Here is a 57091-nt window from a genome sequence, read left to right on the forward strand (position 1 = left end):
AGCCAGAAAGTGGTGTTCCTGTCGAATGCGCACCAGCAGAGCGCCGAGCTGACGCTCAACCCGCCCGATCTCGGGCCGCTGCAGGTCGTGCTGCGCGTCGCGGACAACCATGCGCACGCGCTGTTCGTGTCGCAGCACGCGCAGGTGCGCGACGCGGTCGAAGCCGCGCTGCCGAAGCTGCGCGAAGCGATGGAAGCGGGCGGGCTCGGGCTCGGCAGCGCGACCGTCAGCGACGGCGGCCTCGCTTCGCAGCAACAGCAGCAAAACCCGCAGCAGGCCTTCGCCGGCGGCCAGTCGTCGCGACGCGGGAACGGCGGACCGTCAGCCGTCGATGCACCCGTCGACGCCGCGCAATCCGCACCGGTCGCCGCGCGCGTGAGCCGCGCCGGCCTCGTCGATACGTTTGCCTAGGGCGTGCCCCGCCAATCACGAGCGCGCGCCGGCCGCCGGAGGGGGCCGAGCGCAGCTTCGGCTGGCTCAACCGCCCCAGACGCTTGGCTCGCGACAATAAGCGAGTGCCGGAAACCTCGACCGATCTGCCCCCTCCTTGCCTTTGCCATGCGCCTGTTCGTTCAGGGTCGACCCATTTGCAATGGGCTCAATTTCGCAGGGGCAATCGCATGAAATGTCACAAACGTAGAATGGCAGCGCGGTAAGCATCGCTGGCCCCGGCCTGGGCCGCCGATTCTTGATGCCGGCCTTCGTGGCTTTATCTACCTTGCGCAGGTTCAAACAGATGCGCCGCAAGACTGCAAAGTTCTGAGCAGCATGATCCATGCGAACCCGGCACCGGCCTTCACCGACGGCCACGTCGTTATTAATGGCAATTTCGAATTCGTCTGATTGCTTCTCCTTTCTAGTTCACGCAAATTTACGCGTAGCAAACTTGATTCGTCTGTCGAGAAGGGAAACCCGGATGAAGAACACGTATAGGGCACCAACCCACCTTTTCGCCATCATCGGCGCGCTCATCGAAGGCGGCGGCCGAGCATTCGATCGCTCCGAGAGACATGCGATTCGCTACTTCCCCGCAAAGGGCAATCGCGCCGGGAGCATGGTGGCTACTCGGGATTTCGAATAGATTATTGGACTCTTAAAGATCCACACTCGATAAACGATTCGCAAACGATCTTCGACATTTCGACAATTAATGGCGAACGAGAAAATCCCATACTACGCAGCAAGCAAGTTGATTTGGCAATGGAGACTTCGCGACGGTGTGGACGGCTGCAGGATTGTTCCCGATCTCGCGCTATCGATGGACCTGGCTCCGCCTCCGCTGCCAAAACAACCGGAACCGAAGACTGCCCTACCCAAGCCTGCATCCAGCCCGCCGCAGTTCGATCCGCTGGACAAGATGGTCGATGACATTGCACGAATGGCCGACGCGTTCTCGCGCTTCAAGACATGGCTGAACACGCCCGAACCGTCGAAAGCCCCTGAACCTGCTCCAGTCGAAAAAAGAAGGAAGTCGTACCGCCGTTTGATATTCAGGAAATTCCCGATGCCATGCGCAAACTGCTGATGCCGATATCGGCAAGATTGATGGAGCGATGGTTCTCTGGCGCGCTAAATTATTCGCAAAATAATCGCGACGAGGTGACAAACATCAATCAGGATGGCAAGCCATACCCATCTGACATGTACGACACGAAAACAGTGAAACTCGATTGGGTACTGAAATACAAGCGAGCGAAGGAACAGTATGAAGCCCTACAACAGATTGAATATTTACACACCTCGAAGTCACTAGAATCGATTGGCAAAGCACTGTTCTCGCTGAGGGCATCATATCGAGAAATTGATGCCCTCGACCTTTGCAAAGGAGATTTGAACGAGTTGCACAAGCGCTTCCAGTTCCAGCGCGCCGGAGTGGAAAGCTCGCTCAGCCAAAAAATTGAAACCTTCATTTCTCAACGAGTGCGCGGGAGCGGAATACCTGATGACCTGACTGGTGCGCTTGGCTCCTTTAATTTTTACGCGGCAATCGGTTATGCAAAATTTAACCACAATGCCAGTCACGTTACGATCATCTCCATCATCGTTTACATCAAAGACAATTACACATTCACTACGGACGCAAATCTGCCATCTCAGTACCTCGGACACTGGAATCGTCGCGGTGTGGTTATTGTGCCGGCCGCGGGGGGCGCCGGGATTGCCGGTATTCCATGGATAGATTACCCCGTTGCCGTTGGCGACATTCGGGTTCGAGAGAACGTCTACTATCCCGTTCGAAATAGCTCGTTTCGCCAATGGCAGCGGCACCACCAGCGTGGTGGTGACTTTGTCATATTTTCCGATTACCGCTATATAACGTTGCGGCAACCCATTCAACTTCGATTCGCATGAGCACAATCGTCAACGAAGCCGGCATTGCCCTAATGGCAATCCTTCTGGTTGCGACCTTACCCATCGTCACACTCGCTTCTCTCGTTCGATTGCTGCACTCGATCCTGTCCAATCCAGGCGACTGGGGCGGCGCCATTGAGCAGGAGGTCAGGATTTTAATTCGACGTACCTTCACGGCAGTTGCCGTCATCGTCGCCCTTGGATTTGTGTGGGGCTACTGGAAGGATGCGCAGCGGCGTGCGAGTTGCGAGCCAGACACGCGAGACAGCGAACACTCTCCGGACGGAAGTTATCTAGCTCGATACTGCTATTTTCGGAATACGATCGTCCTTAGACTGTACGACAAGGAGGGAAAGCGTCTCCTTGCCGAACGAACGTATCGGGACACGTCTGGCCTCCCGGTGAGCCTTTATTGGAAGGAGCGCGCACTGATGTACGCCGAAGAGCAAGAACTCGGCCGAATCAGTTTGCCACCAACCTTTCTTGATCGAGCGATGGCGCAGTTGCCGTAGCAAGTCACGGTCGGCGTTGGCACAGAGCCTCGGCGAGAAATCGGCCCGGCATCGCCGGGCCGACCGCTGCCCACCGCTTATCGGCCGTGCACCGCCGCGGCCGCCTCGCCGCGCGGCACACCGCCCCTGCGCGCGGCGACGATGAAGTCCGCCGCGCGTTCGCCGATCATCACCGACGGCGCATTCGTGTTCCCGCCGACCAGCGTCGGCATCACCGACGCATCCACCACCCGCAGCCCGTCGACGCCGCGCACGCGCAGTTGCGGATCGACGACCGCCCGCACATCCGAGCCCATCCGGCAGGTGCCGACCGGGTGATAGATCGTGTCCGCATGCGCGACGATCGTCGCGCGCAGCTCCGCTTCGCTCTGGTCCGGCCGCGTGTACAGCTCGCGCCCGCCCTGCGACGCGAGCGGCGCCTGCGACAGGATGCGGCGCATCGCCTGCGTGCCGCGCACCAGCAGGTCGAGATCGCGTGAATCGCTGAAGAAGCGCGGGTCGATCAGCGGCGCGTCGCGCGCATCGCCGCTCGCGAGCGCGACCGTGCCGCGGCTGAACGGCCGCAGCGCGCACACGTGCAGCGAATAGCCGAAGCCCCAGTGCATCTTGCGGTTGTGATCGTCGACGAGCGCCGTGCAGAAATGCAGTTGCAGGTCGGGACGCGCGAGCGACGGATCGCTCTTGATGAAGCCGCCGGCCTCCGCGACGTTGCTCGTCATCATCCCCGTGCGGCGCGAGAAATAGCGCACGAGCGCCGGCGTCATCTTCGCGATGCCGCGCAGGCACACGCCGACCAGTTCCGACGAATTCACGCGCGTATTGATGATGAAGTCGATGTGGTCGATCAGGTTCGCGCCGACGTCCGGCGCATCGTGCACGACCGCGATCCCGTGCCGGCGCAATTGCTCGGCCGGGCCGATCCCCGAACACATCAGCAATTGCGGCGAATTGAACGCGCCGGCCGACAGCACCACTTCCGCGCGCGCGCCGAGCGTCTCGACGCGCCCGTTGCGCGACACGACGACGCCGACCGCGCGTTTGCCGTCGAAGCCGACGCGCAGCACCGTCGCATCGGGGACCACGTGCAGGTTCGACCGGTTGCGGCCGTAGATGTATGCACGCGCCACGCTGCAGCGCGCGCCGTCGCGATGCGTGACCTGATAGAAGCCGACGCCTTCCTGCGTCGCGCCGTTGAAGTCGTCGTTCAGCGGATAGCCGGCCGCGTGCGCGGCCTGGATGAATCGTTCGGAGAACGGATTGCGAAAGCGAAGATCCGACACCGACAGCGGGCCGTCCGCGCCGTGCCATGCGTCCGCGCCGCGTTCGTTGCCTTCCGCGCGGCGGAAATACGGCAGCACGTCCTGCCAGCCCCAGCCCGTCGCGCCGAGCTGCGCCCACTCGTCGTAGTCGCCCGGATGGCCGCGCGTGTAGATCATTGCGTTGATCGCGCTCGAGCCGCCCATCCCCCGTCCGCGCGGCTGGTAACCGCGCCGCCCGCCAAGGCCGGGCTGCGGCACCGTCTCGTAGCCGTAGTTGGTGCCGAGCTTGAACGGCACCAGCGCCGCGATGCCGACCGGCATGTTGACGAGCAGGTTGCGCTCCGTATGCGAGCCGGCCTCGATCAGCGCGATCGTCGCATCGGGGCAGGCATCGGCGAGACGGCCGGCTAGGCTCGAGCCGCCCGAGCCGCCGCCGACGATGATGTAGTCGTATTGCATGTCACGTCTCCGTCGTGTCATGGAAGGCGCCCGGCACCGCCGCGCGACCGCGTCTCCTCTTGTGTTCGGGCATTGTAGGAATGGCCGTCCCGTGCGCGGCGCGCCGATTCAAGAGCGATTCCTCTAAACGCCCGCGTGAACTAAATTTAAGATGTATCGAGTCGCGTCGCGCGATGCACCGGCCACGAGAAGCCGATTCGTCGCGAAACGGGAGGAACGACGATGCAGCGCCAGCGCCTGCACGCCGCGTGCCGGCCCGATGAATCCGGCGGTCGCGCGCGCGGTTCGCATTTCATTTCAAACGACGGCCCGCGCGACGATGCACGGCGTCATGCGCGCAGTCGGTCGAAATCGAACGGCACGTGTCGTCGCCGACCGTTTGGACGGTGTGTCGCCGCCGCCGCACGATGCGCGGCGCCGCGCCGTCGCGGATCTGTCGCGCTGCGCTGCCGCGGTGCACCGGCAGACGGTCGCAAGACGGCATCGCGTGCGCGCGCGTCACCGTATCGGCTCGTATGCGCATACCGTGCGGCACGACGTTCCGACGCGGACACCGTCGCGCGGATACGACGCTTGCCACGTGCTGAAACCGGTTTTCGCGTACCCGTCGCATCCGGCCCCGCGCCATGCGACACGCATCACCCGATCCGCGTCGCCGTGCTCGCCGAGCGTGCGCGTGCGGCGTGACGGCCGGCCGATCGGCCAGGCCCAACTGGAGGAGACGACATGAAGAACGACCTGCCCGAACTGGCCCCGCAAGCACTGCCGTCGGTCGATGCGCTGACGTCGCTGCTGCACGACCAGCGCGCGGCGTACCTGCGCGCACCGTACCCGGCATGGGACACGCGCGCGCAGCACCTGCGCGCGCTGCGCACGATGCTGATCGATCACGCGGATGCACTCGCCGACGCGATCAGCGCCGACTTCGGCCATCGCGCGAAGCAGGAAGTGCTGCTGTCGGAAATCTGGATGGCGAAGGAAGAGATCGACGACGCGCTGAAGCACGGCAAGCGCTGGATGAAGCCGGTCCGCAAGCCGATGAACAAGTGGCTGCGCCCGGCGCGCGCGAAGGTGATGCCGCAACCGCTCGGCGTGGTCGGCATCGTCGTGCCGTGGAACTACCCGGTGCTGCTCGCCGCGGGCCCGCTGATCTGCGCGCTCGCCGCCGGCAACCGCGCGATCATCAAGATGTCCGAACTGACGCCGCGCACGTCGGCGCTGTTCGAGCAGCTCATCGGCAAGACCTTCACGCGCGACCACGTCGCGGTCGTGAACGGCGACGCGGAAGTCGGCGCCGCGTTCAGCGCGCTGCCGTTCGACCATCTGCTGTTCACCGGCTCGACGCAAGTCGGCCGCCACGTGATGCGCGCGGCCGCCGACAACCTGACGCCCGTCACGCTGGAGCTTGGCGGCAAATCGCCGGCGATCGTCGGCCCGAATGCGCGCTTCGACGCGGCCGTCGACGCGATCGTCGCCGGCAAGACGCTGAACGCCGGCCAGACCTGCATCGCGCCCGACTACGTGCTGCTGCCGCGCGGCATGGAAGGCGCGTTCATCGAACGCGCGCGGACCCGCTTCGCGAAGCTGTATCCGGACCTGTCGACCAACGGCGACTACACGACGATCGTGTCGCCGCGTCACTACGCGCGCCTGCAGCAACTGGCGAGCGAGGCGCAGGCCGCCGGCGCGCAGCTGCATCCGCTATCCGACGCGCAGTCCGATCCCGCGTCGCGCCGCTTCGTGCCGTGCGCGGTCACACAGGTGCCGGCCGCGTCGCAACTGATGCAGGAGGAAATCTTCGGGCCGCTGCTGCCGCTCGTGCCGTACGAGCGGCTCGACGAAGCGATCGCGTACGTCAACGCGCGCCCGCGTCCGCTCGCGCTGTACCTGTTCGACGAGGACGGCGGCACGATCGACCGCGTGATGCGCGAAACGGTCTCGGGCGGCGTCACGGTCAACGAAACGCTGATGCACATCGCGTGCGGCAGCTTGCCGTTCGGTGGCGTCGGCGCGAGCGGCATGGGCGCGTATCACGGCTACGATGGCTTCGTGACGTTCTCGAAGATGAAGCCGGTGCTCACGCAGGCGCGGCTGAACGCGCGCAACCTGCTCGCGCCGCCGTACGGCAAGCGCTTCGCCGCGCTGATCAAGCTGATGCTGAAGTTCTGAGCGGAACGGGCCGTGCGCGTCGCGCCGCGGCCCCGGCCAACCTGCCGCGCGGCATGGATGCCGCGCATGCAGCCGTCACACGTCACACGGGCCAGAGCGGCCCTTCCTGCATCGCGCCGATCTGCTCGCGCAATTCGAGCACGCGCGCTTCCCAGTAACGATGCGTGTTGAACCACGGGAAGGCGGCCGGAAACGCCGGATCGTCCCAGCGCCGCGCGAGCCACGCCGCGTAGTGGATCAGCCGCAGCGTGCGCAGCGCTTCGACCAGATGCAGCTCGCGCGGCTCGAATTCGCAGAAATCCTCGTAGCCGGCGAGCAGGTCGGCCAGCGCGCGCGACGCGCCTTCGCGATCGCCCGGCAGCAGCAGCCACAGATCCTGCACGGCCGGCGCCATCCGGCTGTCGTCGAAGTCGACGAAATGCGGGCCGGCATCGGTCCACAGCACGTTGCTCGGATGACAGTCGCCGTGCGTGCGCAGCAGGCGAATCTCTCCGGCGCGCGCGAACGCGGCCTCGACGCCTTCGAGCGCCAGCGCGACCGCGGTCTCGTACGCCGGTCTTACGTCATCCGGAATGAAATCGTGCGCGAGCAGGTAGTCGCGCGGCTCGTAGCCGAACGTGCCGATGTCGAGCACCGGGCGCGCGACATACGGCTCGGTCGCGCCGACCGCATGGATGCGGCCGATGAAGCGGCCGAGCCATTCGAGCGTGTCGCTGCGGTCGAGATCGGGTGCGCGGCCGCCGCGCCGCTCGAAGATCGAGAAACGGAAGCCGTCGAACGCGTGCAGCGTGCGGCCGTCGAAGGCTCGCGCGGGCACCGCCGGAATCTCGCGCGCGGCGAGTTCGGCGACGAACGCATGCTCTTCGAGGATCGCGTCGTCGGACCAGCGCGCCGGGCGATAGAACTTCGCGACGACCGGCGGGCCGTCTTCGATGCCGACCTGGTAGACGCGGTTTTCGTAGCTGTTGAGGGCGAGCAGGCGCCCGTCGGTGCGCAGGCCGGCCGGCATCAGCACGCTGTCGAGCGCATCGAGCACGCATTCGGGCGTGAGGCCGGCGAACGGCGGGCTGGCGGGAGAAGCGGGAGCGGAAGTGGCGTCTGTCATGCCCCGCATTGTGCCGCCAGCCGGACCGAAAGACGAGCGTCCGGTGCGATGTGCCAGGGCCTGTTCACGCAAATGACGAGCTTGCGCTGGCCCCACGAACGAATTTTCCAAACAGGGGAACGCGCCTTTGCGCCCGCATGGCGGCGTCGTTCGTCGTTGCAATAGCTACGGCTATTGCGCCTCCTCTCTTCTTGCCTGCGCCCGAAGGAAGTCTCCTTGGGGGACGGGCGGAAAGGCGCGTTCGCAAGCCCGCTATTCGCGTGAACAGCCCTAGTGAAGCGCCGCGCCGGCCGGCAGAACGGATTCGCCGGTGTCGATCAGGTCCTCGAGAAAGAACGGCTCGGTGTTGAGTTCTTTCGACTCACCCGGCACGCCCGCGTACCAGGTCACCATGGCCATGTCGCCCAGGATGCGCTGGACGATGCCGCGCGCGCCCTTCGGCACCGCGATATGGGTAGTGCAGACAATCGACCCGATATGCATGATGGTTCCCCACTCTTGAATCTTGAAACCCGGCCCGCTGGCGAGCCGGCAAATGCGCGATCCGCGCCGCTCTCGGCGGAGCGTTGCGCGTGATCCCATTGTTCACGGTTTATCGAAGCGCGAAAAGAAGAAGAAGCAGGCGAAGTGCCGCGAATTCGTCGAATGTCTCCAATCAACCACTGCGCCGGACACGCACTTGCCCGCCCGGTTACCCCCATCATACCCTGTCGAATGTGACTGCCCACCGAAACCGCCCGGCGCCGCCGCGCGCATGTGATCGACGCAATAGACGTACCGCTTCGCATCGCCCGTGCGGGATCATCGGGGCACGCCCGTCGACCACGCCGACATCGCATCGCGCGCGTCGCATGGCGATCGCTTTCTTCCGTTCGTCGAATGCTTGCGTGCGCAGCGGCCGGCGCCCCGGCGTCGGCCTGCATCGACACGACACCATCGCCCGCGATGCGCAGCCGCCGACAGCTGTTGCGCTCGACCGCTGCCTTGCTGTACCTTTGGCTTTCATTCGCGTTCAACCGCATTCCGACACGATGCATCCGCTCACGTCCGCCCTCGCAAAATCCCGGCCGCAGTTCGACTCGCGGCCGCAGGCGTGCGTGCATCCGTCGGTCCTTCCTCCCCCTGTCGCACCGCCGCTCGTCTGCGCCGCGCCGCCCCCTTCGGCGGCACGCGCCGGCTGACTCGCCGGCATCCGTTTTCGTCCTCCATTCGCTCCGTTGGCTGCGGGTACGTGCGTCATGACGCGCGGCGTGTAGCCGTGCGCGCGAATGGAACGTTTCGATCCGTTCGACAGGTGGATTCACATGGTTTCGTTCAAACGCGCGCTCGCCGCGCATGGCGCGACGTCGCTCTTCGTGCTGCTGTGGAGCAGCGGCGCAATCTTCGCCGAACTCGGTCTGCGTCACGCGTCCGCGTTCGCCTTTCTCACTGCCCGTTTCGCGCTCGCATCGCTCGTGCTGCTCGCGCTGGCCTTCATGCGCAAACGCTGGCTGCCGCCGCGCGGCGAGCGGCGCATGGCCGCGCTGACCGGCTTGCTGATGATGGGCGGCTATTCGATCTTCTACCTGCTCGCGCTCGAGCGCGGCATCGCGCCCGGCGTGCTCGCGACGATCCTCGGCGTGCAGCCGATCCTCACGCTCGCGATCGTCGAGCGTCGCTGGCAGCCCGTGCGCATCGCGGGACTCGCGCTGTCGCTCGCCGGCCTCGCGCTCGTCGTGGGCCGCGGCGTGAGCGGCGGGACGGGCGGCCTGTCGGCTGCCGGCATCGCGTGCGCGCTCACGGCGCTCGTCGCGCTGACCGTCGGGTCGCTGCTGCAAAAGCGCGTACGCGCGGCGCCTGCCGACGTGCTGCCGCTGCAGAATGCGATCGGCCTCGCGCTGTGCGTCGCGATCGTGCCGTTCCGGCCGGTATCGTTCGATATGAGCTGGGCGTTCGTCGTGCCGCTGCTGTGGCTCGGCATCGTGATTTCGGTGATCGCGCAGCTGCTGTTCTACCGGTTGATGCAGCGCGGCGATCTCGTCAACGTGACGAGCCTGTTCTATCTCGTGCCCGTCGTCACCACGCTGATGGATGCCGCGTGGCTCGGCAACCGGCCCGAGCCGCTCGCGCTCGCCGGCATGGGCGCGATCATCGCGGGGCTCGCGCTCGTGTTTCGCGCGCCGGCCGGCCGCCCGCAACCCGACGGCGCGTAAGCGGGCGGGCCGCCACGCGCGGGTGCGGCGGCCCGCATCGGACACATACGACGATTCCGCGAAAACCGAAAGGAACGGGAAAGATACGCGCAAGGCGTTCGTCTTGTTTGCATGAAAAACGCGCGATTCCCGGGGCTTTCCGCTGATTTTTAATGGTTCGGATAGCGAAAAACGCCGCCGGTTGCCTATACTCGAATTGACCGGCCTGCGCACGACGGGCCGGACCAACTAGAAACGCCCGGCATGGGACCGGGGTGAGCGAACGTGCGCCGACTTCGGCCGACATCCGGCAAGGATGGAGCCCGGGCAAGCGCTGACGCGCCCACTTCGGCCGACACTGGAGACACGCATGACGACCTATTTCACGATCGGCGACTTCATCCTGTTGATTCCGATGGCGCTGGCCGGAGCGCTATTTCTCGGCGCGGTGCCGTGCGCCACTCAGTTCCGTCACAACCTGCTGCGCGTACTCGGCGTCATTCTCGGCGTCGGCGTCGCGGTGCTGCTCGTTGAAGGCCTGCCTGCGCTGATCTAGCGCCATCACACTCACGCGTGACGTGCCTCGCTGCACCGCAGCGAGGCAACGGACGGCCTGCGCGTGGGCGATACGGCACGCGATGTTTCGCATCCCGTATCGCCTTCCGGTCAGATCGCCTGATCGGTGGACGGCTTTTCCCACAGATTGATGCCGCCTTCCGTCGCGTAACGATCGATCTCCGCGAGTTCCTCAGCGGAGAATTCGAGATTGCTCAACGCACCGACGTTCTCGCGCACCTGCTCCGCCCGGCTTGCGCCGATCAGCGCGGACGTCACGCGGCCGTTGCGCAGCACCCACGCCAGCGCCATTTGCGCAAGGCTCTGCCCGCGCCGTTCGGCGATCGCGTTGAGCTTGCGCACATGCTCGAGGTTGTCCGCGCTCAGGTGGTCCTGCTTCAGCGAGCCGCCGCCCGGCTTGTTCACGCGTGCGTCGGCCGGCACGCCGTTCAGGTACTTCGACGTGAGCAGGCCCTGCGCGAGCGGCGTGAACGCGATGCTGCCCGCGCCGACGTCGTCGAGCGTGTCGAGCAGATCCTCTTCGATCCAGCGATTCAGCATGTTGTACGACGGCTGGTGAATCAGCAGCGGCACCTTGTATTGCGCGAGCAGCGCGGCCATCTCGCGCGTCTTCGCGGCCGAGTACGACGAAATGCCGATGTAGAGCGCCTTGCCCTGCTGCACCGCCGACGCGAGCGCGCCCGCCGTTTCCTCGAGCGGCGTATGTGCGTCGAAACGGTGCGAGTAGAAGATGTCGACATAGTCGAGCCCCATCCGCTGCAAGCTCTGGTCGAGGCTCGCGAGCACGTATTTGCGCGATCCGCCGCCGCTGCCGTACGGCCCCGGCCACATGTCCCAGCCGGCCTTCGTCGAGATCAGCAGCTCGTCGCGATACGGCCGGAAATCCTCCTTCAGCAGTCGGCCAAAGTTGGTTTCGGCGCTGCCGTACGGCGGCCCGTAGTTGTTCGCGAGGTCGAAGTGGTTGATGCCGAGGTCGAACGCGGTGCGCAGGATCTCGCGCTGCGTCGAGATCGGCGTCGAATCGCCGAAGTTGTGCCACAGGCCGAGCGACAGGGCGGGCAGTTGTAGCCCGGATCGGCCGCAGGTGCGGTATTGCATGCCGGCATAACGTTCGGAAGCTGCTTCGTAGGCCATGAGTCTGTTCCGTCAGGACATCGGGGGAAGGGACGCGCGCCCGCCGCGCCCATGGCGCGACGGCGGCGAAGAAGTCATACGACGACTATGGTAGCGAAAGCGGCCGGATCATGCACGGCGGCACGGCGATGGACGCGACCGCGGCGCTCGCCTACACTGCGGCGTCTCGAATCACCGTTTCAGCGAGGTTGGTATGTCCCGGGTCATCTCGGTTGCACTGCTCGTCGGCGGCGTCGTGCTGCTGTATTTCGGCGGCCAGTCGTTCCATTCGATCAACGACAACGTGTCGCGCTTCTTCACCGGCTCGCCGGCGACGAAGACGATCCTGCTGATCGTCGGCGGCGCCGTCGCGTCGTTCGTCGGCCTGATCGGCCTCGCGATGCCGGGCGGCAAGCGCTGATCGAGACGCATCGCGACGCACATCCAGCCCGCGCCACGCGCGCGGGCCGCACCAAACGAAACGGGCGGCCAGGCCGCCCGTTGCTTCATTCGCCCGCGATGCGCCGCATTACGTGATCGCGGCCGCTTCGCCGGCTGCCCGGCGCCTAGAACTGCACTTCCGGCTTCGACGCCGAGCGCGTGCCGGGCAACGGCCGGTTGCTCGCGCCGTGATACGTGTACACGAGCGAGAACTTCACCTGGTCGGAACGGTTCTGCCCGGCCGAATGCAGCGTGTTGCTGTGGAAGAACACGACGTCGCCCGTCTGCAGCGACGGGCACGTGGCCGCGTCGATCATCCTGCGGTTTTCCGGCAGATCGCTGCGGAAGAACTTCGCGTCGTCGAACGCTTCCGGCCCGAATTCGGCCGTATGCGAACCCGGCACGAGCCACAACGCGCCGTTCTCGTTGGTTTCGGGCCCAAGCGCGAGCCACACCGACACCATGTCCGGACGCTCGAACGCCCAGTAGCGGAAATCGCGATGCCAGCCGGTCAGGCTGCCGTACGCCGGGTGCTTCGTCATCATGCAGTTGTGATGCGCGCGCGACAGCACCGGCTCTTCACCGAAATACTCACGCATCCATGCGCCGATTTCGGGCGCGATCGCGCGCTCGGCGAACGCCGGATCGCGCGAGTACGCATCGAGCAGCCGTCGCACCGTATGCCCGCCCGGCGCATGCTTCGACTCGGGCGCGCCCGGATAGCGCAGGTCGGCCTCGAACTCGATCGGCTCGGCAGCCTCCCGCAACTGGCGCTCCGCGATCTGCCTGAGCGCCGCGCACTGCGCTTCGCCGACGAGGCCGCGCGCGACGACGAAGCCGCGCTCGCGCAATTCCGCGACTTGCGCGCGGATCGATTCCGACTGCAATGGAGACGACATGGGATGCCAGACGTTTATTGTGTGAATGTGACGATTGTAAATCGGCGCCGGATATCGCGAACAGCGCCATTGTCGTGCGCAGGGGCATGCCAATCGCGGATTTGATCCAGCGCAAGGGAACTGTGCGGCGCGGCGCCTGCCTCAGCGACAGGCGGTAGGCGGCACACGCCTTGCGGCACAAGGGTTTATCGCGACTTTTGCCCGTCACGAATCCCCTGTAGCCTGACGCGGCCTGTCAATTCTGGCGGGCGCGGCGCGCAACGGGTTTCGATAAGATCCGTTGCGTCATCCGAGGCCGTTCATACCAGTGCGCTCTGCAGGGCGCCACCATACAAGCGAAGCATCGTTCACATGCCATTCCGTCTGACTTCCCGTTTCAACCGCGCTGCGAAGCGCGTCGTGCCGTCCGCTCCCGCCCGCTCGCTGCGCCATCACCGCGCACGGACGCAGGCGCTGGCCGAACGTACGCACGCGCACAGCCGGCTGGACGGCATCCGTGCGTGGTTCCACGCGTTTTTCTCGATGATGAGCGCGCAGGCATTCGCTCGCCGCGCCGGCCTGCGCTCGCTGCTGCAAAAACCGTCGTCGCTGCGCGCGCTCGCGCTGCGCCGCAAGCTCGGCCCGCAGCGCCGCATCAACCGCCCGCGCCGCCTCGCGGCCAGCAACGGCTGGTTCGGGTTCGGCGCGCGTTGAGCGTGTGCCCGGCGGGCGTTGTCCGCCCGATCGCCACCGTTGCCTCGGCGCTCGACCCATAAAAAAACCCCGGCCAGGCCGGGGTTTTTCATTTCAGGCGGACGACGCTTACGCGACGCGTGCCGTCGGCTCCACGCCGGCCGCTTCGGCCAGCACGAGCGCCTTGTCGGTCGCTTCCCACGAGAATTCCGGCTCTTCGCGGCCGAAGTGGCCGTAAGCTGCCGTCTTCTCGTAGATCGGGCGCAGCAGGTCGAGCATCTTGATGATGCCCTTCGGACGCAGGTCGAAATGCTCGCGCACGAGCTTCGTGATCACCGCATCCGACACGCGGCCCGTGCCGAACGTGTTGACCATCACCGAGGTCGGCTCGGCCACGCCGATCGCGTACGACACCTGGATCAGCGCGCGCGACGCGAGGCCGGCCGCGACGATGTTCTTCGCGACGTAACGGCCGGCATACGCAGCCGAACGGTCGACCTTCGACGGATCCTTGCCCGAGAACGCGCCACCGCCGTGCGGTGCGGCACCGCCGTACGTGTCGACGATGATCTTGCGGCCGGTCAGGCCGCAATCGCCCTGCGGGCCGCCGATCACGAACCGGCCGGTCGGGTTCACGAGGAACTTGATGTCGCCCTTGATCAGGTCGGCCGGCAGCGTCGGCTTGATGATTTCCTCGATCACCGCTTCGCGCAGCGCGGGCAGCTCGATGTCCGGAGCATGCTGCGTCGACAGCACGACGGTGTCGATCGAATCGGGCTTGCCGTCGACGTAGCGGACGGTGACCTGCGACTTCGCGTCCGGACGCAGCCATTGCAGGCGACCGTCGCGGCGCAGGCTGGCCTGGCGCTCGACGAGGCGGTGCGACAGGTAGATCGGCAGCGGCATCAGTTCCGGCGTTTCGTCGCACGCATAGCCGAACATCAGGCCCTGGTCGCCCGCGCCTTGATCGAGGTTGTCGTCGTGTGCACGATCGACGCCCTGCGCGATGTCCGGCGACTGCTTGTCGTACGCGACGAGCACCGCGCAACCCTTGTAGTCGATGCCGTAGTCGGTGTTGTCGTAGCCGATGCGCTTGATCGTATCGCGCGCGATCTGGATGTAATCGATGTTGGCGGTCGTGGTGATTTCACCGGCCAGCACGACGAGACCCGTGTTGCACAGCGTTTCGGCCGCAACGCGGGAGTATTTGTCCTGCTCGAGGATGGCGTCGAGAATCGCGTCCGAGATTTGGTCCGCGACCTTGTCCGGATGGCCTTCGGAGACGGATTCGGACGTGAAGAGATAATCGTTTGCCACTTTTTCAGGCTCCTGTGTGGTTACGGTTGGTTTCACGTAGCCAGCTTCGTTGGGCCTGAAGCGGCGACGCTTTAGCGGATTACCAGGACCGGGCGGCGTGTGTCGCGCCAGCCGGCTTCGCCCCGCAAGTTGTCAGTTAACTCGGCGAAGCCCGTATTATAGCGGCTTTCATGAATTGTCACAGAGCGCCGCCCGTGCTGCATCTTCCGCTGTCTTACCACCCTGTTCGCAACGTGCCGGCCAGCCGGCCCTACGGAGATTCCGCATGCTAGGCCGCCTCGGCACGCACCTCGCCATCGGCTTGCTGAAGCTGCTCGCCCTGCTGCCATACGGTCTGACCGCACGGTTCGGCGATGGCCTCGGCTGGCTGCTGTATCAGATCCCCAGCCGGCGAAAGCGCATCGTACATACGAATCTGAAACTCTGCTTCCCCGACTGGAGCGACGCGCGGCGCGAGGAAGTGGCCGGCCAGCATTTCCGTCATGCGATCCGCAGCTACGTCGAGCGCAGCGTCCAGTGGTTCGGCTCGGAGAAGAAGCTCGCGAAATTGATCCAGGTCGACAGCGCGGTCGATCTCGACGATCCCGACCTGCCGCCGACGCTGTTCCTCGGCCTGCACTTCGTCGGCATCGAGGCCGGCTCGATCTGGCTGAACCGTTCGCTGCACCGCCGCTGCGGATCGCTTTACCAGCCGTTCTCGAACGCGGTGCTCGAGGAAGAAGCAAAGAAGGCGCGCGGACGCTTCGACGCCGAGATGGTCGGCCGCGCGGACAGCGCGCGCGTCGTGCTGCGCTGGCTGCGCGACCGCAAGCCGGTGATGCTCGGCGCCGACATGGACTACGGGCTGCGCAACTCGACGTTCGTCCCGTTCTTCGGCGTGCCGGCGTGCACGCTGACGGCCGTCGGCCGGCTCGCGAAGACGGGCCGCGCGCAGGTCGTGCCGTTCATCGGCGAGGTGCTGCCGAACTACAAGGGCTACCGTCTGAAGGTATTCAAGCCGTGGGATCACTACCCGACCGGCGACGACGATCTCGACGCGCGGCGGATGAACGCATTCCTCGAAGAACAGATTCCGCTGATGCCCGAGCAGTACTACTGGGTGCACAAGCGCTTCAAGACGCGCCCGCCCGGCGAGCCGAGCCTGTACTGACCCTGCCGCGAGACGTTCGCGGGTGCGCCGTCATGCGCGTGCCCGCGCCCTCCCCACCTTCTGCGCGCCCGCCACGCCCCCCGTCAATCCGACCGCTCATCATTCGCACGACCAGTCGGCCGATCGGCAGATAGCGCCCCCCTTCCATCTCCATGACAGACGCGCAGCCCACCCGCGCAGGACGCCCCTGTCGGCTGCATGTATCATTTACGGTTGAGATCAGCACGACGAACGAGGCCGCCCGGCATGGCCGCCGGCCATCCGTGTCGTGCCGACCGCCTCGTTCGCCATGGAATTCCGGACCCAGTGAAACTCTCGTTCACCAAGATGCACGGCGCGGGCAACGACTTCGTCGTGCTCGACGGCTATTCGCGCGCGCTGCCGCCGCTCTCCGACGCGCAGGTGCGCGCGCTCGCCAACCGCCACTTCGGCATCGGCGCCGACCAGTTGCTGCTGGTCGAGAAGCCGACCGTCGACGGCGCGGATTTCAAGTACCGGATCTTCAATTGCGACGGCGGCGAGGTCGAACACTGCGGCAACGGCGCGCGCTGTTTCGTGAAGTTCGTCAGCGACCGCGGCCTGACCGACAAGCGCAGCGTGCGCGTGCAGGTCATGAAGGGCCTGATCACGCTGACGCTGCAGGACAACGGCGAAGTCGTCGTCGACATGGGCGCGCCCATGTTCGCGCCGGCGCAGGTGCCGTTCGACGCGTCGGGGCTCGACGGCCGCACGCAGGGCCACGACACGCTGTGGCCGCTCGACGTCGGCGGCGCCACGCGCTGGATCTCGACGGTATCGATGGGCAACCCGCACGCGGTGCAAATCGTCGACGATGTCGAAGCGTATCCGGTGCTGGAAGAAGGCCCGCTGATCGAGCGCCATGCGCGCTTCCCGCAGCGCGTGAACGCCGGCTTCATGCAGATCGTGTCGCGCCGCGAGGTGAAGCTCCGCGTATACGAACGCGGCGCGGGCGAGACGCTCGCGTGCGGCACCGGCGCGTGCGCGGCGGTCGCGGCCGGCATCCGGCGCGGCCTGCTCGATTCGCCCGTGACCGTGCACACCCACGGCGGCACGCTGACGATCGGCTGGGACGGCACGCGCGACGAAGCCGCCGCGCTGATGATGGCCGGCCCCGCCACGACTGTGTTCGAAGGCGAGATCGACCTGACCGCCTGACCCTGCAACGTCCTTGATAACTGAACGCGCCAGCCACATGAACGATCGCGAAGTCGCCGACTACCTGCTCGCCAATCCCGAATTCTTCGCGCAGCACGCCGAGCTGCTCGCGACGATCCGTCTCGCGAACCCGCACGGCAAGGCCGCGATCTCGCTGCAGGAGCGGCAGATGGAGATGCTGCGCGACAAGAACAAGCATCTCGAGCGCCGGCTCGCCGAACTCGTGCGCTACGGCCACGAGAACGACAGCCTGTCCGCGAAGTTCAGCCGCTGGACCGCGCGCGTGATCGCGGAGCGCGATCCGTACGCGCTGCCGCGCACGATCGCCGACGGCATCGCCGACGTGTTCGACGTGCCGCAGACGGCGCTGCGCGTGTGGGACGTCGCCGACACCTACGCGCAAGCCGATTTCGCGCGCCAGGTCGGCGAGGAAGTGCGCCTGTTCGCGAATGGCCTGTCGACGCCGTACTGCGGCGCGAATACGGGCTTCGAGGCCGCGCAGTGGCTCGCACCCGCGCTCGCCGCCCCCGCCGCGAGCGCGGCGGAAGGCGCCGAAGCCGCGCCGGCCGGCGACGGTGCGGCCGCGTCGGTCGCGCTGCTCGCGCTGCGCGCGCCGCTCGCCGGCAACGACGCGCCCGCGTTCGGCCTGCTCGTGCTCGGCTCGCCCGATCCGCGCCGCTTCCACGACGGGATGGCCACCGATTTCCTCGCCCAGATCGCGACGCTCGCGAGCGCCGCGCTCACGCGCCTGCTGCCGCACTGATCCGCCGCACGCGATGACCGACGATCCGATCGCCGCCTACCTGTCGAACCTGAAGCACGTCAGGCAGCTGTCGGAACACACGCTGCGCGCGTACACGCACGAACTCGACGAACTGAAGAAGCTCGCGGCCGGCCGGCCGCTCGAAGCATTGACCGCCGCCGACATGCGCGGCGCGGTCGTGCGCGGGCACGCGGCCGGGCTGTCCGCGCGCTCGATCTCGCACCGGCTTTCCGCGTGGCGTGCGTTCTATCGCTGGTTCGCGCAGCGCATCGAGATGCCCGCGAACCCCGTCGCCGGGGTACGCGCGCCCAAACGCGAGAAATCGCTGCCCAAAGCGCTGTCGGTCGACGATGCGGTCACGCTCATGGATACGCCGCTGCCCGACACGACCGAAGGCATCCGCGACCACGCGATCCTCGAGCTGTTCTATTCGTCGGGGCTGCGCCTCGCCGAGCTGGTCGGGCTCGACGTCCGGTACACGCAGGCCGACGGCTATCGCTCGGCCGGCTGGCTCGATCTCGCCGAAGCCGAGGTCACCGTGCGCGGCAAGGGCAACAAGGAGCGCAAGGTGCCGGTCGGCCGCAAGGCGATCGACGCGCTGAACGCGTGGCTCGCGGTGCGCGGCGAATTCGTGAAGCACGATCCGCATCCGCTGTTCGTGTCGGTGCGCGGCAACCGGATGTCGCCGGGCGTCGTGCGCGAGCGCGTGAAGCGCGCGGCGCTGGCCGCCGGCATCCCCGCCAACGTCCACCCGCACGTGCTGCGCCACTCGTTCGCGACGCATGTGCTGCAGTCGAGCGGCGACCTGCGCGCGGTGCAGGAACTGCTCGGCCACGCGAGCGTCGCCGCGACGCAGATCTATACGTCGCTCGACTTCCAGCATCTCGCGAAGATTTACGACAGCGCGCATCCGCGCGCGAAGAAGCGCGACTGACGCGCGTCCCGTGTTACCCGCCGCGCGCGGTGGCCGGCACCGGCCGGCGTCGCGCGCGGCCCATTTCGATCTCATCATGCAAACCGTCACCCTCAAGCCGTCCAAGGAAAAATCGCTGCTGCGCCGCCATCCGTGGATCTACGCCAATGCGATCGACCGCGTCGACGGCAAGCCCGCGCCCGGCGCGACCGTACTGGTGCGCGCGCATGACGGCCGCTTCCTTGCGCGCGGCGCGTACAGCCCGCAGTCGCAGATCCGCGTACGGGTATGGAGCTTCGACGAGCACGAGCCGATCGATCACGCGTTCTTCAAGCGCCGCGTGCAGCGCGCGGTCGCGCACCGCACGACGATGGTGTCGGGCACGGGCGCGGTGCGGCTCGTGTTCGGCGAAGCCGACGGGCTGCCGGGGCTGATCGTCGACTACTACGTCGCGGACACCGCCGAAGCCGGCGCGGCGCCGCGCGGCCAGCTCGTCTGCCAGTTCATGGCCGCGGGCGTCGAAGCATGGAAGGACGCGATCGTCGCGGCGCTCACCGGCGCGACCGGCTGCCCGAACGTGTACGAGCGCTCGGACGTGTCGATCCGCGACAAGGAAGGGCTCGAACAGATGACCGGCGTGCTGGCCGGCGACGCGCCGCCCGCGACGCTGATCGCGAACGAAAACGGCGTGCGCTATCACGTCGACGTGCCGAACGGCCACAAGACGGGCTTCTACGTCGACCAGCGCGACAACCGCGCGCTCGTCGCGCAGTACGCGGCCGACCGCGACGTGCTCAACTGCTTCTGCTACACGGGCGGCTTCTCGCTCGCGGCGCTCAAGGGCGGGGCGAAACGCGTCGTGTCCATCGATTCGTCGGGCGACGCGCTCGCGCTCGCGCAGCAGAACGTCGTCGCCAACGGCTTCGACGCCGAACGCGCGACCTGGCTCGACGCGGACGCGTTCAAGACGCTGCGCCGCCTCGTCGACGAAGGCGAGCGTTTCGACCTGATCGTGCTCGATCCGCCGAAGTTCGCGCCGACCCGCGACAGCGTCGATCGCGCGGCGCGCGCGTACAAGGACATCAACCTGAGCGGCTTCAGGCTGCTGCGCCCGGGCGGCCTGCTGTTCACGTACTCGTGCTCGGGCGCGATCGACATGGACCTGTTCCAGAAGATCGTCGCGGGCGCGGCCGCCGACGCGAAGGTCGACGCACGGATCCTGAAGCGGCTCGGCGCGGGCGTCGATCACCCGCTGCTCGCCGCGTTCCCGGAAGGCGAATATCTGAAGGGCCTGCTGTTGCAAATCGTCTGATCGCCCCGATCTTGGCGGACACTCCGGTCCGCCGGCCCCGCCTGTCGGGCCCGCGCTTTCGTCTGTCGTCCGGACGACGGGCGGGGACTTGACAGGTATGTTTCAATGGATGGTTGTGCGCCCCGGCTCGCAGCGCGAGGGCGCGACGCACATCCTGGTTTTGACCCCGATTCACGAACCACAGGCGACCGACATGGCCACTCCCGTCACCATCCTCACCGGCTTCCTCGGCAGCGGCAAGACGACGCTGCTCAAGCGCATCCTGAACGAACAGCACGGCATGAAGATCGCCGTGATCGAGAACGAGTTCGGCGAAGAGAACATCGACAACGAAATCCTCGTGCAGGATTCGAACGAGCAGATCATCCAGATGAGCAACGGCTGCATCTGCTGCACGATCCGCGGCGACCTCGCCCGCGCGCTCGGCGATCTGGCCGCGAAGAAGCGCGAAGGCAAGCTCGATTTCGACCGCATCGTGATCGAGACGACCGGCCTCGCGAACCCGGGCCCCGTCGCCCAGACGTTCTTCATCGACAGCGAAATCGCCGACGATTTCCTGCTCGACGCGGTCATCACGCTGGTCGACGCGAAGCACGCGAACGCGCAGCTCGACGAGCACGAGGTGGTGCAGCGCCAGGTCGGTTTCGCCGACCGCCTGTTCATCACGAAGTCCGACCTCGTCGACGACCAGACCGTCGCGGGCCTCAAGCACCGACTGATGCACATGAACCCGAAGGCCGCGATCAAGGTCGTGAATTTCGGCGAAGCGGACATCAAGGAAATCTTCGACCTGCGCGGCTTCAACCTGAACGCGAAGCTCGAGATCGATCCCGATTTCCTCGCCGAGGACGATCACGCGCACGATCACCACGATCATGACCATGATCACGATCACGCGAATTGCGATCACGATCACGGCCAATGCGCGCACGATCACGGCCACCATCACCACCACCACCACGCGCACCACGACGACAAGATCAAGTCGTTCGTGTACCGCAACGACCGCCCGTTCGACCCGAACAAGCTGGAAGACTTCCTCGGCGGCATCCTCCAGATTTACGGCGAGCGGATGCTGCGCTACAAGGGCGTGCTGTACATGAAGGGTGTGGACCGCAAGGTCGTGTTTCAGGGCGTGCACCAGATGATGGGCAGCGACCTCGCGGCGAAGTGGCTGCCGGTCGAGAAGAAGACCAACAAGATGGTGTTCATCGGCGTCGACCTGCCGCAGGACCTGATCACCGACGGCCTCGACGCCTGCCTCGCCTGACCCGCGCGGGCGCCCGCCGCGCCCCGCTGCGCGGCCGCCAGCCCAGGTGGCCGCGGCCGCCCCGGGGCGCCTTTTTCGGGCAGGGTTTCGCCGTCATCGCTTTTTCGCGATTTGCGCGTTATATTTTCTAGATATTGGCGCAGCCGACGGGGATCGACCCGATACGGCGCCCGCTTGCGATTCAGTTACAATACGTGCCCGCTGGAGTACGGCAACAAACAGGCCCGGTTCTTGCTGAACCAGTTTTCCGGGCATCGCAACCGCGCCGGATCGCCAATCCGCCTCCCGGCCGCGGCCGATGCGATGTGCCGCGCAGCACACCGGTTCGCAGCGCGCACAACTCCGCGCCAGGCCTATCCTGGTATTTGAGAACCGGTTTCCAGAGGCTTTCGGCCCCGCGGCGGCAAATCGCAAATGAATGCAAACGCGGTTGCGGGTAATCCCAAAGTGCAGGCAATATCTCTCGATTTGCCGCACATTGAAGAAGCAAGCAGATGACGAAGAAACTCTTGACCGAAGCCGAAATCCTGAAGATGAGCGACAAGGATTACATGAATGAGGATCAGCTCGCCTTCTTCAAAAATCGGCTCGAACAGTTGCAGGCGGACATCCTCAAGAATGCAGGCCAGACGACCGAGAACCTGCGCGAGACGGTGATCGTCCCCGATCCCGCCGACCGCGCGACGATCGAGGAAGAGCACGCGCTCGAGCTGCGTACGCGGGATCGCGAACGCAAGCTCCTCAAGAAGGTTCAGCAGTCGCTCGCCCGCATCGATTCCGGCGATTACGGCTGGTGCGAGGAAACCGGCGAGCCGATCGGCATTCCGCGCCTGCTCGCACGTCCGACCGCCACGCTGTCGCTCGAGGCGCAGGAGCGCCGCGAGCTGCGCCAGAAGCTGTTCGGCGACTGATCGGGCGGCGTTCCGCTCAAACACGCTGCTTCCCGAAAGCGCGCGGCCTGCCGCGCGCTTTTTGTTTTTCCGGCGCCGGTTCCGGGCCGCCGGCCGATTTGCCTTCCCCTCTTGATATCCCGGCGCCCGCCCTAAAATGAAACGGACGCGCGCCGGGCCGCTCCCCGGCGCACTGCGGATTCACGCGGCGGCGCATCGCGCCGCCCGACTCTTCCCCGTTTTTCTCAAGGAACGCAGATGGAGCAATTTCACGGCACGACCATCGTTTCAGTCCGGCGCGGCGACCAGGTCGCGCTCGGCGGCGACGGCCAGGTAACCCTCGGCAACATCGTCATGAAGGGTGGCGCGCGGAAAGTGCGGCGGATCTACAACAACCAGGTACTGGTCGGATTCGCGGGCGGCACCGCCGATGCGTTCTCGCTGCTCGACCGCTTCGAGGCGAAGCTCGAGAAGCACCAGGGCAACCTGACCCGCGCGGCCGTCGAGCTCGCGAAGGACTGGCGCACCGACCGGATGCTGCGCCGCCTCGAGGCGATGCTGATCACGGCCGATGCGACCACCACGCTCGTGATCACCGGCAACGGCGACGTGCTCGACCCGGAAGGCGGGATCTGCGCGATCGGCTCGGGCGGGGCGTATGCGCAGGCCGCAGCCCGCGCGCTCGTCGAGAACACCGATCTGTCCCCGCGCGAGATCGTCGAGAAGTCGCTCGGGATCGCCGGCGACATGTGCATCTACACGAACCACAACCGCATCATCGAAACGATCGAGTAAGGACCGCCCCATGAGCACCATGACCCCTGCCGAGATCGTCTCGGAACTCGACAAGCACATCATCGGCCAGGCGAAGGCGAAGAAGGCCGTCGCCGTCGCGCTGCGCAACCGCTGGCGCCGCCAGCAGGTCGCCGAGCCGCTGCGCCAGGAAATCACACCGAAGAACATCCTGATGATCGGGCCGACGGGCGTCGGCAAGACCGAAATCGCGCGCCGCCTCGCGAAGCTCGCCGACGCGCCGTTCATCAAGATCGAAGCGACCAAGTTCACCGAAGTCGGCTATGTCGGCCGCGACGTCGACAGCATCGTGCGTGACCTGATCGAGATCTCGGTCAAGCAAACGCGCGAATCCGAAATGCGCAAGGTCCGCAGCAAGGCGACCGACCAGGCCGAAGACCGCATCCTCGACATCCTGCTGCCGCAACCGCGCGCGGTGGGCTTCGGCGGCAATGCCGAGCACGCGAACGACGACAACAACGCGACCCGTCAGACCTTCCGCAAGCGCCTGCGCGAAGGCCAGCTCGACGACAAGGAAGTCGAGCTCGACCTCGAGCAGCCGTCGGTCGGCATGGACATCATGGCGCCGCCCGGGATGGAAGAGATGACCGAGCAGATCCGCTCGATGTTCTCGAACCTCGGCAGCGGCAAGAAGCAGCGCCGCAAGGTGAAGATCAAGGAAGCGCTGAAGCTGCTGACCGACGAGGAAGCGGCGAAGATGCTCAACGAAGAGGAAGTGAAGACGAAGGCCGTGCAGAACGTCGAGCAGAACGGCATCGTGTTCCTCGACGAGATCGACAAGATCACGTCGCGCAACAACGAAGGCAGCGGCGGCGAAGTGTCGCGCCAGGGCGTGCAGCGCGACCTGCTGCCGCTCGTCGAAGGCACGACGGTCAACACGAAGTACGGGATGGTGAAGACCGATCACATCCTGTTCATCGCGAGCGGCGCGTTCCACCTCGCGAAGCCGAGCGACCTGATTCCCGAGCTGCAAGGCCGCTTCCCGATCCGCGTCGAGCTCGATTCGCTGTCGGTCGAAGATTTCGAGGCGATCCTCGATGCGACCGACGCGAGCCTCGTCAAGCAGTACCAGGCGCTGCTCGCGACCGAGGACGTGCAGCTCGAATTCGCCGACGACGGCATCCGGCGCCTCGCCGAGATCGCGTTCGCGGTCAACGAGAAAACCGAGAACATCGGCGCGCGCCGGCTGTACACGGTGATCGAGAAGCTGCTCGAGGAAGTGTCGTTCTCGGCCGGCAACCACGCCGGCGAGCGCGTGACGATCGACGCGAAGTATGTCGACCGCGCGCTCGGCGAAGTGGCGCAGGACGAAGACCTGTCGCGCTACGTGCTGTAACGCGCGCGGCGCCGGATGAAAAACGGGCGGCCCCTTTCGCCGGGGGCCGCCCGTTTTCGTTGCTGCGCCGCTTACTGCCGAACCGGCTTCTTCGCGAGCTTGCGCTGCAGCGTGCGGCGGTGCATGTTCAACGCACGCGCGGTCGCCGAAATGTTGTTGTTGTTCTCGGCCAGCACGCGCTGGATGTGCTCCCATTCAAGCCGATCCACCGACAGCACGACCGGATTCTCGAGCGCCTCGTCGGCCTGCACTTCGGTCGCGTTGGTCTGCAGCGCGGCCAGGATCGACTCGACGTTCGCCGGCTTCGCGAGGTAGTTGTCCGCGCCCTCCTTCACGGCCTGCACGGCGGTCGCGATGCTCGCGTAGCCGGTCAGCACCAGAATCCGCGCATCGGGCTGCAGGTCGCACAACGGCGCGATGAGGCTCAGCCCCGAATCCTCGCCGAGATGCAGGTCGACGGTGATGAACTGGAACTTGCCGCCCGCGGCGAGCCGCAGCGCCGCTTCCTTGTCGTGCGCCTGCTGGACCGCGTAACCGCGGCGCTCGAGGCCGCGCGCGAGCGTGCCCGCGAACACCTCGTTGTCGTCGATCACCAGGAAATTGTTCTCGCTCATGTGGTTTCTCCGTCTACGTGTTGGTTGAGGCCGCCGGCAGCGCGACCCGCACGACCGGCAGGCGCAGCACGGCCCGCGTGCCGCGCCCTGCCGGAGCGCCGGCCGGGCGGCTGTCCGGCGTGCCGGCCGGCCGTTCGGCGGCATGTGCGCCCGTGCGCGAACCCGCGCGTTGTCCCGATGCGGCCGCTGCGTGGCCATTCGCCGCACCGCCGGCCCGGCCGTTGCCGCCCGCCGTGCGCGGCGCGACGTCGGACAGTTCGATCTCGCCACCCAGCCGCGCGGCCGCGCTGAACGCCAGATACAGGCCGACGCCGTGCCCGCCCTGCGTGCTGTCGACCGGCATCGCGCCGAGCGATTCGCGCAGCGCGGCCGGAATGCCGGGCCCGTCGTCGCATACCTCGAATTCGATTTCGTCGGCCGTGCCGCCATGCGCGACCTTCGCGGCGAGCGTCACGCGCTGCGGGCTCGCGCGCGCGGCGTTGTCGAGCAGGATCGTCAGGATCTGGCCGGCCGCGACCGTATCGTCGAGCGCGACGCCGGCCGGGCGCGCGCCGAGCAGCTCGAACTGTACGTGCGGATGCCGCAGGCGCCAGTGCTCGACGAACGTGTCGAGCCAGTCGTCCACCGGCTGGCGGCTCGCCGGCGCGCTCGCGCGGCTGCGCAGGCGCGCGAGCGCCGACGTGCACAGCGACATCTGTTCCTCGAGCACCTTCAGGTCGGCCTCGTAGCGTGCGAGCCCCGGATCGGCGCGCGCCGCGTCGCGCAACTCCTCGGCGAGCATCGCGATCGTCGACAGCGGCGTGCCCATTTCATGCGCGACGGTGGCGGCCTGCACGCCGAGCGCGACGGCCCGCTCGTCGCGCAGCAGATGCTGCTGCGCTTCGCCGAGCGCCGCGTCGCGCTGGCGCAGCGCGTTCGACATGCGCGCGACGAACCACGCGATCAGCCCGACGCTGACCATGAAGTTCGCCCACATGCCGGTACGGTAGTAATCGAACAGGTTCGCCGGGTTGTCCATGTTGAGCGGCACCGAGTCGAAGCCGAGCGCCGCGTAGCAGGCGACCGCAAACGCCGCGAGCCAGATCATCAGGTGCCACGGCAGCACCGCCGCCGCGATCGCGAGCGACGGCAGGTACAGCGACACGAACGGGTTGGTCGTCCCGCCCGACAGGAACAGCAGCGCGGACAGCGCGCCGAGGTCGACCCACAGCTGGCCGAGCAGCTCGAAATTGGTCTCGGGCCGCGCACGCAGCACGCGCACCCAGGTCAGCGCGTTGAAAACGATCTCGAGCGCGATGACCATCAGCATCGCCGGCAACGGCAGGTGCACGCCGAAATAGGTCTGCACGACGCCGATCGTCACGAGCTGGCCGATGATCGCGAGATTGCGGAGCCAGAACAGGTGACTGAGGTTGACGCGGCCGGTGGTGGTGATTCGTTGCATCCGGGCAGTTTACCCGTTTAGCGCCCGGCGCCTCCAGCGGGGCCGGATCCGTGCGCACGAACGACCCACGCGCGTGCATGGCGCAACACCGTCAACCGGCCGCGCCGCCCATGCGCTGCGCGATCTCGTCGGCCAGGCACTCGGGGCATCGGCACCGCGCGCCGGCCGCGGGCGGCGTACCGCCGGGCGGCACCGGCATCGACGCGCACCAGCAGTCGAACGGCTGCGTGCCGGCACCGCAGTCGAAGCCGCGCCCGCAGTGCGGGCAACGCGCGCGGCGCGGAGCCGAACGGGCGTCGGCGGCGGAATCGGTCATGGCGCAATCGCGGAAACGGGCGGGACATCGCCCCACGCGACAAGCATAGCGCGGCGCAGGGATTTTGCACGCCGGCCACACGGCCGAGGTGCGGCGCAAACACGCGCGCGCCCGCCCGTCGGCGGCACCCGAAGGGTGCCGCCCGAATCGCGCCGCGCCATAGCCGGCGGGCCGCCGCGTGCGATGCCGCGTCGCGCCGACCGTGTTCCGCCCGGCCCAAAAACCCGATGCTGCGCTGCGCCACTCCTGTACAATTCGGCCTGTTTCAACCGTTCCCAGCCAGAGCCGCCGCCATGTCCGAGCCCATCGACCTCTCGCAGATCGCCCCCACGCTGAAAGCAGAAATCCTCGCGGAGGCGCTGCCGTACATCCGCCGTTACCACGGCAAGACCGTGGTCATCAAATACGGCGGCAACGCGATGACGGAAGAGCGGCTCAAGCAGGGCTTCGCGCGCGACGTGATCCTGCTGAAACTGGTCGGCATCAACCCGGTGATCGTCCACGGCGGCGGTCCGCAGATCGATCACGCGCTGAAGAAGATCGGCAAGGCCGGCACCTTCATCCAGGGCATGCGCGTCACCGACGAAGAGACGATGGAAGTCGTCGAATGGGTGCTGGGCGGCGAAGTGCAGCAGGACATCGTGATGCTGATCAACCACTTCGGCGGCCACGCGGTGGGCCTGACGGGCAAGGACGGCGGCCTGATCCACGCGCGCAAGCTGCTGATGCCGGACCGCGACAACCCGGGCCAGTACATCGACATCGGCCAGGTCGGCGAAGTCGAGGCGATCAACCCGGCGGTCGTGAAGGCGCTGCAGGACGACGCGTTCATCCCGGTAATCTCGCCGATCGGCTTCGGCGAGGACGGCCTGTCGTACAACATCAACGCGGATCTGGTCGCGGGCAAGCTCGCCACGGTACTGAACGCCGAGAAGCTGCTGATGATGACCAACATCCCCGGCGTGATGGACAAGGACGGCAACCTGCTGACCGACCTGTCCGCCCGCGAGATCGACGCGCTGTTCGAGGACGGCACGATCTCCGGCGGCATGCTGCCGAAGATCTCGTCGGCGCTCGACGCCGCGAAGAGCGGCGTGAAGTCGGTGCACATCGTCGACGGCCGGATCGAGCATTCGGTGCTGCTGGAAATCCTGACCGAGCAGCCGTTCGGCACGATGATCCGCTCGCATTGAGCACGCGCCGCAAACCCTCCAGCCCCGACCTGCCGGCGTCGCTGCGACGCCGGCGCATCTCCCGCAGCCGGCCGCGCGCCGGCTCGCCCGTCTGGCTGTTCGATCTCGACAACACGCTGCACCACGCATCGCACGCGATCTTTCCGGAGATCAACCGCGCGATGACGCAATACATCATCGACACGCTGCAGGTCGAGCGCGCCGAAGCCGACCGCCTGCGCACCGGCTACACGCAGCGCTACGGCGCCGCACTCCTCGGCCTCGCGCGCCATCACCCGATCGATCCGCACGACTTCCTGCGCGTGGTCCACACGTTCGCCGATCTTCCCGCGATGGTGCGCGCCGAGCGCGGCCTCGCGCACATCATCGCCGCGCTGCCGGGCCGCAAGTTCGTGCTGACCAATGCGCCCGAGAACTATGCGCGCGCGGTTCTGCGCGAATTACGCATCGAGCGGCTGTTCGAACGCGTGATCGCGATCGAGCACATGCGCGACCGCCGCACGTGGCGCGCGAAGCCCGATCACACGATGCTGCGCCGTACGCTGCGCGCCGTGCATGCCCGTGCGTCCGACGCGATCCTCGTCGAGGATACACTCGGCCACCTGAAGCGCTACAAGCGCCTCGGCATCGGCACGGTGTGGATCACCGGCCACCTGCCCGGCCACCTGCCAGGCACCGGACGCCCGCTTTATGTCGACCAGCGCATTCGTTCGTTAAAATCGCTGCGACTGGGCACACGATCGGGGCGACAAAAATGCAGCCGACTTACCCGCAGGACCAAGCCGTAACCGAAGGCCAGACCACACCTGCTCGCCCGCGCCCGAAGCCGGGCGAGCGCCGCGTGATGATCCTGCAGACCCTCGCGACGATGCTCGAGGCCCCGAAACCCGAGAAAATCACGACGGCCGCGCTCGCGGCCCGGCTCGACGTGTCGGAAGCCGCGCTGTACCGGCACTTCACCAGCAAGGCGAAGATGTACGAAGGGCTGATCGAGTTCATCGAGCAGGCGCTGTTCGGGCTCGTCAACCAGATCGTCGCGAAGGAGCCGAACGGCGTGCTGCAGGCCCGCACGATCGCGCTGACGATGCTCAATTTCGCCGCGAAGAACCCGGGCATGACGCGCGTGCTGACCGGCGAGGCGCTGGTCGGCGAGGACGAGCGGCTGACCGAGCGCGTGAACCAATTGCTCGACCGGATCGAGGCAACCGTCAAGCAGTGCCTGCGGGTCGCGCGCACCGAGGCGAATGCGCCGCAGGGCGGCGCGACGCCGTTCGTGCTGCCTGCCGACTACGATCCCGGCGCCCGCGCGAGCCTGCTCGTCAGCTATGTGATCGGCCGGTGGCACCGCTTCGCGAAAGGCGGGTTCCAGAAGCCGCCGGGCGAGCAGGCCGATGCGCATTTGCGGCTGATCCTGCAGTGATGCGCGGCGCGCACGCGTAAATCGACGCACGATCCGGCTCATCCGCGTAACGGCCGCCCACCACCGAATCACGCGCCATTTCCGGTTCGAGTGGCCCGGTGCAGGCCACGCCCATCCACGCGCACTTTGCCCGGGCATCGTCTGCCCTTGTGACGATCGACACGGCAGACGAACGAACCGATGCAGCCACACACATGAACGGGCCCCACTCATGATCAGGACGCCTTTTCATTAACATGCACCTGTGGTACCCGCTCACGGTCACATTTCGTCAGCATCCGCCGCCACTCGCTCGGGCGTTCGCAACGCCCCTCTCAGCGCCACAGCATCCCCCTCCGCTCCGACTGCATCCGCGCTCAGCGACGATGAGCACCGAGTTCGTATGCCTGACGTTTTTTAAAAGAAATTAGTACTTGAACTAGTAAAAACCCAATCGCATTAGTAATCGTCCCATTCCTTTAAATCCCTTAGAAATCGACAATATCGCCTGTTTCCTGCCGCCGCTTCAGTTCGTTTCGACGACGTCGACAGACAGCGTTCAGGAAACGTCAGTGCGTCGTCATTCGACGCAGGACTCCTTACTAACAGGTACTTTCATGTCCAAAAAAGCACTTCCCATTCTGATGGCGACAGCAGGTCTCCTGGCCGTTGCTTCGTCGGCCCAGGCAGCCGACGGCACGATCACGATCACCGGCGAGATCACCGCCCAGACCTGCAACATTTCGGGCGACGGCGGCGGCAAGGACTTCACCGTCACGCTGCCCAACGTGTCGACGTCGGCGCTGAGCGCGCCTGGCTCGACGGCCGGCCGCAAACCGTTCCGCATCGCCCTGTCGAACTGCTCGCCGAACTCGGGCAACGCATCGGTGTACTTCGAGCCGGGCACGACCGTCAACGCGCAGACGGGTCAACTGTTCAACGCAACGGGTGACGCGAAGAACGTCGAGGTCGGCCTGCTGAACAAGGACGGCTCGAACATCAAGCTCGGCGCGGCCCAGGCTCAGCAGAACTCGCAGGTCGTTCCGATCTCGGGCGGCGCGGCAACGCTCGATTACTACGCGCAGTACGTCGCAACCGGCGGTTCTGCCACGGCCGGCACGGTCGGCACGTCGGTCATGTATTCGGTCTCGTACCAGTAATCCGGTGTCGCGATCGGCGGCCCGGGCCCGCGAAGTCATGGCGGCGCACGGGCCGCCTCCGGCCGACGGTATGTGATCTGTCTATCTACAAGGAGAAATCGGCGATGGGGATGTCTATCAACTGGCGCTCAAGCGTGGGCGCCGCGGCGCTGGTCGCGTCGCTGTCCGGCATGGGCGCGGCGGACGCGAGCGTGGTCATCAGCGGGACGCGCGTGATCTATCCGGAAAAGGAGCGCGAAGTCACGGTCAAGTTGACCAACAATGGCGACCGGCCGTCGCTCGTGCAGGCCTGGGTGGACGACGGCAACGCAAACGCGCTGCCTGACGATTCGAAGGTGCCGTTCACGCTGACGCCGCCTTTGTTCCGCCTCGATCCGAACAAAGGCCAGAGCCTGAGGCTGATCTATACGAAGGAGCCGCTCGCGCAGGACAAGGAAACGCTCTACTGGCTCAACGTCCTCGACGTTCCGCCGCAGGCCACCGACGATCCGGACGCCCCCAACCTGCTGCAGCTCGCATTCCGTTCGCGCATCAAGCTGTTCTTCCGTCCTGCCGCGCTGCGAGGCGTGGCTGACGAGTCCGCGGAGAAGGTGACCTGGAACTTCGCCCCGAAGGTCGACGGTGGTTATGCATTGCAGGCGAAGAACCCGACGCCTTTCCACGTGACGTTCACCAAGCTGACCGTCAAGTCCGGCGGCGCAACGTGGAGCAACGACAAGGGCGGCATGGTCAAGCCCGGCGCCACCGAACAGTTCGACGTCGGCAACGTGCCGTCGCTGCCGGGCGGACCGATCGAGGTCGACTACACGTTCCTCAACGACTACGGCGGCGGCGTCGAAGGCAGCTACGCGCCAAGAAAAGCGCACTGACGCCACTCACCCCTCCCTGATTCAACTCTCGCTGGCCCGCCGACGCGGCAATCGCATCGGCGCAGGCAATCCGTCGTTCGCATCATGAAGATGCGGCATTAATACATCTGATTCATGCGAACAACTTATCAACGCCGAACACTCGAGGCACCGGCGCGCTTCCCGCTCAAGCCGGGATATCTGCTCGTCATGGCGGCGCTCGGCAACTGGGCAGCCGACACGCTCGCCGCACCGGCGGACGGTTTCGACGTCGCGCAGGTTCAGTTCAACGACACGCTGATGATGAAGCCGCGCGGTCAGCGACTCGACCTCGATCGTTTCTCGAAAGGCAATCCGGTTCCGGCGGGCGACTATCTGGTCGATCTCTACGTCAACGGCACGTGGAACGGCCGTTCGACGGTACGCTTCAGCGCGGCCCAGGGCGCGGACACCGCGACGCCATGCTTCGATCGCGCGCTCGTGACCCGGCTGGGCCTCGACGATCAGGCGCTGACCGACACCGGACGCGCCGAACTGGCCCGCGTGTTGGCAGGAGCATGCACGGACGTCGACAAGCTGGTCGCCGACGCGACGGTCGAATTCGACATGTCGGAACTGCGCCTGAACGTGAGCGTCCCGCAAGCGGCGCTGCTGCGCAATCCGCGCGGCTACGTGAGCCCGGAACTGTGGGACGACGGCGTACCGAGCGCGACGCTCAAGTACAACGCGAACGCGTACCGCAACGCGTCGTCAGGTTACGCAAGCACGCAGGCGTACGTGGGGCTGAATGCGGGTGTGAACGTCGGGAACTGGCATTTCCGGCACAACGGCTCCTATGCGTCGCAATCGCAGGGCGAGAACCGCTATCAAGCGCTGAACACGTACGTTCAACGCGACCTGCCCGCCTGGCGCAGCCAGTTGAAGATCGGTGAGACGTACACCGACGGCACGCTGTTCAACAGCGTGGGCATGCGCGGCGTCACGCTCGAGACCGACGATCGCATGCTGCCCGATTCGATGCGCGGCTATGCGCCGATGATTCGCGGCGTCGCAACCAGCAACGCGCACGTCACGGTTGCGCAGAACGGCGCCGTGCTGTACGAAACGAACGTCGCGCCGGGGCCGTTCGAAATCAACGATCTGTACGCAACGGGTTACGGCGGCAACCTGCTCGTCACCGTCACCGAGGCCGACGGCAAAAAGCACAGCTTCACCGTGCCGTATGCGGCTGTCGCGCAGTCGCTGCGCCCTGGCGTCTCCCGCTTCGGCGTCGCGCTCGGACAGTTGCGCGAGCCGCAGTTCGATCGTCATCCGAACTTTGCCCAGGCTACGTATCAGCGCGGCATCAGCAACCTGATGACGGGTTACGTCGGCGCGATCGTCGCGGAAAACTATCTGGCCGGGCTGGTCGGCGCGGCGTTCAACACGCCGCTCGGCGCGCTCGCCGTCGACGTCACGCACGCCAGCGCCCGCATCCCGGGCGTGTCGGCGACGAGCGGGCAGAGCGTGCGCGTGAGCTACAGCAAGTCCGTGGAGGCGACCGGCACGAACATCGCGGTCGCCGCGTATCGCTACTCGTCCCGCGGCTACTGGGAGCTGCGCGACGCGATGTACGCCCGCGAGCGGGCGGCTGCCGGCGCGGATCCGAACGACGCGTACCGGCAACGCAACCAGGTTCAGCTGACGTTGAACCAGACGCTCGGTGAAGGGCGCGGCAGCCTGTTCGCGGTGGGCTCGACGTCCAGTTACTGGAATCGCAAGGGCACGACGACGCAGTTCCAGGTCGGCTACAACAACAGCCTGCGGATCGGCGGCCTCAACCTGAGCTACAACCTGTCCGTTTCGCGGCAGCGCGACGGCTACACGGGCCGCCTGAACAACCAGATGTACGCAAACGTGACCATTCCACTCGGCCGGCGGTCGTACGCGCCGACACTGTCCGCGAGCGTCGCGCACGACAGCCACGGCGGTGCGACCGGGCAAATGTCGCTCACCGGTTCTGTCGGGAAGTCCAATGCCTTCTCGTATGGGGTGAACGTCAACACTGGCAGGAGTGCGACGTCCGGCGGCGGCAATGCCCAGTACCGCAGCCCGTATGCGACGCTCTCCGGCAGCGCGAGCGGCGGCAGCGGCTACTCGAGCGTGTCCGTCGGCGTGTCGGGCGCGGTCGTCGGCCATGCGGGCGGCCTCACGCTCGCGAATGATCTCGGCGAAACCGCCGCGATCATCGAGGCAAAGGACGCCATCGGCGCACGCATCACGAACGGCACGGACATCCGGATCGACCGGCGCGGCTATGCGGTGCTCCCGTACCTGACGCCCTACCAGATGAACACGATCGAACTCGACCCGAAGGGCATCCCGACCGACGTCGAAATGCTGTCGACCAGCCAGCAGGTCGCGCCGCGGGCGAATTCGGTGGTCAAGCTGAAGTTCGAGACGGTGACCGGCCGCCCCGTGCTGATGACGATGCGTCAGCCGGACGGCACGCCGGTGCCGTTCGGCAGCACCGTTGCCGATGCGCAGGGCAAGACCGTCGGTGTGTCCGGGCAGGGCGGCATGTTGTTCGCCCGCGGCCTGAGCGAAACCGGCGTGCTGACCGCGAAATGGGGCAATCGTGCAACCGAGGTCTGCTCGCTTAACTACCGCTTGCCGACCAAGCACGACAAGGCCGAAGTGTACGCGCGTGTCGATGCGATATGCGCACGCACCATGCCGGCGAATGCGCGCCCGCAAGACGCTGCCGAAAAAGATGCGCGTCAGCATTTCACCGATTCCAATCAAGCCGGCATCACTCCGGCCAGCTCGATCGATGACTCGCGTCTGAGCGCCGCCTTTCAATGAATCGAATTCAATCCAGATTTCGATAAATGGAACATGAAAACATGAAATTTAAATATCTGCTTATTTTCATGCTTTACACCACAACCCTATTGAAATCAAACCCCAGCCTTGCACAAGCTAGTGGTTATTGCACCTACCCCGGTGGAAACAACACCGGAGATTACGTTCGCCATTACAGTTTCGGCAATGTACTTGTCTCCTACGACACCCCGAATGGTGCCGTTCTTGCGACAGCAACAGTGGATCGGCCGATGAGCTATAAATGCAATGCCAACCCGAACCCGCCCGGAGGATATGAGGCCATGGCGATGGTCTCCCTATGGGAATCTAGTATCCCCGGAGTCGCATCCGTTGCTGCAGGAAACTACTACAAAGGATTAGGGTTGCGTATCAGCAATGCTGAGACTGGAGCGATCATCAGCCCCGGCGGAAACCTCGTGCCTTTCGCGCCGCCCAACCCGACGACCAAACCGATTGAGGGCACAGTGCCACTCAAAATCGAATTGATAAAGGTCGACGACAATATATATAACTCATCGCTCCCGAGGAATGCCACCGCGCCACTTAGTATCTATATACGAAGTCGACCTGATGGTAAATACGGCGCGGCCCAATGGAACCTAACCTGGAAAGAGCCCGTCGGCAAACTTATCGTCATGCCTAACACCTGCACGGTCACCACACCGTCGGTCGACGTGAAACTACCGCCCGTCGCGGCAAGCCAACTGAATACCGTCGGCATGACCGCAGGCGATGCGGGATTCAATATCGGGCTGAATTGCAAATCCGGCTCGAACGTTTACGTGACACTGACCGATTTGACCGACCAGGGCAATACCGGCAATCAATTGACCCTCACGCCCGATTCGTCGGCGAAAGGCGTGAAGCTTCGCATCCTGAGAAACGGGCAGCCCGTCGGTTACGGTCCGGATTCCATCGCCATTGGCAATACCAACCAATGGCTGGTCGGGCCGTCCGCGACAACGACCAGCATTCCGCTGTCCGCGCAGTACATCGCGACCGGGCCGGTATCCGGCGGAAAGGTCAAGGGTGTCGCGACGTTTACGATGAGCTACCAGTGAGCGTTCTGCGCTCGATAGCTCAGTGATTCGATAGCGCGCCGGTCGCCAGGCAATCGCAAACGGCAGGTCTGCTAAGTCGGTCATCGCTCGATCGATGACCGCAACAAACTTCTGTTTTGCAGTCCTATTGGATTGCATCGGAAGGTCATTGACGGACGAAGTCGGGTGTCACCCGTACGGCCGGTTACGGCATGCGGACGGCTCGACGGCGGAGTCCGTTTTTACATCTCCTAGTACTAGAGGAATTGACATGAAACTCGCATTCTCCAGCATCGCCGCTCTCACCGTCGCTGCCGCGGCAGCACTGCCGGCCGTGTCGCACGCCGCGGACGGCACGATCACCATCAACGGCAAGATCGGCACGCAGACCTGCACGATCGACGGCAACGGCACCGGCGGCAAGGACTTCACCGTCGCGCTGCCGAAGGTGTCCACGTCGTCGCTTGCCACGGGCGGAGCGACGGCCGGCCGCACGTCGTTCAAGATCGGCCTGAAGAACTGCTCGCCGTCGACGGGCAACGTCTACACGCACTTCGAGCCGGGCACCACGGTCAACTCGACGACCGGCCAGTTGCTCAACGCATCGGGCACCGCGAAGAACGTCGAGATCGGCCTGCTCAACGGTGATACGAGCAATATCGGGGTCGGCAAGGCCGATGAAAACTCGAAGGCGGTCGCGCTGTCGAACGGCACCGCGGAGCTCCCGTACTACGCGCAATACGTCGCAACGGGTGGCGCTGCTGGCCAGGGGACGGTGAATACGTCGGTGATGTACTCGATCATGTACCAGTAAGAAACGGCGAACCGGCGCGCGTCCCGCGCGCCGGTTCGTTGCCGGGCGCGCGGCAGGATGCGCGCCCCGGCTTGCCGATGGCTGCCGTACGCACACAGTCGCTCGGCGGCCGTCCATTCGCGCCCGGACAAGTTCGGCACTCGCGCGGACCGCACCGCGCACCATTCGTTTTGCCCTCCCCCTCCAATTGGCTGGAACATGCACGCCGGATCGCGTGCGGCCGTTCAGTACACCATCCGCTCGCGTCGAATACCCCGAAGGCAATCACGGCCGATCGAATCACGCGCGTCGAAAAATCCCCGCATTTCGGCGTGTTCCGTGCCGGACGCGAAGCAACCGCCAAAATTCGAACTCGTCCAATTTAAAAATATCCTTCGCGAGATCACATTACCTTATTCAGGAGAAGTCAAGGTGATCAGGTGAACTGCAGTCATTTTTCTTTTTCTCATGCACGCATCGGCCGGCGTGTCCTGCATTCCGCACTGCTCGCCAGCGCGGCGATGCCGTGGGCGTCAATGGCACAAGTCGTCGGCGGCGGACCACAACTAGCGGACGGCATCGCGCTCGAGGTCGCCCCCGGCGACTATTCGACAACCGCATCCGGCACGGCCGTACTTTCCGCCGTCAACGGCGGCACGCTGACGACCCTCGGCAAGACCCGCGTGTTCACGACCGGCAACGTCACGGCCGGCGCGTCCGCGTGGGGTACCGGGTCGCGCGTCGCGCTGCGCGATACGGAAATCCGTACGCGCGGCGACTCGAGCGCAGGCATCGATCTTCGTCACGGCGGCGGCGCAGCCGCCGAGCGCATCTCCATCGATACCGACGGCGACTACGCGCACGGCGCATACATCGACGGCGCCAACGGGCGGCTATCGCTCTCCGACAGCGTGATCGTGACACGCGGCAAGGAGGCGTCGGGCATCGCGACGATCCTGGTTCCGGGCGGCACTCTCGACGTGACCGACACGCTGATCCGCACCAGCGGCCTGTTCGGCACCGGCCTGTCCCTCAGCTACGGCGGCATTCTGGCCACGCTGAAGCGCACCGATATCCGCACGGATGGCGAGTATGCGTCGGTGCTGTACATGCCGGGCGCATCTACCGTCACCTTCAGCGACTCGCATCTCGAAACAAGCGGATACGCGGCGCTCGGCGTGGATACCCGCGAGGGCAGCGTCAGGCTCGAACGCACGCGCGTCGTTACGCACGGCATCAGTTCGCACGGGCTTTACGCGTCGAAGGAGTACGCCGACACGCCCGTCATCGACGCCACCGATACGCAGGTGACGACCGACGGCAAGGGCGCGATCGGCGCCGTCGCCCGGCTCGGCGGCGAGGTCGCGATGACACGCGGCGGCATCGTGACGAGCGGCGAACGCGCGCGCGGCGTGCTGTCGGCCGGCGCAGGCTCCGTCGCCTCGCTCACCGATACGAGCGTCGAAACGCACGGCGCCGAAGCCACCGCGTTGTACGCGAGTGTCGGCGGCACGGTCGATCTGCTGCGCAGCGACGCCCGCACGACCGGCGCCGACGCGTATGGGGCGGCCGTCCATGGCGGCACGCTGACGATCGACGACGGCACGCTCGTCAGCGAGCGCCATGGCGCGATCGACGCATCCGATGCGACGGTCACGCTGAAAAACGGCACGCGCGCGATCGGCGGCAACGGCAAGCTGCTGTCCGTCCATGCCGGGTCGGGTGCGCCGGTACGCCTGACGCTCGACGAGCGCTCCCATGCCGCAGGCGACATCGTCAACCACCCGACCGACGACGGCAGTCCGACGCAGGCGGTGACGGACGTCGCGCTCACGAACGCGTCCGCGTGGACGGGCGCGACCGACGCGGTTCGCACGCTGTCGCTGAACACGAACAGTCTCTGGACCGTCACCGCGGATTCGTCGGTCGGCTCCGTCGCGCTGAACGATTCGACGATCGCATTCGACACGCCGGCGGCCCGGGGCGCGCCGACACCGCACACGCTCGTGGTGACGGGCGACTATGCGGCCCGCAACGGCAAGCTCGTCCTCCATACGACGCTGCAGGACGACTCGTCGCCCAGCGACCGCCTCGTGATCGACGGCGGCCATGCATCGGGCGATACCGGCATCGTCGTGAAACGCGCGGGCGGCGACGGCGCGGCGACGACCGTCGGCATCCCGCTCGTCGAAACCCGCAACGGCGGCACGACCGATGCATCGGCATTCACGCTCGATGCGGCATCGGACGGCTACCGGAACGGCTTCGGTACGTTGTCGGCAGGCGGCTACGATTACATGCTCAAACGTGGCGGCGATGGCGGGCAGGCGGAAGACTGGTATCTCGTCTCCGCGGCAAAGCCACTGCCGCCGGTCCAGCCCGATCCGCCGATCGTGCCGGAAGTCGTCCCCCCTCCGCCGCGCACCGCCGCACCGGAACCCGACGCGTATCTGGCAAACGCAGACGCCGCAGCGACGATGGCGATTCATTCGCTGCATCAGCGTGACGATCGTTCGCTACGCGCCGAAGCAACCGGCCCGCTGGACGGCGCCGTGTGGCTGCGCGCCGAGGGCCAGATAACGTCGATGTCCGGCGGCAACCGCAGCGTGTCGGGCAATGGCCGCCTGATTCACGCGGGCGCCGACCTGCTCCGCTTCGACGACGGTCGCGGCGGCAGCGTGCGCATCGGTGCGATGGGGATGTACGGCAGCCAGACGAACTGGTCGACACGCCCGCTGTGGAATGCGCTCGAGGGCCGGACGATGGACGCCACCGCACGCGGCAGCGTCTCCGGCTACAACGTCGGTCTGTACGGCACGTGGTACGGCAACCGCGACATCCTGACCGGCCCCTACGTCGACGCGTGGTTCATGTACGGCGCCTATGCGAACACGGTCGGCGGCAGCCTCGCGGCCGATTCGTACCGGTCGCGCACCGCGACCGGTTCGATCGAGACCGGCTATTCACTCGGGTTCTACGAGCGGGGCGACACGCGGTTCTTCGTCGAGCCCGAAGCGCAGCTCGTCGTGTCCGACTATCGCGCGGACGCGCACGGCACCGCTGGCGGCCGCCTCGACGGCCAGGGCTCGACCGACGTGCTCACCCGCCTGGGCGTACGCGTGCATGGCGTGACCGCGATGCCGCATGGCCGCGAACTCCGGCCGTTCATCGAGGCGAACTGGTGGCACGGTCCGGGTTCGCGCTCGCTGACGCTCGACCGCAATGCGTTCTCGTTCAGCGTGCCGCGCGACCGCGTGGCGGTCCGGCTCGGCGCGACCGGCCAGTTGAGTCGGCAATTCTCGGTATCGGCAAGCCTCGGCGTGGAAGGAAACCTGTCCGACTACACGGTGGTAACGGGACAGTTCTCGGCCAAATACCGCTGGTAACCCCGCCCGCGGCCGGGGGCGCGAAATTCGCGCTCCCGCGGAATTCCGCTATACTCCTTCGATCTGTCGCCCCCACGGGCGGCAGGTCGGAAGCGCGCCGATTTGCTGACTCGATTGCGGGCGCGCGAACCGGCCGGGGCGTGGATGTGCGGCCCGGCGGTTCACTACAAATGCGGCTAAAGAGGTCGTCAGCCGCGCACCTTCGCCTCCGCGCCCCGCCGACACCGTTTAGCCGCCCAGTCATATGGCATAAGGCGGAACGAATGGAATCGATCGGCATCGTCGCTCCACAGACCATGCACTTCGCCGAACCGCTGCGCTTGCAAAGCGGCAGCGTGATCGGCAACTATCAGCTCGTCGTCGAGACGTACGGCGAACTCAACGCCGCGCGCTCGAACGCGGTGCTCGTGTGCCACGCGCTCAACGCGTCGCACCACGTCGCCGGCGTCTACGCGGACGATCCGCGCAGCACCGGCTGGTGGGACAACATGGTCGGCCCGGGCAAGCCGCTCGACACCAACCGCTTCTTCGTGATCGGCGTGAACAACCTCGGCTCGTGTTTCGGCTCGACCGGCCCGATGAGCATCGATCCGTCGACCGGCAAGCCGTACGGCGCAAAGTTCCCGGTGGTGACCGTCGAGGACTGGGTGCATGCGCAGGCGCGCGTCGCCGACGCGTTCGGCATCGAGCGCTTCGCCGCGGTGATGGGCGGCAGCCTCGGCGGCATGCAGGCGCTCGCGTGGAGCCTGATGTATCCGGAGCGCGTCGCGCACTGCATCGACATCGCGTCGACACCGAAGCTGTCCGCGCAGAACATCGCGTTCAACGAGGTCGCGCGCTCGGCGATCCTGTCCGATCCCGATTTCCACGGCGGCGACTACTACGCGCACGGCGTGAAGCCGAAGCGCGGCCTGCGCGTCGCGCGGATGATCGGCCACATCACGTACCTGTCCGACGACGACATGGCCGAGAAATTCGGTCGCGCGCTGCGCCGTGCCGACGGCGCGCTCGACGCGTACAACTTCAGCTTCGACGTCGAGTTCGAGGTCGAGTCGTACCTGCGCTACCAGGGCGACAAGTTCGCCGACTACTTCGACGCGAACACCTACCTGCTGATCACGCGCGCGCTCGACTACTTCGATCCGGCGAAGGCGTTCGACGGCAACCTGACGGCCGCGCTCGCGCACACGCAGGCGAAGTACCTGATCGCGAGCTTCTCGACCGACTGGCGCTTCGCGCCCGCACGCTCGCGCGAGATCGTGAAGGCGCTGCTCGACAACAAGCGCACGGTCAGCTACGCGGAAATCGATGCGCCGCACGGTCACGATGCATTCCTGCTCGACGACGCGCGCTATCACAACCTGATCCGCGCGTATTACGAACGAATCGCCAACGAGGTGGGAGCATGAACCAGCAAGCGCTGAATTCCCTGTCCGCGCGCGCGGACTTCCGCACGATCGCGCGCTGGGTGGAGCCGCGTTCGACCGTGCTCGATCTCGGCTGCGGCGACGGCTCGCTGCTCGCGCTGCTGATGGAGGAGCTCGACGTCACCGGCTACGGGATCGAACTGAACGACGCGGGCGTGCTCGCGAGCGCGAAGAACGGCATCAACGTGATCCAGCAGAACCTGGAGGACGGCCTGCGCTTGTTCGAGGACCACAGCTTCGACATCGCGATCCTGTCGCAAACGCTGCAAACGATCCACCAGACGGCCGCGATCCTGCGCGAAACGGCGCGCGTCGGCCGCGAGTGCATCGTGTCGTTCCCGAACTTCGGCTACTGGCCGCACCGGCTGTCGGTGCTGAACGGCCGGATGCCGGTATCGAAGTCGCTGCCTTACCAATGGCACAACACGCCGAACGTGCGGGTGCTGACGATCGAGGATTTCGAGGCGCTGGCGCCCGAAGTGGGCGTGACGATCCTCGACCGCGTCGTGCTGCACGAAGGCCAGCCGATTCGATGGGGAGCGAACTGGCGTGGTAGTCTTGCTGTCTATCGCGTCAAGCGCAGCTGAGCCGGGGAGCCGTTGACGGAAGATCCGGCCCGCCCACGCGCGCGGCCGCCCCTCCTGCGCCGTCCGCGCCACCTGCGCTGCCGCCGCCATCAGTCAACGCTACCCAGTTCCAGCCCATGTCGAAAACGCCACACGAGGCGCCCGCACTCACCGCTCACGAGGATCACCCCGGCTGGCGAGCCTATCTGAACACGCACATGCTGATCTGCGTGTTCCTGGGCTTCACGTCGGGGCTGCCCCTGTTCACGCTCGTCTACCTCGTGCAGGCATGGCTGCGCTCCGAGGGCGTGAACCTGAAGGAAATCGGCCTGTTCGCGCTGATCCAGTTCCCGTATACGTGGAAGTTCCTGTGGGCGCCGCTGATGGACCGCTACATCCCGCGCCTGCCCGGCTGGCGGCCAGGCCGCCGGCGCGGCTGGCTGCTGCTCACGCAACTGCTGGTCGCGGGTGCGATCGCCGCGCTCGGCTTCGTGTCGCCGCGCGACTCGATCTGGACGGTCGCCGCGCTCACGACGCTCGTCGCATTCTTCGGCGCGAGCGCCGACATCGTGATCGACGCGTACCGCCGCGAGCTGCTGCGCGACACCGAGCAGGGCCTCGGCAACGCGGTGCACGTGAACGCGTACAAGCTCGCCGCGCTGATCCCCGGCTCGCTGGCGCTGATCCTGTCGGATCATCTGCCGTGGGATGCCGTGTTCGCGATCACCGGCGCGTTCATGCTGCCGGGCATCCTGATGACGCTCGTCGTGCGCGAGCCCGAAGTGGTCGGCGCGCCGCCGCGCAACCTGCGCGACGCGATCGTGCTGCCGTTCCGCGAATTCATCCAGCGCGACGGCTGGGCCGGCGCGCTGCTCGTCATCGCGTTCATCTTCCTGTTCAAGATCGGCGACACGATGGCCACCACGCTGTCGACGTCGTTCTTCCTCGACATCGGCTTCACGCGCACCGAGATCGGCATCGTCGCGAAAACCACCGCACTGGTCGCGAGCGTCGCCGGCGGCATCATTGGCGGCGTCTGGCTCGTGAAGATCGGCATCGGCCGCGGGCTGTGGATCTTCGGCGCGCTGCAGATGGTGTCGACGCTCGGCTTCGCGTGGCTCGCGCAGCTCGGCCCGGGCTCGCCGGTGCTCGCGATGCTCTACGACTTCACCGTGTCGACGAGCCACGCGATCGCGTCCGTGCTGTCGGTGTTCGGCATCGCCGTCACGCCGCAATTCAGCCCGATGACGGTCGCGCTCGCGATCGTCTATGGCTTCGAAACCTTCACGACCGGCCTGACGATGGCCGCGTTCGTCGCGTATATCGCGAGCACGACCGACCCGCGCTATACGGCCACGCAGTTCGCGCTGTTCACGAGCCTCGCGTCGGTGCCGCGCACGCTCGCGTCGGCCGCGAGCGGCTTCGTCGTCGCGAAGATCGGCTGGTACGACTATTTCATCGTGTGTACCGCGCTCGCGATTCCCGGCATGCTGCTGCTGTTCAGGATCGCGCCGTGGAACGGTACCGCGCGCAACGGCGAGGCGAGCCGTGCGCGGTAACCGCCCGCATCGGCTCGCACACGCGGCGGTGGCGTTGAGCGTCGGCGCCGCGGCGCTGGCCGCCACGGTCGCGCACGCGACCGACACCGGCGCGACCGCGGCCGGCTCCGCGCCGGCCGCCGCGCAAGCCGCGCCGCCCGCCGCTGCAACCTCCGCCGCGCCCGTCCCGCCGTCCGCCGAAGGCGCGCAGCCGACCGGCGCCGCGGCGCCGGCGAAGGCCTATACGCCGACGCCGCCGCAAGTCCGCTACGGCAACGCGATCGCGTTCCGCACGCTGATCCCGTCGCCGCTGCTCGAACAGCTCACCGCGAACGAATACGCGCAGATCGTACAGACGGCCGCCGACAGCAACCGGCTGCTGCCCGCGAACCAGCCGCGCGTGAAGCGCCTGCGCGCGATCGTTGCGAAGCTCGCGCCGTATTCGGTGAAGTGGAACGACCGCGTGAAAAGCTGGGCGTGGGACGTGAACGCGATCCGCTCGCGCGACATCCGCCTGACCTGCCTGCCGGGCGGCAAGGTGCTCGTGTACGGCGGCATGCTCGACCGCGTGCGCCTGAACGACGACGAGTTCGGCGTGCTGCTCGCGCACGGCATCGCGCACGCGCTGCGCGAACACGCGCGCAGCAACTTCAGCGTGGCCTCGCAGACGTCGCTGCGCGCGGCCGCGCTGCCGCCGCTGTTCGGCGTCGGCGATCCGCTGCCGCAGGCGCTGAACCTCGGCGAGCGCCTGCAGTCGCTCCACTACGACCCGACCGACGAGACCGAGGCAGACGTGATCGGCGGCGACATCGCCGCACGCGCGGGCTTCGATCCGCGCGCGGCGATCACGCTATGGGACAAGCTCGCGGTCGCGACGCGCGCGAACAAGGCGTCGGGCTTCATCTACACGCACCCGTACAGCACCGCGCGCCGCCAGGATCTGCTGAACCGGCTGCCGGACCTGATGCCGCTCTATGCGAAAGCGACGGGCAAACGCGTGGAATCGCTGCCCGACTACGCAGGCATCAGCGCGCAGCGGCGCAAGATCGTGCGGCGCTGAGCCGCCGCGCGACGCCGGCCACTACGCGTCCGCGTCAGCCATTGCCGGGCGCACGCCGCTGTCACGCATCCAGCGCACTTCGTCCCCTGGGCTGCGGCCGAACAGCCGCTTGAACTCGCGGCTGAACTGCGACGCACTCGCATAGCCGACCCGCGCGGCCGCCGCGCCGGCGCCCACGCCGTCGCGCACCATCATCAGCCTCGCCTGGTGCAGCCGCGCGGTCTTCACGTACTGCATCGGCGACGTGGCCGTCACGTGCTTGAACTGCGCGTGGAACACCGCGAGGCTCATCCCGGCCTCGCGGGCGAGCGTCTCGACGTCGAGATCGGCCCTCAGCTCCGCATGGATGCGCCGCAACGCCTTCGCGATGCGGCCGAAATGATGCTGCTGCACGAGCGCCGCACGCATCGCGTCGCCCTGTTCGCCGGTCAGCACGCGATACGCGATCTCGCGCATGATCGCCGGCCCCAGCACGCGCGTATCGTGCGGCGACGCGAGCGCTTCGAGGAGGCGCACGACCGCGTCGGCCAGCGGCGCATCGAGCGGCGTCGAATAGACGCCGAGCGGCTCGCTGACGGCCGCGCCGAGCGTCTCGTCGAGCAGGATCGCAAGCTCGGCGATCACCGCGAGATCGACGCGGATCGAGATCGCGAGAAACGGCTCGTCCTGGCTCGCGAACGTCTCGCACTCGAACGGCAGCGGCACCGACAGCACCAGATACTGCTGCGCGTCGTACACGAACGAGCGGTCGCCGAGATAGCCGAGCTTGCGGCCCTGGCACACGACGATGATGCTCGGCTCGTACAGCACGGGCATGCGCGGCGCGGGACGGCTCACGCGAAAGAAGCGCACGCCGTCGAGCGCCGCGAGCGTGTCGCCCTCGTTCGGCGCGAGGCGCGTGTGCAGCTCGATCATGCGGCGCTGCACGTGGTCGCCCGAGTCGGCAAAAAGGGGCTGGAAGCTCATCTGCGTGGTCCTGTCCGGCAAGAGAATCTGGCTCGCAATTTAGCACCTTGGACGCGTTTTGACGGGCATTCGCGCGCAATTCGAGAGGAATAGGCAAACCTTCAAGACCTTCATGTATTTCGCCGCGGCGCCGCGCTCCTTACGATGAGGTCCTGTCTCGCCGCATCGCCACAGGGTGCGGCGGCAGTCTGTTTCACCGGACGTTTTCCGGACAAGGAGCCCATTGCATGAGCACAACCTATGCCTACGCGGCGACCGATGCGCAGTCGCCGCTCGCCCCGTTCGAATTCCAGCGTCGCGCGCTGCGCGACCTCGACGTCCAGATCGACGTTCTCTACTGCGGCGTCTGCCACTCGGACCTTCATCAGGCGCGCAACGAATGGCGCAACACGATCTACCCGGTCGTGCCGGGCCATGAAATCGTCGGCCGCGTGACCGCGACCGGCCCGCAGGTGTCGCGCTTCAAGGTCGGCGAGCTGGTCGGCGTCGGCTGCCTCGTCGATTCGTGCCGCACCTGCGCGAGCTGCGAAGAAGGCCTCGAGCAGTATTGCGAAAACGGCTTCGTCGGCACCTACAACGGCCAGGATCGCGTGACGGGCGACATCACGTACGGCGGCTATTCGACGCAGCTCGTCGTCGACGAGGCGTTCGTGCTGCGCGTACCGGACACGCTGGATCCGGCCGGCGCCGCGCCGCTGTTGTGCGCGGGAATCACGACCTACTCGCCGCTGCGGCAATGGAACGTCGGCCCCGGCAAGAAGGTCGGCATCGTCGGGCTCGGCGGCCTCGGCCACATGGGCGTGAAGCTGGCGCGCGCGATGGGCGCGCACGTCGTGCTGTTCACGACGTCGCCGTCGAAGATCGAGGACGGCAAGCGGCTCGGCGCGCATGAAGTGGTGATCTCGAAGGACGAAGCGCAGATGAACGCGCACCTGAACAGCTTCGACTTCATCCTGAACACGGTCGCCGCGCAGCACGACCTGAACCCGTTCCTGCACCTGCTGAAGCGCGACGGCACGATGACGCTCGTCGGCGCGCCGGAGCACGATCATCCGTCGCCGCAGGTGTTCAACCTGATCTTCAAGCGCCGCCGCCTCGCGGGCTCGCTGATCGGCGGGATCGCGGAAACGCAGGAAATGCTCGATTTCTGCGCGGAGCACGGGATCACGTCCGATATCGAAACGATTCCGATGCAGCAGATCAACGCCGCTTACGAACGGATGCTGAAGAGCGACGTGAAGTACCGGTTCGTGGTGGATATGGCGTCGCTCAAGCAGTAAGCGCCGCCCCCAACGAAACGAGCCGCATGTTCGACATGCGGCCCGTTTTGCATTTGGCGGCTACGCGCACCGCGTAGCGCCGGCCATCACTTCTGGTAGTCGTAGTCGATCGTCAGCGGCGCGTGATCGCTGAACTTGATGTCCTTGAAGATCGACGTGCTTTTCGCGGTACCGGCCACACCCGGCGTCGCGATCTGGTAATCGATCCGCCACCCGACGTTCTTCGCGTATGCCTGGCCGCGGTTGCTCCACCACGTGTACTGCTCCGGGCGCTGATCGAGCGTGCGGAACACGTCGACGTAGCCGACGTCGTCGAACAGCTTCGTGAGCCACTCGCGCTCTTCCGGCAGGCAGCCGGAATTCTTCTGGTTGCTCTTCCAGTTCTTGATGTCGATTTCCTTGTGGACGATGTTCACGTCGCCGCACAGGATCACCTCGCGCTTCTTCTTCAGCGCGGCGAGGTGCGGCATGAATTCGGCCATGAAGCGGTACTTCGCCTGCTGGCGCTCTTCGCCGCTCGAGCCGGACGGCACGTACACCGACACGACCGACAGCTTGCCGTAGCGCGCCTCGACGTAGCGCCCTTCGGGATCGAATTCGCTGCTGCCGAAGCCGATGATCACGTCGTCGGGCTCGCGGCGGCTGTACACGCCCGCACCGCTGTAGCCCTTCTTCTCCGCGTGGTGGAAATAGCTCTTGAAGCCGTGCGGCTCGACGAATTCGGCCGGCAGGTCGTCGGCCGACACCTTGATTTCCTGCACGCACACGCAATCGGCGTTCTGTTCGCCGAGCCAGTCGAAGAAGCCCTTCTTCGCGGCGGAGCGGATGCCGTTCAGGTTGGCGGTAATCACTCGCATCATGTCGGGTTCCGTTCAGTTCGATGTTTTTACAGGGGGGCAGCTTAGCGGATCTTCACGCCTTCGAGCTCGGGCTTCGCCGGCGGGAATTCCAGCTTCATGTCGGTCATCGTGCGCAGCAGCAGCTCGGCGATCATCACGTTGCGGTGCGTCTTCGAATTCGCCGGGATCACGTACCACGGCGCATGCTCGGCCGACGTCGCGGCGAGCGCGTCGCGGTACGCGGACTGGTACGCGTCCCAGTGCTTGCGCGCGTCGAGATCGGAGATGTCGAATTTCCAGTGCTTGGTCGGGTCGTCGATGCGCGCCTGCAGCCGCGCGCGCTGCTCGTCCTTCGAAATGTGCAGGAAGCACTTGACGATGGTCGTGCCGTTCTCGTACAGCATCGTCTCGAAATCGCGGATCTGCCGGTAGCGGCGCTCGCATTCCTTGTCGTCGATCGCACCGAGCACGCGGGGCACCAGCACGTCCTCGTAGTGGCTGCGGTTGAAGATCGCGAGTTCGCCCGCCGCCGGCACCTGCGCATGCACGCGCCACAGGAAGTCGTGCGCGGCCTCGATCGGCGTCGGCGCCTTGAACGGCACGATGCGCAGGCCGAGCGGATCGACCTCGCGAAACACCGCACGCACGGTGCCGTCCTTGCCGCTGGTATCCATCCCCTGCAGCACGAGCAGCACGCGCTTCTTCTGCTGCGTGTGCAGGCGCTCCTGCTGGACGTCGAGTTCGGTCGATACGGCCGACAGGCGCTCGCGGTCGGCCTCCTTCGAGCCGGACGAAAACGGCTTCGCGGCCGGGTCGAACGCGTCGAGCTTGAATGCGGCGGCTTCCTTGTCGCGCGTGCTGTACGGCACGCGGAAATCGTCGAGCGACGGTTGTTTCGCCATTCGTTCCTCCGTTGGACGGTGCGATGCATACGATAACGCATCCACCAAACGCGACGGGCCGCCCCGAACTGGTTCGGAGCGGCCCGTCGTCAAGCGCGGTTCAGGCGCGCACGCATGCTCAGCCGAGCTTCTTCTTCAGCAGTTCGTTGACCTGCTGCGGATTGGCCTTGCCCTTGGTCGCCTTCATCGCCTGGCCGATCAGCGCGTTGAACGCCTTTTCCTTGCCCGCGCGGAATTCCTCGACCGACTTCGCGTTCGCCGCGAGCACTTCGTCGATGATCGCTTCCAGCGCGCCGGTGTCGGAGATCTGCTTCAGGCCCTTCGCGTCGATGATGCGGTCGGCCGCGCCTTCGTCGGTCGCCTTCTCGTCCCAGATCGTCGCGAAGATTTCCTTCGCGATCTTGTTCGAGATCGTGCCGTCGGCGATGCGCTGCAGCAACAGCGCGAGCTGCGCGGCCGACACCGGAATCGCGTCGATCTCGATGCCGTCGCGGTTCAGTTGCGACGACACGTCGCCCATCAGCCAGTTCGCGACGATCTTCGCGTTCGCCGCGCCGGCCTTCGCGACCACCGACTCGAAGTACGCGGCCATCGCCTTGCTCGACGTCAGCACGCCTGCGTCGTACGCGGACACGCCGTACTCGTCGACGAAGCGCTGCTGCATTGCGGCCGGCAGTTCGGGCATGCCCGACTGCACGCGCTCGATCCAGTCCTGGCCGATCACGAGCGGCATCAGGTCGGGATCGGGGAAGTAGCGGTAGTCGTGCGCGTCTTCCTTGCTGCGCATCGAACGCGTCTCGCGCTTGTCCGGATCGTACAGGCGCGTTTCCTGCACGACTTCGCCGCCGTCCTCGATCAGCTCGATCTGGCGGCGCACTTCGTAGTTGATCGCTTCCTCGAGGAACCGGAACGAGTTCAGGTTCTTGATTTCGGCGCGCGTACCGAACTTCTCCTGGCCGACCGGGCGCACCGACACGTTCGCGTCGCAGCGGAACGAGCCTTCCTGCATGTTGCCGTCGCAGATGCCGAGCCACACGACGAGCGCATGGAGGGCCTTCGCATAGGCCACGGCCTCGGCCGCGCTGCGCATTTCCGGCTCGGTGACGATCTCGAGCAGCGGCGTGCCCGCGCGGTTCAGGTCGATCCCGGTCATCCCGGCGAAGTCTTCATGCAGCGACTTACCCGCGTCTTCCTCGAGGTGCGCGCGGGTCAGGTTGACGGTCTTCTCGTACGCGGCCTTGCCGGCCTTTTCGTTGGCCGGCACCTGGATCGTGATCTGGCCGCCCTGCACGACCGGAATCTCGTACTGGCTGATCTGATAGCCCTTCGGCAGATCAGGATAGAAATAATTCTTGCGCGCGAAGATGCTGCGCGGCGCGATGGTCGAGCCGATCGCGAGGCCGAAGCGGATCGCGCGCTCGACCGCGCCGCGGTTCAGCACCGGCAGCACGCCCGGCAGCGCCAGGTCGACCGGGCATGCCTGCGTGTTCGGCTCGGCGCCGAACTGCGTCGAGGCGCCCGAGAAAATCTTCGAGACGGTCGACAGTTGCGCGTGCGTCTCGAGACCGATAACGACTTCCCATTGAGTCATGCTTACACCCCCGCCGGAACTTGCTTGTGCCAATCGGTCGCGCGCTGGAACGCGTCGGCGACCTGCAGCATCCGGGCTTCGTTGAAATAGTTGCCGATGATCTGCAGGCCGACCGGGCGCTTCGCGTTCGCGCCCGCGCCGAAGCCGCACGGCACGCTCATGCCGGGCAGGCCCGCGAGGCTCACCGACAGCGTGTAGATATCCGCGAGATACATCTGCACCGGATCGTCGCCCTTCGCGCCGAGATCCCATGCGACCGTCGGCGACGCCGGGCCCATGATCACGTCGCAGGACTTGAACGCTTCCTGGAAATCGTTCGCGATGATGCGGCGGATCTTCTGCGCCTGCAGGTAGTACGCGTCGTAGTAACCGTGCGACAGCACGTACGTGCCGACCAGGATCCGACGCTTCACTTCGGGCCCGAAGCCCTCGGCGCGCGACTTCTTGTACATGTCGAGCAGGTCGCCGTACTGCGCGGCGCGGTGGCCGAAGCGCACGCCGTCGAAACGCGACAGGTTCGACGACGCTTCCGCCGGCGCGATCACGTAGTACACGGGGATCGACAGCTCCGTCTTCGGCAGCGACACCGGCACGAGCGTCGCGCCGAGCGCTTCATATTGCTTGAGCGCCGCGTCGATCGCCGCGCGCACGTCGTCGGCGAGGCCGGCGCCGAAATACTCGTTCGGCAAGCCGATGCGCAGGCCCGCGAGCGGCTTGCCCGCGTCGTTGCCGGGCGCCCACGGCTGGCCGAGGTGGCGCGTGAAATCTTCATCGTCGCGCTCGAGGCTCGTCGAGTCGCGCTCGTCGAAGCCGGCCATCGCGTTCAGCAGCAGCGCGCAGTCGGACGCGCTTTGCGCCATCGGGCCGCCCTGGTCGAGCGACGACGCGAACGCGATCATCCCGTAGCGCGACACGCGGCCGTAGGTCGGCTTGATGCCCGTCACGCCCGCGAACGACGCGGGCTGGCGGATCGAGCCGCCGGTGTCGGTGCCGGTCGCGGCCGGCGCGAGGCGCGCGGCGACGGCGGCCGAGCTGCCGCCCGAGCTGCCGCCCGGCACCGCGTTCGTGTCCCACGGGTTCTTCACCGCGCCGAACGCCGAATTCTCGTTCGACGAGCCCATCGCGAACTCGTCCATGTTGGTCTTGCCGAGCGTGACCATGCCGGCCGCCTGCAGGCGGGCGACGACGGTCGCGTCGAACGGGCTCTCGTAGTTCGCGAGCATCTTCGAGCCGGCGGTCGAGCGCCAGCCGCGCGTGACGAAGACATCCTTGTGCGCGATCGGCAGGCCGGTCAGCGCGCCGCCCGCGCCGCGCGCGAGTTCGGCGTCGGCGGCTTTCGCCTGCGCGAGGGTGAGGTCGGCGTCGACGTGGACGAACGCGTTCAGGTCGCGCGCGGCGTCGATCCGTTTCAGATAGTGCTGCGCGAGCTCGACGGCCGAGCATTCCTTGGCGGCGAGCGCGGCGCGCAGTTCGGTCAGGCTTTTTGCGTGCATTGAGTGGTTTTCCTGGGAATTCTGGGTCGCGCGCGGCGCTGGACGGCCGGCGCGCTTGTCATCGAACGCTTACTCGATCACCTTCGGCACGAGATAGAGGCCGTCCTGGACGGCCGGCGCCGGACGCTGGTTGTCGTCGCGAACGACGACTTCCGTCACGGCGTCGTCGCGCAGGCGCTGCGCGACTTCCTGGATCTGTTCGATCGGGTGGGCGAGCGGCGCGATGCCGGCGGTGTCGACCGCCTGCATCTGCTCGACGAGGCCGAAGAATTCATTGAGCTGGCCGAGCATGTGCTCGGCGTCGGCGTCGGCCATTTCGAGTCGCGCCAGGTGCGCGATGCGTTTCACATCGGTCAGGGTCAGGGCCATGCGATCACCGGAAAAACAAGACTGCGCAGTGCGTCGACGGCAGCACTGCGGCGGGGGGTTGGAGGGTGCGATCCCACCCTCAAAAATCGGGGCCGAAGCGGCAAAAATACCGCCCGTTTCGATTCAAATACCGTGAAATTATAAGGTATCATTACGCGTTCGACCCAAACCCGGCAGCCTTTTCCCGCACCGTTTCGCCTTGTTTCGGCAAGCCGTGCGTGCTTCGTGCGATCCCCGGTAGACATCACTCGCAGCTTCGTGCGCCGCGGCGGCCGCTTCCGCCACGCTTCCCGAGGCTGTTATTTTTTCCGCTGCCGCCCTCAGCGCTCGCTATGCAGGGCCGGCCCAGAGCGAAACAGGATTCTGAATGTTCGGTTTTTTGCGCAGCTACTTCTCCAACGATCTCGCGATCGACCTCGGCACCGCAAACACCCTGATCTACATGCGCGGCAAGGGCATCGTCCTCGATGAGCCGTCCGTCGTGTCGATTCGCCAGGAAGGCGGCCCCAACGGCAAGAAGACGATCCAGGCGGTCGGCAAGGAAGCCAAGCAGATGCTCGGCAAGGTGCCGGGCAACATCGAGGCGATCCGCCCGATGAAGGACGGCGTGATCGCCGACTTCACCGTCACCGAGCAGATGATCAAGCAGTTCATCAAGACGGCCCACGAATCGCGCATGTTTTCGCCGTCGCCGCGCATCATCATCTGCGTGCCGTGCGGCTCGACCCAGGTCGAGCGCCGCGCGATCAAGGAAGCCGCGCACGGCGCCGGCGCATCGCAGGTCTACCTGATCGAGGAGCCGATGGCGGCCGCGATCGGCGCGGGCCTGCCGGTGTCCGAAGCCACCGGCTCGATGGTCGTCGACATCGGCGGCGGCACGACCGAAGTCGGCGTGATCTCGCTCGGCGGGATCGTCTACAAAGGCTCGGTGCGCGTCGGCGGCGACAAGTTCGACGAGGCGATCGTCAACTACATCCGTCGCAACTACGGGATGCTGATCGGCGAGCAGACCGCCGAGGCGATCAAGAAGGAAATCGGCTCCGCGTTCCCGGGCTCCGAAGTCAAGGAAATGGAAGTGAAGGGCCGCAACCTGTCGGAAGGCATCCCGCGCAGCTTCACGATCTCCAGCAACGAAATCCTCGAAGCGCTGACCGATCCGCTGAACCAGATCGTGTCGTCGGTGAAGATCGCGCTCGAACAGACGCCGCCGGAACTCGGCGCCGACATCGCCGAACGCGGAATGATGCTGACGGGCGGCGGCGCGCTGCTGCGCGACCTCGATCGCCTGCTCGCGGAAGAAACCGGCCTGCCGGTGCTCGTCGCCGAAGATCCGCTCACCTGCGTCGTACGCGGTTCGGGCATGGCGCTCGAGCGCATGGACAAGCTGGGCAGCATCTTCTCGTACGAGTGATCGCCTAAGCAGTCCCGTTTGATATGACGCACCCGCGGCGTGGCCGGATCGCTCGTTCAGAACGAACCGCCGCGCCGTTTGCGCGTCTGAGCATTATTTAACCGATCACACGCGCCCGGCGCCGACCATGGAATACAGTCCGCCGCCCCTCTTCAAGCAAGGTCCGCCCGCGCTCGCGCGGCTCATCTTCTTCGTCGCCCTCGCCATCGCGCTCCTCGTGTCGGACGCGCGCTTCAGCACGCTCGAAATCGTGCGCGGCGTGCTCGGCACCGTGCTCTATCCGCTGCAACGCGCGGCGCTCGTGCCGCGCGACCTGTTCATGGGCGCGGCCGACATCGCCGTCACCGGCGCGTCGCTGCGCCACGAGAACGACGACCTCCGCAAACGCAACCTGCAGCTGTCCACGCAGGCCAACCAGGCCGCGGTGCTTGCGCAGGAGAACGTCCATCTGCGCGCTGTGCTCGAGCTGCGCCAGCACATCGCGACGCAATCGACGCCGGTCGAGATCCAGTACGACACGAGCGATCCATTCACGCAGAAGATCGTGGTCGGCCAAGGCTCGCAGCAAGGCATCCAGGACGGCTCGCCCGTCGTCAGCGAGGACGGCGTGATCGGTCAGGTCACGCGCGTGTTCCCGCTGCAATCCGAAGTCACGCTGGTCACCGACCGCGATCTCGCGATTCCCGTGCAGGTGCTGCGCACCGGCCTGCGCAGCGTGATCTACGGCACGCCGAAGGGCGACTCGCTCGACCTGCGCTTCGTGCCGACGAGCGCGGATCTCGTCGCCGGCGACGAGCTCGTCACGAGCGGCCTCGACGGCGTCTATCCGCCCGGCCTGCCGGTCGCGAAGGTCGTGCGCGTCGACAAGCTGGCCGATACCGCGTTCGCCCGCGTGACCTGCGCACCGGTCGCGGCCGTGCGCGGCGCGCGCCAGATGCTCGTGCTGCATTACCGCAACGACATCCCGCCGCGCCCGGCCGAGCCCGATCCCGCGACCGAGAAGAACGCGAAGGGCAAGAAGGGCGCGAAAGCCGCCGCGAAGGGCGAGAAAGCGGAGAAAACCGACAAGGCCGACGCGAACGCGAAGCCGGCCGCCGCGGCCCAGCCCGGCGCGAAGCCGGCGCCCGCTGCGCCTGCCGCGCCGGTCCAGCCGGCCGCCGCGCCCGCGAAGCCCGCCGCCGGGCAATCAGGAGCCCAGCGATGAACCGCCCGCAATACATCCTGCAGCCGGTCAATCCGTACTTCATCGTCTTCAGCCTGGCCGCCGCGTTCCTGCTGAACCTGATGCCGTGGGGCCGCCTGCCCGGCGTGCCCGACTTCGTCGCGCTCGTGCTGCTGTTCTGGAACATCCACCAGCCGCGCAAGGTCGGGATGGGCGTCGCGTTCGCGCTCGGCATCCTGATGGACGTGCACGACGCGGGGCTGCTCGGCGAGCACGCGCTCGCCTATACGCTGCTGTCGTACGGCGCGATCACGATCCACCGCCGCGTGCTGTGGATGCCGATCGGCGTGCAGGTGCTGTACGTCACGCCGCTGCTGGTCGCCGCGCAGCTCGTGCCGTTCGTGATCCGCCTGCTGATGGGCGCCGCGTTCCCCGGCTGGCGCTATCTGGTCGACGGTTTCGTCGAAGCCGCGCTGTGGCCGATCGCGAGCCACCTGCTGCTGATGCCGCAACGCCGCCCGGTCGACCCGGACGATACGCGCCCGATCTGAGCCGGACCGACCTTGAATACCCGCCGCCCCCACGCCCGCCGCGCGCCGCGCTCCGGGGCGGCACCTCGCCCGCGCCCGCGCGCGGGCCAGATTGCCCTTAAATGACCGAATTCAACGACACCCAACAGCAGCTCTCGAGGTTCCGCCTGCGCGTCGCGGCGGCGGGCGTGTTCGTGTTCGTCTGCTTCGGGCTGCTCGCGAGCCGCTTCTTCTACCTGCAGCTGATGCAGCACGGCAAATACGCGCTGCAGGCCGAGGAAAACCGCATCTCGGTCGCGCCGATCGTGCCGAACCGCGGGATCATCACCGATCGCAACGGCGTGATCCTCGCGAAGAACTACTCGGCGTACACGCTCGAGATCACGCCGTCGAAGCTCGACGACACGCTCGACAACACGATCGACAAGCTGTCCGAGATCATCCCGATCGACGCCCGCGACCGCCGCCGCTTCAAGAAGCTGCAGGAAGACTCGAAGAACTTCGAGAGCCTGCCGATCCGCACGCGGCTCACCGACGCGGAAGTCGCGCGCTTCACCGCGCAGCGTTTCCGCTTCCCCGGCGTCGACGTGCGCGCGCGGCTGTTCCGCCAGTACCCGCTCGGCATGACGGCCGCGCACGTGATCGGCTATATCGGCCGGATCTCCAAGCGCGACCAGGATCGCATCGACGCGATCAGCGACGACAACGACAGCGATCAGGAGCACTACGATCCGCGACGCGACGCGAACAACTACAAGGGCACCGACTACATCGGCAAGATCGGCGTCGAGCAGAGCTACGAAACCGAGCTGCACGGGCTGACGGGTTTCGAGGAAGTCGAGGTGACCGCCGGCGGCCGGCCGGTGCGCACGCTGTCGCGCACCCAGGCGACGCCCGGCAACAATCTCGTGCTGTCGCTCGACATCGGGCTGCAGCAGGTCGCCGAGCAGGCGTTCGCCGGCAAGCGCGGCGCGCTCGTCGCGATCGAGCCGAAGACGGGCGACGTGCTCGCGTTCGTGTCGTCGCCGAGCTTCGACCCGAACTCGTTCGTCGACGGCATCGACCAGCAGACCTGGGACGAGCTGAACAACTCGCCCGACAAGCCACTGTTGAACCGCCCGCTGCACGGCACCTACCCGCCCGGCTCGACGTACAAGCCGTTCATGGCGCTCGCGGGCCTGACGCTCGGCAAGCGCACGCCGGGCTGGGGCTTCCAGGATCCCGGCTACTTCACGTTCGGCGGCCATACGTTCCGCAACGACGTGCGCTCGGGCCAGGGCTGGGTCGACATGAACAAGGCGATCATGGTGTCGAACGACACCTACTTCTACATGCTCGCGCGCGACCTCGGCGTGAACGCGATCGCGAACTTCATGAAGCCGTTCGGCTTCGGCCAGATCACCGGGATCGACATCCAGGGCGAGGCGCGCGGGATCCTGCCGTCGACCGACTGGAAGAAGAAGGCGTTCAAGAAAGCGGCGCAGCAGAAGTGGTTCGACGGCGAGACGATCAGCCTCGGGATCGGCCAGGGCTACAACTCGTTCACGATCCTGCAGCTCGCGCATGCCACGGCAACGCTCGCGAACAACGGCGTCGTGATGAAGCCTCACCTCGTGAAGGAAGTCGAGGATCCGATCTCGCGGGCGCGCCACCTGACCGTGCCGAAGGAAAGCGACGTGATTCCGCTGAAGGCGGCCGACATCGACGTCGTGAAGCGCGGGATGGAGAACGTGATCGAGAACCCGTCCGGGACCGCGTACAAGGTGTTCCGCGGCGTGCCGTACCTCGCGGCCGGCAAGACCGGTACCGCGCAGGTGTTCTCGCTGCAGGGGTCGAACTACAAGGGCCATCTGCTCGCCGAACACCTGCGCGACCACGCGCTGTTCATCGCGTACGCGCCGGTCGACCATCCGCAGATCGCCATCGCGCTGGTCGTCGAGAACGGCGGCTGGGGCGCGCAGGCCGCCGGCCCGATCGCACGCCGCGTGCTCGACTACTACCTGGTCGAGCGCCAGAACCCGAAGAACGAAGCCGCGGCCGTGGCCGCCGCGGCGTCGGCCACCGAGCCGGTGAGCGCGCCCGTGGTCGGCGACACGTCGAAGCCGGCCACGATCGCGGCCGGCTTCACCGCGCTGCCGCAGCCGGTCGTGCCGTCGCCGGCCAGCGCGGCCGACGCGGCATCGGCCGCGTCGGGGGCCTCGGGGGCCTCGGGAGCGGCCAGCGCCACCGCG

At 66.4% G+C, this 57091-nt stretch carries 51 protein-coding genes (2 of these 51 running past the window's edge); 36 read left to right on the top strand and 15 right to left on the bottom strand.

Translation table 11 applies throughout. The features are described 5' to 3' along the window. The 4 genes from CFB81_RS15815 to CFB81_RS15825 all read left to right on the top strand — a co-directional run. Nucleotides 1-411 carry the 3' portion of a flagellar hook-length control protein FliK gene (locus CFB81_RS15815; RefSeq protein ID WP_089435757.1) on the top strand. It extends 966 nt beyond the left edge of the window, so 411 of the gene's 1377 nt are visible here — the last part of the coding sequence; the start codon falls outside the window, past its left edge; its stop codon occupies nucleotides 409-411. A 739-nt stretch (nucleotides 412-1150) separates the two neighbouring features. Next, nucleotides 1151-1525 carry a hypothetical protein gene (locus CFB81_RS36565; protein WP_256976176.1) on the top strand — a complete coding sequence of 125 codons (375 nt, stop codon included), beginning with the start codon at nucleotides 1151-1153 and terminating at the stop codon, nucleotides 1523-1525. Next, nucleotides 1510-2352, top strand: coding sequence for a DUF6402 family protein (locus tag CFB81_RS15820; protein WP_256976178.1), 843 nt, complete (start codon nucleotides 1510-1512; stop codon nucleotides 2350-2352). The genes CFB81_RS36565 and CFB81_RS15820 overlap by 16 nt, the downstream gene beginning before the upstream one ends. After that, nucleotides 2349-2864, top strand: a complete 516-nt coding sequence (locus CFB81_RS15825; RefSeq protein WP_089435758.1) for a hypothetical protein — start codon at nucleotides 2349-2351, stop codon at nucleotides 2862-2864. The genes CFB81_RS15820 and CFB81_RS15825 overlap by 4 nt, the downstream gene beginning before the upstream one ends. A gap of 77 nt (nucleotides 2865-2941) precedes the next feature. On the opposite strand, the gene CFB81_RS15830 is transcribed toward CFB81_RS15825, so the two are convergent. Beyond that, nucleotides 2942-4582 (bottom strand): GMC family oxidoreductase, encoded by a 1641-nt coding sequence (locus CFB81_RS15830; RefSeq protein WP_089435759.1) that lies wholly within the window; start codon nucleotides 4580-4582, stop codon nucleotides 2942-2944. A gap of 726 nt (nucleotides 4583-5308) precedes the next feature. Between CFB81_RS15830 and CFB81_RS15845 the strand changes: the two genes are divergently transcribed. Beyond that, the gene (locus tag CFB81_RS15845; RefSeq protein ID WP_069618196.1) at nucleotides 5309-6751 is read left to right on the top strand and encodes a coniferyl aldehyde dehydrogenase; all 1443 of its coding nucleotides are present in this window, start codon (nucleotides 5309-5311) and stop codon (nucleotides 6749-6751) included. 82 nt (nucleotides 6752-6833) lie between these two features. On the opposite strand, the gene CFB81_RS15850 is transcribed toward CFB81_RS15845, so the two are convergent. Both CFB81_RS15850 and CFB81_RS15855 read right to left on the bottom strand, forming a co-directional pair. Then, the gene (locus CFB81_RS15850) at nucleotides 6834-7856 is read right to left on the bottom strand and encodes a serine/threonine protein kinase (RefSeq protein WP_084044199.1); all 1023 of its coding nucleotides are present in this window, start codon (nucleotides 7854-7856) and stop codon (nucleotides 6834-6836) included. A 270-nt stretch (nucleotides 7857-8126) separates the two neighbouring features. Then, entirely contained in the window at nucleotides 8127-8339 is a 213-nt protein-coding gene (locus CFB81_RS15855; protein ID WP_006477514.1) for a hypothetical protein, read from the bottom strand. Between the two features lie 821 nt (nucleotides 8340-9160). Between CFB81_RS15855 and CFB81_RS15865 the strand changes: the two genes are divergently transcribed. Both CFB81_RS15865 and CFB81_RS15870 read left to right on the top strand, forming a co-directional pair. Further along, the gene (locus CFB81_RS15865; RefSeq protein WP_069618262.1) at nucleotides 9161-10048 is read left to right on the top strand and encodes a DMT family transporter; all 888 of its coding nucleotides are present in this window, start codon (nucleotides 9161-9163) and stop codon (nucleotides 10046-10048) included. A 349-nt stretch (nucleotides 10049-10397) separates the two neighbouring features. Then, nucleotides 10398-10583, top strand: a complete 186-nt coding sequence (locus CFB81_RS15870) for a hypothetical protein (protein WP_006482800.1) — start codon at nucleotides 10398-10400, stop codon at nucleotides 10581-10583. A 110-nt stretch (nucleotides 10584-10693) separates the two neighbouring features. Here the strand turns inward: CFB81_RS15870 and mgrA are convergent, their stop codons facing one another. Continuing rightward, nucleotides 10694-11737: an L-glyceraldehyde 3-phosphate reductase gene (gene mgrA, locus CFB81_RS15875; RefSeq protein WP_089435761.1), complete on the bottom strand. Its 1044-nt coding sequence runs from the start codon at nucleotides 11735-11737 to the stop codon at nucleotides 10694-10696. 193 nt (nucleotides 11738-11930) lie between these two features. Between mgrA and CFB81_RS15880 the strand changes: the two genes are divergently transcribed. Then, the gene (locus CFB81_RS15880) at nucleotides 11931-12137 is read left to right on the top strand and encodes a DUF3185 family protein (protein WP_006477510.1); all 207 of its coding nucleotides are present in this window, start codon (nucleotides 11931-11933) and stop codon (nucleotides 12135-12137) included. A gap of 145 nt (nucleotides 12138-12282) precedes the next feature. Here CFB81_RS15880 and CFB81_RS15885 read toward each other — a convergent pair whose 3' ends face one another. Continuing rightward, complete coding sequence (locus CFB81_RS15885; RefSeq protein WP_069618199.1) at nucleotides 12283-13056, bottom strand: phytanoyl-CoA dioxygenase family protein; 774 nt, start codon at nucleotides 13054-13056, stop codon at nucleotides 12283-12285. Nucleotides 13057-13407: 351 nt separating this feature from the next. Between CFB81_RS15885 and CFB81_RS15890 the strand changes: the two genes are divergently transcribed. Beyond that, nucleotides 13408-13749, top strand: a complete 342-nt coding sequence (locus CFB81_RS15890) for a hypothetical protein (RefSeq protein ID WP_069618200.1) — start codon at nucleotides 13408-13410, stop codon at nucleotides 13747-13749. 108 nt (nucleotides 13750-13857) lie between these two features. Here the strand turns inward: CFB81_RS15890 and metK are convergent, their stop codons facing one another. Beyond that, nucleotides 13858-15045 carry a methionine adenosyltransferase gene (gene metK / locus CFB81_RS15895; RefSeq protein ID WP_050017940.1) on the bottom strand — a complete coding sequence of 396 codons (1188 nt, stop codon included), beginning with the start codon at nucleotides 15043-15045 and terminating at the stop codon, nucleotides 13858-13860. A gap of 265 nt (nucleotides 15046-15310) precedes the next feature. On the opposite strand from metK, the gene lpxL reads away from it, so the two are divergent. From lpxL to hslU, 9 genes are all read left to right on the top strand, one after another. Beyond that, nucleotides 15311-16195, top strand: a complete 885-nt coding sequence (gene lpxL / locus CFB81_RS15900; protein ID WP_069618201.1) for a lauroyl acyltransferase LpxL — start codon at nucleotides 15311-15313, stop codon at nucleotides 16193-16195. Nucleotides 16196-16501: 306 nt separating this feature from the next. Beyond that, the gene (gene dapF / locus CFB81_RS15905) at nucleotides 16502-17371 is read left to right on the top strand and encodes a diaminopimelate epimerase (protein ID WP_089435762.1); all 870 of its coding nucleotides are present in this window, start codon (nucleotides 16502-16504) and stop codon (nucleotides 17369-17371) included. 37 nt (nucleotides 17372-17408) lie between these two features. Further along, nucleotides 17409-18134 (top strand): DUF484 family protein, encoded by a 726-nt coding sequence (locus CFB81_RS15910; protein WP_050017936.1) that lies wholly within the window; start codon nucleotides 17409-17411, stop codon nucleotides 18132-18134. Nucleotides 18135-18147: 13 nt separating this feature from the next. Next, nucleotides 18148-19068, top strand: a complete 921-nt coding sequence (xerC, locus tag CFB81_RS15915) for a tyrosine recombinase XerC (RefSeq protein ID WP_069618203.1) — start codon at nucleotides 18148-18150, stop codon at nucleotides 19066-19068. A gap of 76 nt (nucleotides 19069-19144) precedes the next feature. After that, entirely contained in the window at nucleotides 19145-20359 is a 1215-nt protein-coding gene (locus CFB81_RS15920) for a class I SAM-dependent rRNA methyltransferase (protein WP_089435864.1), read from the top strand. A 193-nt stretch (nucleotides 20360-20552) separates the two neighbouring features. Beyond that, nucleotides 20553-21629: a GTP-binding protein gene (locus tag CFB81_RS15925; RefSeq protein WP_089435763.1), complete on the top strand. Its 1077-nt coding sequence runs from the start codon at nucleotides 20553-20555 to the stop codon at nucleotides 21627-21629. 494 nt (nucleotides 21630-22123) lie between these two features. Continuing rightward, on the top strand, nucleotides 22124-22540 hold the full coding sequence (gene dksA, locus CFB81_RS15935; RefSeq protein ID WP_006477498.1) for an RNA polymerase-binding protein DksA: 417 nt from the start codon (nucleotides 22124-22126) through the stop codon (nucleotides 22538-22540). Nucleotides 22541-22777: 237 nt separating this feature from the next. Beyond that, complete coding sequence (gene hslV, locus CFB81_RS15940; RefSeq protein WP_069618205.1) at nucleotides 22778-23314, top strand: ATP-dependent protease subunit HslV; 537 nt, start codon at nucleotides 22778-22780, stop codon at nucleotides 23312-23314. Between the two features lie 10 nt (nucleotides 23315-23324). Next, on the top strand, nucleotides 23325-24668 hold the full coding sequence (gene hslU, locus CFB81_RS15945; protein ID WP_069618206.1) for an ATP-dependent protease ATPase subunit HslU: 1344 nt from the start codon (nucleotides 23325-23327) through the stop codon (nucleotides 24666-24668). 71 nt (nucleotides 24669-24739) lie between these two features. On the opposite strand, the gene CFB81_RS15950 is transcribed toward hslU, so the two are convergent. The 3 genes from CFB81_RS15950 to CFB81_RS15960 all read right to left on the bottom strand — a co-directional run bounded on the left by CFB81_RS15950 (nucleotide 24740) and on the right by CFB81_RS15960 (nucleotide 27042). Continuing rightward, complete coding sequence (locus tag CFB81_RS15950; RefSeq protein ID WP_021156278.1) at nucleotides 24740-25282, bottom strand: response regulator transcription factor; 543 nt, start codon at nucleotides 25280-25282, stop codon at nucleotides 24740-24742. A 13-nt stretch (nucleotides 25283-25295) separates the two neighbouring features. Further along, the gene (locus CFB81_RS15955) at nucleotides 25296-26726 is read right to left on the bottom strand and encodes an ATP-binding protein (RefSeq protein ID WP_069618207.1); all 1431 of its coding nucleotides are present in this window, start codon (nucleotides 26724-26726) and stop codon (nucleotides 25296-25298) included. A gap of 91 nt (nucleotides 26727-26817) precedes the next feature. Beyond that, complete coding sequence (locus tag CFB81_RS15960) at nucleotides 26818-27042, bottom strand: cysteine-rich CWC family protein (RefSeq protein WP_069618208.1); 225 nt, start codon at nucleotides 27040-27042, stop codon at nucleotides 26818-26820. Nucleotides 27043-27335: 293 nt separating this feature from the next. On the opposite strand from CFB81_RS15960, the gene argB reads away from it, so the two are divergent. From argB to CFB81_RS16030, 13 genes are all read left to right on the top strand, one after another. Continuing rightward, a complete protein-coding gene (argB, locus tag CFB81_RS15970) occupies nucleotides 27336-28235 on the top strand; it encodes an acetylglutamate kinase (RefSeq protein ID WP_006490510.1) in 900 nt (299 codons plus the stop codon). Continuing rightward, nucleotides 28232-29023: a pyrimidine 5'-nucleotidase gene (locus CFB81_RS15975; protein WP_089435764.1), complete on the top strand. Its 792-nt coding sequence runs from the start codon at nucleotides 28232-28234 to the stop codon at nucleotides 29021-29023. Before argB ends, CFB81_RS15975 begins: the two co-directional genes overlap by 4 nt. After that, nucleotides 28990-29655 carry a nucleoid occlusion factor SlmA gene (slmA, locus tag CFB81_RS15980; protein WP_089435765.1) on the top strand — a complete coding sequence of 222 codons (666 nt, stop codon included), beginning with the start codon at nucleotides 28990-28992 and terminating at the stop codon, nucleotides 29653-29655. Before CFB81_RS15975 ends, slmA begins: the two co-directional genes overlap by 34 nt. Nucleotides 29656-30251: 596 nt before the next feature. Further along, nucleotides 30252-30794 (top strand): fimbrial protein, encoded by a 543-nt coding sequence (locus CFB81_RS15985; protein ID WP_089435766.1) that lies wholly within the window; start codon nucleotides 30252-30254, stop codon nucleotides 30792-30794. Nucleotides 30795-30898: 104 nt separating this feature from the next. Continuing rightward, nucleotides 30899-31663, top strand: coding sequence for a molecular chaperone (locus tag CFB81_RS15990; RefSeq protein ID WP_089435767.1), 765 nt, complete (start codon nucleotides 30899-30901; stop codon nucleotides 31661-31663). Between the two features lie 114 nt (nucleotides 31664-31777). Beyond that, complete coding sequence (locus tag CFB81_RS15995) at nucleotides 31778-34486, top strand: fimbria/pilus outer membrane usher protein (protein ID WP_249190668.1); 2709 nt, start codon at nucleotides 31778-31780, stop codon at nucleotides 34484-34486. Between the two features lie 41 nt (nucleotides 34487-34527). Continuing rightward, nucleotides 34528-35568 (top strand): fimbrial protein, encoded by a 1041-nt coding sequence (locus tag CFB81_RS16000; protein WP_179235963.1) that lies wholly within the window; start codon nucleotides 34528-34530, stop codon nucleotides 35566-35568. Between the two features lie 250 nt (nucleotides 35569-35818). Beyond that, the gene (locus CFB81_RS16005; protein ID WP_089435769.1) at nucleotides 35819-36361 is read left to right on the top strand and encodes a fimbrial protein; all 543 of its coding nucleotides are present in this window, start codon (nucleotides 35819-35821) and stop codon (nucleotides 36359-36361) included. A gap of 515 nt (nucleotides 36362-36876) precedes the next feature. After that, complete coding sequence (locus CFB81_RS16010; RefSeq protein ID WP_256976185.1) at nucleotides 36877-39726, top strand: autotransporter outer membrane beta-barrel domain-containing protein; 2850 nt, start codon at nucleotides 36877-36879, stop codon at nucleotides 39724-39726. 263 nt (nucleotides 39727-39989) lie between these two features. Beyond that, nucleotides 39990-41135, top strand: a complete 1146-nt coding sequence (locus CFB81_RS16015; protein WP_006484643.1) for a homoserine O-acetyltransferase — start codon at nucleotides 39990-39992, stop codon at nucleotides 41133-41135. Continuing rightward, nucleotides 41132-41740 carry a methionine biosynthesis protein MetW gene (metW, locus tag CFB81_RS16020; RefSeq protein WP_006755281.1) on the top strand — a complete coding sequence of 203 codons (609 nt, stop codon included), beginning with the start codon at nucleotides 41132-41134 and terminating at the stop codon, nucleotides 41738-41740. The genes CFB81_RS16015 and metW overlap by 4 nt, the downstream gene beginning before the upstream one ends. Before the next feature lie 116 nt (nucleotides 41741-41856). After that, a complete protein-coding gene (locus CFB81_RS16025) occupies nucleotides 41857-43278 on the top strand; it encodes an AmpG family muropeptide MFS transporter (RefSeq protein ID WP_069618216.1) in 1422 nt (473 codons plus the stop codon). Further along, nucleotides 43268-44317 (top strand): M48 family metallopeptidase, encoded by a 1050-nt coding sequence (locus CFB81_RS16030; protein WP_069618217.1) that lies wholly within the window; start codon nucleotides 43268-43270, stop codon nucleotides 44315-44317. The genes CFB81_RS16025 and CFB81_RS16030 overlap by 11 nt, the downstream gene beginning before the upstream one ends. Nucleotides 44318-44338: 21 nt before the next feature. On the opposite strand, the gene CFB81_RS16035 is transcribed toward CFB81_RS16030, so the two are convergent. Further along, nucleotides 44339-45283, bottom strand: coding sequence for an AraC family transcriptional regulator (locus CFB81_RS16035; protein ID WP_069618218.1), 945 nt, complete (start codon nucleotides 45281-45283; stop codon nucleotides 44339-44341). 227 nt (nucleotides 45284-45510) lie between these two features. On the opposite strand from CFB81_RS16035, the gene CFB81_RS16040 reads away from it, so the two are divergent. Further along, the gene (locus tag CFB81_RS16040) at nucleotides 45511-46563 is read left to right on the top strand and encodes an NAD(P)-dependent alcohol dehydrogenase (RefSeq protein WP_069618219.1); all 1053 of its coding nucleotides are present in this window, start codon (nucleotides 45511-45513) and stop codon (nucleotides 46561-46563) included. An 86-nt stretch (nucleotides 46564-46649) separates the two neighbouring features. Here the strand turns inward: CFB81_RS16040 and CFB81_RS16045 are convergent, their stop codons facing one another. The 5 genes from CFB81_RS16045 to gatC all read right to left on the bottom strand — a co-directional run bounded on the left by CFB81_RS16045 (nucleotide 46650) and on the right by gatC (nucleotide 51757). Further along, nucleotides 46650-47423 carry an exodeoxyribonuclease III gene (locus CFB81_RS16045; protein WP_006477482.1) on the bottom strand — a complete coding sequence of 258 codons (774 nt, stop codon included), beginning with the start codon at nucleotides 47421-47423 and terminating at the stop codon, nucleotides 46650-46652. 41 nt (nucleotides 47424-47464) lie between these two features. After that, nucleotides 47465-48304 (bottom strand): polyphosphate kinase 2 family protein, encoded by an 840-nt coding sequence (locus CFB81_RS16050; RefSeq protein ID WP_089435771.1) that lies wholly within the window; start codon nucleotides 48302-48304, stop codon nucleotides 47465-47467. Between the two features lie 118 nt (nucleotides 48305-48422). Beyond that, nucleotides 48423-49895 carry an Asp-tRNA(Asn)/Glu-tRNA(Gln) amidotransferase subunit GatB gene (gatB, locus tag CFB81_RS16055; protein WP_069618222.1) on the bottom strand — a complete coding sequence of 491 codons (1473 nt, stop codon included), beginning with the start codon at nucleotides 49893-49895 and terminating at the stop codon, nucleotides 48423-48425. Between the two features lie 2 nt (nucleotides 49896-49897). Beyond that, the gene (gene gatA / locus CFB81_RS16060) at nucleotides 49898-51388 is read right to left on the bottom strand and encodes an Asp-tRNA(Asn)/Glu-tRNA(Gln) amidotransferase subunit GatA (RefSeq protein WP_069618223.1); all 1491 of its coding nucleotides are present in this window, start codon (nucleotides 51386-51388) and stop codon (nucleotides 49898-49900) included. Between the two features lie 69 nt (nucleotides 51389-51457). After that, the gene (gene gatC, locus CFB81_RS16065) at nucleotides 51458-51757 is read right to left on the bottom strand and encodes an Asp-tRNA(Asn)/Glu-tRNA(Gln) amidotransferase subunit GatC (protein ID WP_069618224.1); all 300 of its coding nucleotides are present in this window, start codon (nucleotides 51755-51757) and stop codon (nucleotides 51458-51460) included. A 367-nt stretch (nucleotides 51758-52124) separates the two neighbouring features. Between gatC and CFB81_RS16070 the strand changes: the two genes are divergently transcribed. From CFB81_RS16070 to mrdA, 4 genes are all read left to right on the top strand, one after another. Next, complete coding sequence (locus CFB81_RS16070) at nucleotides 52125-53168, top strand: rod shape-determining protein (protein WP_004189550.1); 1044 nt, start codon at nucleotides 52125-52127, stop codon at nucleotides 53166-53168. 127 nt (nucleotides 53169-53295) lie between these two features. Beyond that, nucleotides 53296-54372, top strand: coding sequence for a rod shape-determining protein MreC (mreC, locus tag CFB81_RS16075; protein ID WP_089435772.1), 1077 nt, complete (start codon nucleotides 53296-53298; stop codon nucleotides 54370-54372). Then, nucleotides 54369-54881, top strand: a complete 513-nt coding sequence (gene mreD, locus CFB81_RS16080; protein WP_006477476.1) for a rod shape-determining protein MreD — start codon at nucleotides 54369-54371, stop codon at nucleotides 54879-54881. Before mreC ends, mreD begins: the two co-directional genes overlap by 4 nt. Nucleotides 54882-54982: 101 nt before the next feature. Beyond that, on the top strand, nucleotides 54983-57091 hold the 5' portion of the coding sequence (gene mrdA / locus CFB81_RS16085; protein ID WP_089435773.1) for a penicillin-binding protein 2. The gene runs 174 nt beyond the window's last position; the window shows 2109 of its 2283 coding nt (coding positions 1-2109); the start codon lies at nucleotides 54983-54985; its stop codon lies beyond the right edge, outside the window.

The organism is Burkholderia sp. AU28863 (assembly GCF_002223195.1).
GTDB lineage: Bacteria > Pseudomonadota > Gammaproteobacteria > Burkholderiales > Burkholderiaceae > Burkholderia > Burkholderia sola.

What these genes read in the sequence shown, in the direction of transcription:
- CFB81_RS36565 (WP_256976176.1), top strand. Translation starts at nt 1,151, where the DNA reads ATGGCGAACGAGAAAATCCCATACTACGCAGCAAGCAAGTTGATTTGG.
- CFB81_RS15820 (WP_256976178.1), top strand. Translation starts at nt 1,510, where the DNA reads ATGCGCAAACTGCTGATGCCGATATCGGCAAGATTGATGGAGCGATGG.
- CFB81_RS15825 (WP_089435758.1), top strand. Translation starts at nt 2,349, where the DNA reads ATGAGCACAATCGTCAACGAAGCCGGCATTGCCCTAATGGCAATCCTT.
- CFB81_RS15830 (WP_089435759.1), bottom strand. Translation starts at nt 4,582, where the DNA reads ATGCAATACGACTACATCATCGTCGGCGGCGGCTCGGGCGGCTCGAGC.
- CFB81_RS15845 (WP_069618196.1), top strand. Translation starts at nt 5,309, where the DNA reads ATGAAGAACGACCTGCCCGAACTGGCCCCGCAAGCACTGCCGTCGGTC.
- CFB81_RS15850 (WP_084044199.1), bottom strand. Translation starts at nt 7,856, where the DNA reads ATGACAGACGCCACTTCCGCTCCCGCTTCTCCCGCCAGCCCGCCGTTC.
- CFB81_RS15855 (WP_006477514.1), bottom strand. Translation starts at nt 8,339, where the DNA reads ATGCATATCGGGTCGATTGTCTGCACTACCCATATCGCGGTGCCGAAG.
- CFB81_RS15865 (WP_069618262.1), top strand. Translation starts at nt 9,161, where the DNA reads ATGGTTTCGTTCAAACGCGCGCTCGCCGCGCATGGCGCGACGTCGCTC.
- CFB81_RS15870 (WP_006482800.1), top strand. Translation starts at nt 10,398, where the DNA reads ATGACGACCTATTTCACGATCGGCGACTTCATCCTGTTGATTCCGATG.
- mgrA (WP_089435761.1), bottom strand. Translation starts at nt 11,737, where the DNA reads ATGGCCTACGAAGCAGCTTCCGAACGTTATGCCGGCATGCAATACCGC.
- CFB81_RS15880 (WP_006477510.1), top strand. Translation starts at nt 11,931, where the DNA reads ATGTCCCGGGTCATCTCGGTTGCACTGCTCGTCGGCGGCGTCGTGCTG.
- CFB81_RS15885 (WP_069618199.1), bottom strand. Translation starts at nt 13,056, where the DNA reads ATGTCGTCTCCATTGCAGTCGGAATCGATCCGCGCGCAAGTCGCGGAA.
- CFB81_RS15890 (WP_069618200.1), top strand. Translation starts at nt 13,408, where the DNA reads ATGCCATTCCGTCTGACTTCCCGTTTCAACCGCGCTGCGAAGCGCGTC.
- lpxL (WP_069618201.1), top strand. Translation starts at nt 15,311, where the DNA reads ATGCTAGGCCGCCTCGGCACGCACCTCGCCATCGGCTTGCTGAAGCTG.
- CFB81_RS15910 (WP_050017936.1), top strand. Translation starts at nt 17,409, where the DNA reads ATGAACGATCGCGAAGTCGCCGACTACCTGCTCGCCAATCCCGAATTC.
- xerC (WP_069618203.1), top strand. Translation starts at nt 18,148, where the DNA reads ATGACCGACGATCCGATCGCCGCCTACCTGTCGAACCTGAAGCACGTC.
- CFB81_RS15920 (WP_089435864.1), top strand. Translation starts at nt 19,145, where the DNA reads ATGCAAACCGTCACCCTCAAGCCGTCCAAGGAAAAATCGCTGCTGCGC.
- CFB81_RS15925 (WP_089435763.1), top strand. Translation starts at nt 20,553, where the DNA reads ATGGCCACTCCCGTCACCATCCTCACCGGCTTCCTCGGCAGCGGCAAG.
- dksA (WP_006477498.1), top strand. Translation starts at nt 22,124, where the DNA reads ATGACGAAGAAACTCTTGACCGAAGCCGAAATCCTGAAGATGAGCGAC.
- hslV (WP_069618205.1), top strand. Translation starts at nt 22,778, where the DNA reads ATGGAGCAATTTCACGGCACGACCATCGTTTCAGTCCGGCGCGGCGAC.
- hslU (WP_069618206.1), top strand. Translation starts at nt 23,325, where the DNA reads ATGAGCACCATGACCCCTGCCGAGATCGTCTCGGAACTCGACAAGCAC.
- CFB81_RS15950 (WP_021156278.1), bottom strand. Translation starts at nt 25,282, where the DNA reads ATGAGCGAGAACAATTTCCTGGTGATCGACGACAACGAGGTGTTCGCG.
- CFB81_RS15955 (WP_069618207.1), bottom strand. Translation starts at nt 26,726, where the DNA reads ATGCAACGAATCACCACCACCGGCCGCGTCAACCTCAGTCACCTGTTC.
- CFB81_RS15960 (WP_069618208.1), bottom strand. Translation starts at nt 27,042, where the DNA reads ATGACCGATTCCGCCGCCGACGCCCGTTCGGCTCCGCGCCGCGCGCGT.
- argB (WP_006490510.1), top strand. Translation starts at nt 27,336, where the DNA reads ATGTCCGAGCCCATCGACCTCTCGCAGATCGCCCCCACGCTGAAAGCA.
- slmA (WP_089435765.1), top strand. Translation starts at nt 28,990, where the DNA reads ATGCAGCCGACTTACCCGCAGGACCAAGCCGTAACCGAAGGCCAGACC.
- CFB81_RS15985 (WP_089435766.1), top strand. Translation starts at nt 30,252, where the DNA reads ATGTCCAAAAAAGCACTTCCCATTCTGATGGCGACAGCAGGTCTCCTG.
- CFB81_RS15990 (WP_089435767.1), top strand. Translation starts at nt 30,899, where the DNA reads ATGGGGATGTCTATCAACTGGCGCTCAAGCGTGGGCGCCGCGGCGCTG.
- CFB81_RS15995 (WP_249190668.1), top strand. Translation starts at nt 31,778, where the DNA reads ATGCGAACAACTTATCAACGCCGAACACTCGAGGCACCGGCGCGCTTC.
- CFB81_RS16000 (WP_179235963.1), top strand. Translation starts at nt 34,528, where the DNA reads ATGAAATTTAAATATCTGCTTATTTTCATGCTTTACACCACAACCCTA.
- CFB81_RS16005 (WP_089435769.1), top strand. Translation starts at nt 35,819, where the DNA reads ATGAAACTCGCATTCTCCAGCATCGCCGCTCTCACCGTCGCTGCCGCG.
- CFB81_RS16010 (WP_256976185.1), top strand. Translation starts at nt 36,877, where the DNA reads ATGGCACAAGTCGTCGGCGGCGGACCACAACTAGCGGACGGCATCGCG.
- CFB81_RS16015 (WP_006484643.1), top strand. Translation starts at nt 39,990, where the DNA reads ATGGAATCGATCGGCATCGTCGCTCCACAGACCATGCACTTCGCCGAA.
- metW (WP_006755281.1), top strand. Translation starts at nt 41,132, where the DNA reads ATGAACCAGCAAGCGCTGAATTCCCTGTCCGCGCGCGCGGACTTCCGC.
- CFB81_RS16025 (WP_069618216.1), top strand. Translation starts at nt 41,857, where the DNA reads ATGTCGAAAACGCCACACGAGGCGCCCGCACTCACCGCTCACGAGGAT.
- CFB81_RS16035 (WP_069618218.1), bottom strand. Translation starts at nt 45,283, where the DNA reads ATGAGCTTCCAGCCCCTTTTTGCCGACTCGGGCGACCACGTGCAGCGC.
- CFB81_RS16040 (WP_069618219.1), top strand. Translation starts at nt 45,511, where the DNA reads ATGAGCACAACCTATGCCTACGCGGCGACCGATGCGCAGTCGCCGCTC.
- CFB81_RS16045 (WP_006477482.1), bottom strand. Translation starts at nt 47,423, where the DNA reads ATGATGCGAGTGATTACCGCCAACCTGAACGGCATCCGCTCCGCCGCG.
- CFB81_RS16050 (WP_089435771.1), bottom strand. Translation starts at nt 48,304, where the DNA reads ATGGCGAAACAACCGTCGCTCGACGATTTCCGCGTGCCGTACAGCACG.
- gatB (WP_069618222.1), bottom strand. Translation starts at nt 49,895, where the DNA reads ATGACTCAATGGGAAGTCGTTATCGGTCTCGAGACGCACGCGCAACTG.
- gatA (WP_069618223.1), bottom strand. Translation starts at nt 51,388, where the DNA reads ATGCACGCAAAAAGCCTGACCGAACTGCGCGCCGCGCTCGCCGCCAAG.
- gatC (WP_069618224.1), bottom strand. Translation starts at nt 51,757, where the DNA reads ATGGCCCTGACCCTGACCGATGTGAAACGCATCGCGCACCTGGCGCGA.
- CFB81_RS16070 (WP_004189550.1), top strand. Translation starts at nt 52,125, where the DNA reads ATGTTCGGTTTTTTGCGCAGCTACTTCTCCAACGATCTCGCGATCGAC.
- mreC (WP_089435772.1), top strand. Translation starts at nt 53,296, where the DNA reads ATGGAATACAGTCCGCCGCCCCTCTTCAAGCAAGGTCCGCCCGCGCTC.
- mreD (WP_006477476.1), top strand. Translation starts at nt 54,369, where the DNA reads ATGAACCGCCCGCAATACATCCTGCAGCCGGTCAATCCGTACTTCATC.